This window comes from Streptomyces sp. NPDC033131 (genome assembly GCF_055578365.1).
In genome coordinates this window covers 1-57,671 of record NZ_JBVIPA010000037.1, presented here as the reverse complement: position 1 = coordinate 57,671, position 57,671 = coordinate 1, and the positions used below count along the sequence as shown (strand labels likewise).

Here is a 57,671-nt window from a genome sequence, read left to right as displayed (position 1 = left end):
CAACTCGCGCACCGCGACGGCCCGCCGGGCCGCCTCGGGCAACCTCTGCAACCAGTCGTCACCGTCCGGTGCCGTCTCGCCGAGGGCCCTCACCAGACGCTGCGGCGGTTCGAAAGCCATGCGCGAGTTGTTTCCTTCCAGTACGCGTCAAGCGGTCGGCGTCGCCGACGGCGGGCCCGCTGCCGAACTTGTCGCCGCCCGCTCGGCGAGCCCAGGGAAGGCTACGCTCCCGCCGCGCCAGCGCACCGCCCGCACCGCCGCCTCCCGCAGCGCCCCGGCCGCCGTGCCCCGCCGCTCGTCCCCGGCCGCCCGCACCAGATCGGAGTACACCCCGGCCACCCGCTCCTCCAGCTCGGCGGCCAGCCGTACGGCCGCGGCCGAGTCCGGCACCGGGAAGGGCAGCGCGTACGCGGCGGCCGCGGCCACCGGCGTGCCGCCCTGGTCCCGCACGTCGCGCACCAGCGCGTCCCGCCGTGCCCGATGGGCGTCGTAGGCCGCCTTCGCCTCCGTGCGACGGTCCTCGCGGATCCGGCCGCCGACGACCCCGTAGCCGTACACCGCCGCGTGTTCGGCGGCCAGCGCGGCCTGGAGGGCCTTCAGTTCCCGTTCCTTCACTTCGCCCCCTCCGTCAGCAGGTACGCGTGCGCCGCCCCGGCCGCCGCCACCGAGGCCAGCAACCGGGCCAGCTCGCCCGGCAGGTCGAGCAGTGCCGTGGCCCGCCGGTCCGCGAGCGTCCGCTCGGCGGCGGCGAGTTCGGCGAGGGCGTCGTTCTCGTCCGCGGGCACGGCGGCCGACGGGGAGACGGAGGGCGCTGCCGAAGCGGAGGGCGTCGCGGAAGCGGAGGTCTGCGAGGCGCGGGGGGACGCCTGCCGGGAGGCACCGAACGCCTCCGCATGCCGGACGACCTCCGCCCGCAGCGGTCCCAGCCGCTCCGCCAGCGCCGGATGCACGGCGATCACGGCGTCGTAGCGCTCCACCAGCCCCGTGCTCTCGCCGGCCGCACGCGCGCGTGCCCGCTCGGCGACCGACGGGCTGCCGCCCGTCTCGCCGTCGGAGTCCTTCGAGCCGGTGGAGCAGCCCGCCAGCAGGACGGCCCCGGCGGAGGCGAGCACGGTTCTTCGGCGCGTCCCCGAGGGGGTGCGCGGCGGTGGGGGGTACGGCACGTCAGACGTCCTCGGGGAGCTCGTACGAACACGTGGGCGGGAGGGCGGCCCCGCCGGTGATCACGGTACCCGCGCACCGGCCCGGCACCACTCAGCGGCACCGCCCCGGCGCAGGTGGACGGCAACACACCCCTGGACCGGATACCCTTTCACCAGACACGCGACCCACCCACAACAGCACACGCGGCCGAGGAGTCACCCGGATGAGCACCACCCAGAGCGAGAGGCTGCGAGAACTTCTGGAGCCGCTCGTCAGCTCCCAGGGCCTGGATCTCGAGGAGATCGCGGTGGACTCGGTCGGACGCAAGCGTGTGCTGCGCGTGGTCGTCGACTCCGACACCGGCGCCGACCTCGACCAGATCGCCGATGTGAGCCGCGCGCTCTCGGCGAAGCTCGACGAGACGGACGCGATGGGCCAGGGCGAGTACACCCTCGAAGTCGGGACCCCCGGCGCCGAACGCCTCCTCAAGGAACACCGGCACTACCTGCGCGCCGTCGACCGGCTGGTGAAGTTCCAGCTGACCGACGGCGACGAACTGGTGGCCAGGATCCTGAAGGTCGACGACGAGGGCCTCGACCTCGAAGTGCCCGGCGTGAAGGGCCGCAAGGCCACCAGCCGCAGACTCGCCTTCGAGGACGTCGAAAAGGCCCGTGTGCAGGTCGAGTTCAACCGCAAGGACAAGAACGACATGACGGAAGAAGAGGAGGCGTAGCCGTGGATATCGACATGAGTGCCCTGAGGGGCTTGGTACGGGAGAAGGAGATCTCCTTCGACCTGCTGGTCGAGGCGATCGAGTCGGCCCTCCTCATCGCCTACCACCGCACCGAGGGAAGCCGCCGCCACGCGCGCGTGGAGCTCAACCGGGAGACCGGCCACGTGACGGTGTGGGCGAAGGAGGACCCCGAGGACCTCGAGGAGGGCCAGGAGGCCCGCGAGTTCGACGACACTCCGACCGGTTTCGGCCGCATCGCCGCCACCACGGCCAAGCAGGTCATCCTGCAGCGCCTGCGTGACGCCCAGGACGACGCGACGCTCGGCGAGTTCGCGGGCCGTGAGGGCGACATCCTCACCGGCGTGGTCCAGCAGGGCCGCGACCCGAAGAACGTGCTCGTCGACATCGGCAGGCTGGAGGCCATCCTGCCGGTGCAGGAGCAGGTCCCCGGTGAGACGTATCCGCACGGAATGCGCCTTCGGTCGTACGTCGTCCGGGTGGCGAAGGGGGTCCGCGGTCCGTCCGTGACCCTGTCCCGCACACATCCCAATCTGGTGAAGAAACTCTTCGCCCTCGAGGTGCCGGAGATCGCCGACGGGTCCGTCGAGATCGCCGCCATCGCCCGCGAGGCCGGCCACCGTACGAAGATCGCCGTGCGGTCCACCCGTTCGGGTCTGAACGCCAAGGGTGCCTGCATCGGCCCCATGGGCGGCCGGGTGCGCAACGTGATGGCCGAGCTGAACGGCGAGAAGATCGACATCGTCGACTGGTCGGACGACCCGGCCGAGATGGTGGCGAACGCGCTGTCACCGGCCCGCGTCTCCAAGGTGGAGGTCGTGGACATGGCCGCCCGGTCCGCGCGCGTGACGGTGCCCGACTACCAGCTGTCCCTGGCGATCGGCAAGGAGGGCCAGAACGCCCGCCTCGCGGCCCGCCTGACCGGCTGGCGGATCGACATCCGTCCGGACACCGAACAGCCCGGGGAATAGATCCAAGCCGCAGGTCGCTTAGATCACGACAACATCCGTTCGATTCTTGCCCCCAACGGGTGAGGTCGGTGCGGGGAGGTAGACTTAAGAGTGTCTGGCCGGACGCGAGCCCGCGCATGCCCTGAGCGCACCTGTGTGGGGTGCCGGGAGCGAGCGGCCAAGAAGGATTTGCTGCGCATCGTGGCAGTCGAGGGCGAATGCGTCCCCGATGATCGCGGTACGCTGCCCGGCCGGGGTGCGTATGTGCACCCCGCCCTGGTCTGTCTCGACCTGGCGGTACGTCGCCGGGCGTTCCCAAGGGCGTTGCGCGCCCCGGGAGCACTCGACACCACGACGTTGCGCCACTACGTCGAGCAGGCAACACCGTAAGACGCGTCGCACGGAACCCCCGTGCGGCCCTGGTACCCCGCGAGTTGGAAGTAGGTCGAGATTGCGATGAGCACTCGATGAGCACGCGATGAGTACGCCCATGAAGTAGCGACGGTCCGGACGCAACCCGGACCTAAAAGGAGCGAAGTGGCTAAGGTCCGGGTATACGAACTCGCCAAGGAGTTCGGGGTGGAGAGCAAGGTCGTCATGGCCAAGCTCCAAGAACTCGGTGAATTTGTTCGTTCGGCTTCCTCGACGATCGAGGCACCCGTCGTACGCAAGCTGACTGACGCCCTCCAGCAGGGCAACGGAGGCGGCAAGCCCGCTTCCGCACGCACGTCCGCCCCGGCCAGGCCGGGTGCGCCTTCTCCCGCGCAGGCAGCCCGTCCGGCTGCCCCGCGCCCGCCGGCTCCCAAGCCGGCCGCCGAGCAGCCCGCGGCTCCCGCCGCGCCGGCCGCTTCCGGCCCCCGTCCCACTCCGGGCCCGAAGCCCGCGCCGCGGCCCGCCCCGGCGTCTCCGGCTCCGACCACGCCCGAGTTCACGGCGCCGCCGTCGGCTCCCGCCGCACCGGCGGCCTCCGGCTCCGGCACGGGTGCCCCGGCAGGCTCCGGCACCGGCTCCGGCCCCCGTCCGGGCGCTCCGCGTCCGGCCGGTCAGGCTCCGCGTCCGGGCGCTCGTCCGGCCGGTCCCGGCCAGGGCCGTGGTGACCGTCCCGAGCGTCCCGAGCGTGGTGACCGTCCCGCCGGCGCGCAGCGTCCGGGTGGCCAGTCGCCGCGTCCCGGCGGTGCCCGTCCGGCCGGTCCCCGTCCGGGCAACAACCCCTTCACCTCCGGTGGCTCCACCGGCATGGCGCGTCCTCAGACGCCCCGTCCGGGCGGTGCCCCGCGTCCCGGCGGCCCTGGTGGCCCCGGTGCTCCCGGCGGCGCTCCGCGTCCGCAGGGCCAGGGCCAGGGCGGTCCCCGTCCCCAGGGCGCGTCGGGCGGTCCCCGTCCGCAGTCCCCGGGCGGCGCGCGTCCCAGCCCCGGCGGCATGCCCCGTCCGCAGGGCGGCGGCCCGCGTCCCGGCGGCGGTCCCGGCGGTGCGCGTCCCAACCCCGGCATGATGCCGCAGCGTCCCGCTGCCGGCCCGCGTCCCGGCGGTGGCCCCGGTGGGGGTCGCGGTCCGGGCGGCGCAGGTCGTCCCGGTGGCGGTGGCGGCGGTCGTCCGGGCGGCGGCGGCTTCGCCGGTCGTCCGGCCGGTCCCGGCGGTGGCGGCGGCGGCTTCGCCGGTCGTCCCGGTGGTCCCGGTGGCGGTGGCGGCGGCTTCGCCGGTCGTCCCGGTGGTCCCGGTGGCGGCGGCGGTCGTCCCGGCTTCGGTGGTCGTCCCGGTGGTCCGGGCGGTCGTGGTGGCACGCAGGGCGCCTTCGGTCGTCCCGGCGGTCCCGCGCGTCGCGGTCGCAAGTCGAAGCGGCAGAGGCGCCAGGAGTACGAGGCCATGCAGGCCCCGTCGGTCGGCGGTGTGATGCTGCCTCGTGGCAACGGACAGTCCGTCCGCCTGTCGCGCGGTGCCTCCCTCACCGACTTCGCCGAGAAGATCGGCGCGAACCCGGCGTCGCTCGTCGGCGTGATGATGAACCTCGGCGAGATGGTCACTGCCACGCAGTCCGTCTCCGACGAGACGCTGAAGCTCCTGGCGGACGAGATGAACTTCGTCCTCGAGATCGTCAGCCCCGAGGAGGAGGACCGCGAGCTGCTCGAGTCCTTCGACATCGAGTTCGGCGAGGACGAGGGTGGCGAGGAGTTCCTCGTCGCGCGTCCGCCGGTCGTGACCGTCATGGGTCACGTCGACCACGGTAAGACCCGCCTCCTCGACACCATCCGCAAGACGAACGTCGTCGCGGGCGAGGCCGGCGGTATCACGCAGCACATCGGTGCGTACCAGGTCACGACTCAGGTCAACGACGAAGAGCGCAAGATCACCTTCATCGACACCCCGGGTCACGAGGCGTTCACCGCCATGCGTGCCCGTGGTGCCAAGTCGACCGACATCGCGATCCTCGTGGTGGCGGCCAACGACGGTGTGATGCCCCAGACGATCGAGGCGCTGAACCACGCCAAGGCGGCCGACGTGCCGATCGTGGTCGCGGTCAACAAGATCGACGTCGAGGGTGCCGACCCGACCAAGGTGCGCGGTCAGCTGACGGAATACGGCCTCGTGGCCGAGGAGTACGGCGGCGACACCATGTTCGTCGACATCTCCGCCAAGCAGGGCCTCAACATCGAGGCTCTCCTGGAGGCCGTGGTCCTCACCGCGGACGCCTCGCTCGACCTGCGGGCCAACCCGGAGCAGGACGCGCAGGGTATTGCGATCGAGTCCCGTCTCGACCGTGGCCGCGGTGCCGTCGCGACCGTCCTGGTCCAGCGAGGCACCCTGCGGGTCGGCGACACCATGGTGGTCGGCGACGCGTACGGCCGTGTCCGCGCGATGCTCGACGACACGGGCGAGAACCTGGAAGAGGCGGGTCCGTCGACTCCGGTCCTCGTCCTCGGTCTCACCAACGTCCCGGGCGCCGGCGACAACTTCCTCGTCGTCGACGAGGACCGTACGGCCCGCCAGATCGCCGAGAAGCGCGCCGCTCGTGAGCGGAACGCCAACTTCGCCCGCCGGGGTGTCCGGTTCTCCCTGGAGAACCTGGACGAGGCCCTCAAGGCCGGTCTGGTGCAGGAACTCAACCTCATCATCAAGGGCGACGCGTCCGGTTCGGTGGAGGCTCTCGAGTCCTCGCTGCTCCAGCTCGACGTCGGTGAAGAGGTCGACATCCGCGTCCTGCACCGTGGTGTCGGTGCGGTCACGGAGTCGGACATCGACCTGGCGATGGGCTCGGACGCCATCGTGATCGGCTTCAACGTGCGCGCCGCAGGGCGTGCCGCGCAGATGGCCGAGCGCGAAGGCGTGGACGTCCGTTACTACTCGGTCATCTACCAGGCGATCGAGGAGATCGAGGCGGCCCTGAAGGGCATGCTGAAGCCGGAGTACGAAGAGGTCGAGCTCGGTACGGCGGAGATCCGCGAGGTCTTCAAGTCGTCCAAGCTGGGCAACATCGCCGGTGTCCTGGTCCGGTCGGGCGAGGTCAAGCGCAACACCAAGGCGCGCCTCATCCGCGACGGCAAGGTGGTCGCGGAGAGCCTCACCATCTCCGGTCTGCGCCGCTTCAAGGACGATGTCACCGAGATCCGCGAAGGGTTCGAGGGCGGTATCAACCTCGGCAACTTCAACGACATCAAGATCGACGACGTCATCGCGACGTACGAGATGCGGGAGAAGCCGCGCGCGTAAGCGCTCGGACTTCCGAGACGGTCCGGTCCGGGGCCGGTCGACGGAGAGTATTTCCGTCGATCGGCCCCGGCCGTTCGTTGTACGGTTCGGATGTCCCCGCCACAAGGATGGCGGGGCCATCGATCCCGTACCGGCGGGTGAACCGGTTACACACATGTATGTGGGGACGCTGTCCTTCGACCTCCTCCTCGGCGACGTACGGTCGCTGAAGGAGAAGCGCTCCGTAGTCCGCCCGATCGTCGCCGAACTGCAGCGCAAGTACGCGGTGAGCGCGGCCGAGGTGGACCATATGGACCTCCACCGCAGGGCCGGTATCGGCCTCGCGCTGGTGTCCGGCGACGCGGGGCACGTGACGGACGTACTGGACCGGTGTGAACGGCTGGTCGCCGGACGCCCCGAAGTGGAACTGCTGTCCGTGCGGCGGCGCTTCCACGGCGACGACGACTGACCCAGGAACGTAGAAGAAGAAAGAACGGGAGACGGACCAGTGGCCGACAACGCGCGGGCGAAAAGGCTGGCGGACCTCATCCGGGAGGTGGTGGCCAAGAAGCTGCTGCGCGGGATCAAGGACCCGCGGCTCGGCTCGCACGTCACCATCACGGACACCCGGGTCACGGGTGACCTGCGGGAGGCGACCGTCTTCTACACGGTGTACGGGGACGACGAGGAGCGGGCGGCCGCGGCCGCCGGACTGGAGAGCGCCAAGGGCGTGCTCCGCTCCGCGGTCGGTGCGGCGGCGGGCGTGAAGTTCACCCCGACGCTGACCTTCGTGGCCGACGCGCTGCCCGACACCGCCAAGACCATCGACGACCTCCTCGACAAGGCACGCCAGTCCGACGAGAAGGTGCGCGAGGTCTCGGCCGGCGCCAAGTACGCCGGTGAGGCGGACCCGTACAAGAAGCCGGGCGAGGACGAGGACGACGCCGCCGAATGACCGAGAAGACCCGGACGCCCGACGGCCTTGTCATTGTCGACAAGCCGTCGGGCTTCACTTCGCACGATGTCGTCGCCAAGATGCGCGGCATCGCCCGGACCCGCCGTGTCGGCCACGCCGGCACCCTCGACCCCATGGCGACGGGCGTGCTCGTCCTCGGCGTCGAGAAGGCGACCAAGCTCCTCGGGCACCTCGCGCTCACCGAGAAGGAGTACCTGGGCACGATCCGCCTGGGGCAGACGACCCTGACCGACGACGCCGAGGGCGCGATCACGGGGTCGGTCGACGCCTCGAAGGTCACCCGCGACGCCGTCGACTCGGGTATCGCCGAGCTGACCGGCCGGATTATGCAGGTGCCGTCCAAGGTCAGCGCCATCAAGATCAACGGCGTGCGGTCCTACAAGCGGGCGCGGGAGGGCGAGGACTTCGAGATCCCCGCCCGGCCCGTCACCGTCTCGTCCTTCGCGGTGTACGACGTCCGGGACGCCGTCGCCGAGGACGGCACCCCGGTCCTGGACCTGGTGGTGTCGGTGGTCTGCTCGTCCGGCACGTACATCCGGGCCCTCGCCCGCGACCTGGGCGCCGGGCTGGGCGTCGGCGGGCACCTCACGGCGCTGCGCCGCACGCGCGTCGGCCCGTACAAGCTGGACTCCGCCCGCACCCTCGACCAGCACCAGCAGGAACTCACGGTGATGCCGATCGCCGAGGCCGCCGCGGCCGCGTTCCCGCGCTGGGACGTGGACGCCAGGCGGGCCCAGTTGCTCACCAACGGCGTCCGGCTCGACATGTCCGACGAGTACACCGGCGTGGGCGCCGTGGCCGTCTTCGACCCCGAGGGCCGTTTCCTCGCCCTCGTCGAGGAGCACAAGGGCAAGGCGAAGAGCCTCGCCGTATTCGGCTGACGTTCGCGCCGAGGCCGGCCCGCGCATGGCGCGGTGGCCGACCGTGGAGCGGCGATCACGGGGTCGTCGCTGCCGCCGCTCCACGGTCCCCCCTCGGTTCCCCCACCCCTAGGGTGTATCCAGCCGCCCCCGTCCATTCACCCGACCGGGCAGGCGCTCGGAGTGAACCGGGGGAGCGGAAGGGGGCGCGTTCGCCGGACGATCTGTCCGGCTGATCGCCTCGCGCCTAACGTCGAGGTCAGGGCCTCTTTCTCGGCTCATCAGGGTCCGAGAGCTCATCCGAGGCAGGCCCTGGGCACGCGCTCGGGTACGGCGGGGAGGTTCGACCATGGCGGGACGGGGCCCGCGGACCGGCGACGCCCGTGGCACCGCACGTCCGACCCAGCAGGACGACGGTTCCCGGCACACGCGCGGCGGACAGCGTCCCGCTGTGGAGGAACCGGGGGAGGGGCCCGGGCGCGACGACTCTCTGGTCCACATCCACGACCTCGCCGGCCGCCCCCGCGGCACCGGCTTCGTGGCCGATCACCACGGCACGGTCGTCACCAGCCACGAGACCGTCGACGGCCTCTCCCGGCTCGTCCTGTACGCCGCCGGGGACCGCAGCCGTGTGGTGACCGCCGACGCGGTGACCCCGCTGCCCGAGCTGGACCTCGCTCTCGTCCGCACCGCAGGCCTCGGCGTGGATCCCCTGCCCGTCACCGTGCGGGACCGGATCGAGACCGGCACCTACGTGCGCGTCCCCGCAGGCTGCTGGCGGGAGGCGAGGGTGCTGGGCGCGACCCCCGTGACGTACACCGCCACCGACCGCTTCCACTACCTCGGGGACGCCCTGGAGCTCGCGATCGGCACGGCCGGGCGGGACGCGCTGCGCCTGGGCGGCGGTGCCGCCGGAGGGCCGGTGCTCGACGCCGGCACCGGCGCCGTGGTCGGCGTCCTCGGCACCGCACTGCAGAGCGGCCACCGGGACGTGGGCTTCGCGGTACCGCTGCGCCCGGCGCCGAGCGGGCCCCTCGCGGATCTGCTGGCCGAGAACGCGGCGACGGTCCCCGCGTACGGCGTCGACCTCAACCTCGCCGGGGTGCTGGAGCTGACGGCGACTTCGGTGGGGCAGGACGGGCCGGTGGGGGTGCTGGCCGGGGTCGGGGCCGGCGAGCCGGGCGCGGACTCGGCGGGTCCGGGTCCGGGCGCGGGTGCGGGGGTGGAGGTGGGCGGGTCTGGTGTGGCTCGGTCCGGTGACGGCCTCGGGGCCGGGGTCGGGGCTGGTTGTCCTGTGCCGGGCGCCGGCCCGGGTCGGGGGCGCGCCCGTGGAGTGCAGGTGGGCGCCGGGACAAGGGGGCCCGGCGCGGTGGAGCCGGTCGAACGGGCCGTCACGGCGGCGGCGTTCGCCGCGTTCCTCGAGGGCCCGGCCGCCGTGCTCGGGCTCGTCGGGGCGCCCGGCAGCGGCCGTACGACAGAGCTCGCCGCCCTGGCCGCACGCCGTCACCGCTCCGCGGAACCGGCGCCCACGGTGTGGCTGCGCGGCGCGGACCTGAAGGACGACGACGACTCGGTGGCGGACGCGGCGCGACGGGCGCTGGCGCGGGCCGCCCGGATCGTCGCCGCGTCGGACCCCGTCCGGCCGGACCTCGGCGACACCACCCCGGAACGCCTCGCCCGCCTCGCCCACCGTGCGGGGCGCCCCCTCCTGCTCCTGCTCGACGGCCCCGAGGAGATGCCGCCGGTCCTGGCCCACCGCCTCGCGGAGTGGACCGACGGGACGGCGACGTGGCTGCGGGAGACCGGGGTGCGGATGGTGGTGGCGTGTCGGAGTGAGTACTGGGAGGGGGTGAGGTTTCCGGCGGAGCTGACGTACGACGCCCCGGCCCGTCGCAGGCCCGAGCCCGTCCCACCGTGCGTCCACCTCGGCGACCTGGAGGACGACGAGGCCCGCCTGGCACGGGCGCGGTACGGCATCCCCGAGGGCGTCCTCGCGGAGTCCGACGCCCGGCACCCCCTCACCCTCCGCCTCCTCTCGGAGATCCGCGCCGCACACCCCGACGCCCCCGACACCCGCCTCGACCGCCACGACGTCTTCTCGGCCCACCTCGACCTCATGTGCCTGCGCATCGCCGTCCGCCTGGCCGCGCAGAACGGCCTGCGCGGCACCGCCGTACGCCGCCTGGCCGCCCGGGTCTCCGGACAGGTCCACGAGGCCGCCCGCCGCAGCCTCGGCCCGGGGCAGGGCGAGCTGGGCCGCGAGTCCTTCGAAGCGGTGTTCCCGTGGGGGCAGGCGCCCGCGAGGCTGGGCGGCGGCACCGGCTGGGCCTCCGCCGTCCTCACCGAGGGCCTTCTCGTCCCCGCCGGCGGTGGCTACCGCTTCGCCCACGAGGAGCTCGCCGACTGGATCCAGGGCATGCACCTCGATCTGGACGAGGCGTTGCGCGCCCTGGTCCACCGCCCGGCCGACCCGGACGGCGACCGCCCGTTCCCCGTGCCGCACCACCGGATCGGCCCCGTCGTCCAAGCCCTGCTGCTCCTCGCCCGCCAGCACGGAGCCGGTCAACTCATCGGCCGCCTGGACGAGTTGGTGCACGCGCTCGACGCCGAACCCGACAACTGGTGGGCCGCCCGCCTCATCGCCGAGGTCCTGCCCTGCGTGCCGGACGCGACGCCGTACATCCCCCTCCTCCGTCTGCTCACCGACCGGATGGTGGCCTGGCGGCAGCAGGAGCGAGAGCTGCCCACCGAGTTCGGGCCGGACTTCTGGACCGCCCTGCCGCTCCCGCAGGACACCCGCTTCGACCTGCTGCGCCGGCTCGTCCTCGCCGACGGCCCGCCGCACGAGACCGGCGGGCCTCGGTTCCTCGACGCGGTCGCCCGGCTGCTCGTCGCCGACCCCGCCGCCGTACAACCGCATCTCGTCCGCTGGTTCGACGACGAACGCCCGTTGCCCGCCACCCCGCACGCGACCGTGGCGAGGGCCGCGCAGGCGCTGCTGCACACGCACCGGCACCGGGCGCTGGACGACCTGACGGAAGTGCTCGTCGACAGTGCGCACGGCAGGGCCGACGAACTGCTCGCCGTACTGTCCGAGGACGAGCCGTCGGCCGTGTGCCGGGCCGTGGACCGGTGGACGCACGACGAGCGGCCCGCGCGGCGGGTCGCGGCGGTGGCGTACGGACTGCGCGCCGCCCCCCACGTGCGCACCGAGGCCGACCGCGAACTGCTGCGCTACGCCGCTCTCGCCCTGCTCGCCCGCCCCGCCGACTGCACCCTGCACGGCGGCGCTCTCGCCCTGCTCGTCCGGGACCCGCACACCCGGGCCCGTCATCTGCCGCAGGCGCTCGGGCGCTTGGTGGCCGGTGACCCGCAGGTGCCGCCGAGTGCGCTGGTGCCCGCCCTGGCGACCCACCCCGACCCGGTGCTCGACGCGTTCCGGGCCCGGCTGCGCCGCCCGGACGCCGGGGCGGTGCTGCGCGCGCTCGCCGACGTCACCACGCCCGCACTGGGCCGCCGGATCGCCGCGCTGGTGCGGGAGGCGGCGGAGCGGCGCCCGGAGATGGCCGGGGACGTGGCGGCGTACGTGGACCGGCGGCTGGACCAGGGTCCCACTGCCCGCGCGGTCCTGCTGCCCCTGGTCACCGGCCTGCTGGACTGCGGCCCCGAGGGGGTGCGGGCAGACCTCGCGACCGTACTCGCGGCCTCCGGAGCACCCGCCTCCCGCCCGCTGCGCCAGGAGCTCCTCGAACTCCTCCTGACCCGCGAACACGACCCCGGCGTCCTGATCGCCGTCCTGCGCGCGGCCGCCTCGCGCGTCGACGACCCGCTCGTCACGCGCGGCCTGGTCCACCGGACCGGACTTCTCCTCGTCCGCACCCCGGACGGCGCGACCTGCTTCGACCGCGGCCTCGTCGACCTCGGGCGGCAGGTCCCCGGCTTCGCCGCGCTGGTGGCCGGCTGGCTGACCGAGACACCGCAGGAATGGGCGGCGGTGGTGGGGCCGAGCGCCCGCCGGATGATCGAGAATCTGGCGGGCGTACGGGTGCCCGCCTGACGGGGATCACGTGCGCCGGGTCACAGCGCCCATGCCGATGCGGGCTGGAAGCACCCGGCATGGCACCCTTAGACCTGCGTGAGACATACGTGCGTGAGAGACAACCACGGACACGGGTTCGACGAGTTTGCGACGAGGAGCAGTCACAGTGCAGCGCTGGCGTGGCTTGGAGGACATCCCCGAGGACTGGGGGCGCAGCGTCGTCACCATCGGTTCCTACGACGGGGTCCACCGCGGGCACCAGCTGATCATCCGGCATGCCGTGGATCATGCCCGTGAGCTGGGCGTTCCCGCCGTCGTCGTCACCTTCGACCCGCACCCCAGCGAGGTCGTCCGCCCCGGCAGCCACCCGCCGCTGCTCGCCCCGCACCACCGCCGCGCCGAACTGATGGCCGAGCTGGGCGTGGACGCGCTCCTGATCCTCCCCTTCACCAAGGAGTTCTCGAAGCTGTCCCCGGCCGACTTCGTCGTCAAGGTCCTGGTCGACAAGCTGCACGCCAGGGCGGTCGTGGAGGGCCCCAACTTCCGCTTCGGCCACAAGGCCGCCGGGAACGTGGAGTTCCTTGCCGAACAGGGCAAGGTCTACGACTTCGAGGTCGAGGTCGTCGACCTGTACGTGTCCGGCTCGGCGGGCGGCGGCGAACCCTTCTCCTCGACCCTCACCCGGCGCCTGGTCGCCGAGGGCGACCTCGAAGGCGCCGCCGAGATCCTGGGCCGGCCGCACCGGGTGGAGGGCATCGTCGTCCGCGGTGCCCAGCGCGGCCGCGAGATGGGCTTCCCGACGGCGAACGTCGAGACCCTTCCGCACACCGCGATCCCCGCGGACGGCGTGTACGCCGGCTGGCTGCACACGCAGGGCGAGGCGATGCCCGCCGCGATCTCCGTCGGCACCAATCCGCAGTTCGACGGCACCGAGCGCACGGTGGAGGCGTACGCCATCGACCGCGTGGGCCTCGACCTGTACGGCCTGCACGTCGCCGTCGACTTCCTCGCCTTCGTCCGCGGCCAGGCGAAGTTCGACACGCTCGACGCGCTGCTCGTGCAGATCGCGGAGGACGTGAAGCGGTGCCGCGAGCTGGTGGCGGCTGCGGAGACCGCCGAGTAGGACTCGCCACGACGTCGAAGGGCGGCCGGTACCTGTCGGGTACCGGCCGCCCTTTCGTGTGCGCCTACTGCTGCTGGGGCGGTGGTGGGGGAGGGGTCTGTCCACCCTGCCCACCCTGCCCGCCCGGCTGCCCCGGCTGGGGATAGCCGTAGCCCTGCTGCGGGTAGGGCTGCTGCCCGGGCTGCGGATACGGCTGCCCCGGCGCGGCGGGCGGCTGTCCCGGCTGGGCGTAGGGCTGGCCCTGGGGGTACGGCTGGTGGGGCGGGGGCTGCTGACCGGGGTGGGGCTGCTGCGGGTACGGAGGCTGCTGTCCGGGCTGTCCCGGCTGGGCGTACGGCTGTCCCGGAATCTGCTGCTGTCCCGGCATCGGCGGGGCCGCCACCGGGGGCGGGTTGCCGTTGGCCGTCCACAGGCCGTGCAACTGCTGGTGCCGTACGAAGTCCTCGGCGACCATCGCGGCGAGGTTGAAGTACGCCTCCCGCACCTTCGGCCGCATCATGTCGAGGTCCACCTCGGCGCCGGCCGAGAGGTGTTCGTCGAAGGGGACGACGACTACTCCGCGGCAGCGCGTCTCGAAGTGGCTGACGATGTCCTCGACCTTGATCATCTTGCCGGTCTCGCGGACCCCGGAGATGACCGTGAGGGACCGCGAGACGAGGTCGGCGTATCCGTGCGCGGACAGCCAGTCCAGGGTGGTGCTGGCGCTGCTCGCACCGTCCACGGACGGCGTCGAGATGATGATGAGCTGGTCCGCGAGGTCCAGCACACCACGCATGGCGCTGTAGAGCAGGCCGGTACCGGAGTCGGTGAGGATGATCGGGTACTGGTTGCCGAGCACGTCGATCGCGCGCCGGTAGTCCTCGTCGTTGAACGTGGTCGACACGGCCGGGTCGACGTCGTTGGCGATGATCTCCAGGCCGGACGCGGCCTGGGAGGTGAACCGCCGGATGTCCATGTACGAGTTGAGGTACGGGATCGCCTGGACGAGGTCGCGGATCGTGGCCCCGGTCTCGCGGCGCACCCGGCGGCCGAGTGTGCCGGCGTCCGGGTTGGCGTCGATCGCGAGGATCTTGTCCTGCCGCTCGGTCGCGAGCGTGGAGCCCAGCGCGGTGGTCGTGGTCGTCTTGCCGACGCCGCCCTTGAGGCTGATGACGGCGATCCGGTAGCAGGACAGCACCGGCGTGCGGATCAGCTCCAACTTCCGCTGCCGCTCCGCCTCTTCCTTCTTGCCGCCGATCTTGAACTTGCCGCCGGCCGTCGGGCGGCTGCTCTTCGCCTTCTGCTTCTTGCTGTTGAGCAGACGGTCGGAGGACAGCTCCACGGCCGCGGTGTAACCGAGTGGTGCGGCACCGGGGTTGGCCGGCTGCCGCTGGTCGTGCTGGACGGCCTGGGGCCAGGCGGCACCGGTGCGGGGATCGACGGCCTGCGGCTGCGGCTGCGGTTGCGGTGGCTGGGGCGGCTGACCTTGCTGAGGGTGCTGCGGGTGTTGCGCGTGCTGGGGGAACGGCGGGGCCTGGCCGTCATGCTGCTGCGGAGGGCCCGGATGGGGCTGCGCGGGGTTCGCCGGCTGGCCCGGCCGGCCCTGCTGCATGGGCGGCTGGGGGAAGCCGTAGCCGCCCTGGGCGGCGGGAGGCTGCTGGGCCGGGGTGTTGGGCTGCGGGAACCCGTACCCCCCTTGGGCGTTGGGCGCAGGGGGCTGCGGGAAGCCGTACCCGCCCTGGGCGTTGGGGGCCGGCGGCTGGGGGAAGCCGTACCCGCCCTGTGCGGCGGGCGGCTGCTGGCCCTGCGGGCCGGGGTGCGGGGAGCCGTAGCCGTGCTGCGGCGCGGCCGGAGGGGCCGCCGGGCTGGGCGGTGTCGGTGCGGCGGGCGAGTTCCAGGCGTTCGGCGCGGGCTGCGGTGCCTGCGGCTGGAAGGGCGGCTGCTGTGCCGACGCCGCTGGGTCCGGCTGCGGCTGCGCGGGCCACTGCGGGGCGGCCGCGGGAGCGGCGGGCTGGTACGACGGCGGCAGCGGCGGCACACCGCTCTGCGGCGCCGGCGGGGGCGTCCAGGCGGAGGGTGCGCCCTGCGGAGCGGCGTCGGCGCCGGAAGGCTCCGCTGACGTACCGGCGTCCGCTGCCGGCGCGCCCCCGGCCTCGCTGTCCGCCGCTGTGGCGGCGCTGTCGGAGGCGGCGGCCGGGGCCTCCGCGTCGTCGGCACTGTCCGCGTCGTCATCGGAGTCGGCGGCGGAAGGGGCGTCGGAGACGGCCACGCCGTCATCGGTGCCGGCCTGGGCACGGCCCGAGTCCGCGGTCGTACCGTCGGAATCGCCGTCACCGTCGCCGGACTGCGCCGCAGCGACGGCAGCAGATCCCTCGGCGGAACCGGTCGCCGGGGCTTCGCCTTCGCGCTCGCCGGCCTCGGGAGTCTGCTGGGCGTTGGCCGCGGCGGCGAGATCCGCGATCTCCTGCTTCAGGGAGGCGGCGGAGAACCGCATGGTCGCGCCGCTCTCGAGATCGCCGTCGCCGGACTCGTCCGCGCCGAACGTCGGGAAAGGCGACGGGGGCGGGGACGGGGAAGGGCCGGGCTGAGCCGGGGTGACAGGCGGCGCCGAGGCGGCGACCGGCGGGGCGGGCGGAGAAGGCGGCGAGGGCGGCGCAACAGGAGCGTCGGGCGCGGCCGGAGCCCACTGTGCCGGCCCCTGTCCCTGTCCCTGCCCCTGCCCCTGGCCCTGGCTCGGCCCGTGTTCCTCCGGCTGAGTCTGCGGCTGCTGCAGTTCGAAGCCGCCGCTCGCGGAAGGCCCGGGCGGGGGCGTCGGCCCGGGCGCCGGAGGCGGAGTCGGAGCCGTCGGCGCAAAGGCGTTGTCCGCCGGTGGCGGAGCGGCCGCGGGGGCGCCGGAGGCACCGCCGGCCGTGCCCTGTCCCGACGCCGTGTCGCCCGCGTTCTGCGTGTACCAGGCGGGCGGCGCATAGTCGATGGTGAACTCGCCCGTCATCTCGATGGCGGACTCGGCGTCGGGCTGGTCATCGTCGGGTGTGGCCCAGCCCCCGCGGATCCCGTCCCGATCGCTGCTCACAGTTCCTCCTGGTGTGGTCGAGCACCCTCATGCCGTGCCGGGGCGACCAATACTTGTCGGCCTTAGTCGTTCGAGGTCGTCCGATCCACCGGCTCCCCCTCGGGCGCCGACGCCCGGTCAACGGGGTTCTGGCATCGCGCCCGGTACCAGCCTAATCACCACGCGACCCACCTCGGCAGGCCCATCCATAGCTCAAGGCCCGCCTTCGGCATCACCACCGTCCCCGAAGTGCCGTGCTTCACGCCAATTTCGGCGAACAAACCGCCCGATAACGGGTGTGCTGCCGTACGGCAAAGTGGAACAATCGTCCCCGAATGGTCAATTCGCGCCAAGTGATGGCTGTTTCAGTCCATCCTCCGAGGCATACCCAACAATCCGATCTCGGCGTCGGTGGGCTGCGTCAACACGTACTGCCGGTCGCGGTCGGTGCACCAGAGCGTGAGCCCGTCGGAGAGGCCCGGCAGCGCGTCCCTCTCCGCCCGGGGCAACGCCATCGTACGGCCCAGTTCCGCCGCCTCGTCCGGCGAGACGCGCTGCACCCCGACGAGCCGTGCCTGTCTGAGCAGCCGCGGGGCCACCGGGCTGAGATACGGCAGCAGGGTCAGCACCGCCTGCCAGGGGCCGGAGACCACCCGACCGCGCGGCGGGCGCATGCCGCAGTCCCGCACCACCAGCACCGGAGTGCCGGCCGAGGTGCCCTGCGGGGGCACCCGGCCGACCTCGTACACCGCCAGGCCGTTCTGCCCGCCGCCCATCGCGTGCACCATCTGCATCCAGGCCTGCGGCCGCCCCGTCTCCACGGCGACACGCGCGCCGGTCGCCGCCGCCCTGAGCGCGATGACCTGGGCGGTCCACAGACCGCCGATGAGGACGACGTCGTACGGCGTCGGCCGGTTGAGTCCCAGAACCGCCGGACGGCCGTCCGCGTCCACGCCGATGACTACGCCGTCGTCCCCGATGGGCAGCGTGAGCGCGTCCAGTTGCTCCGCGGGCAGGGAGTGCCGCGCGTGCCGCGGGCCGATGAGCCCGAAGCCGCTGCGCAGCAGCTCGCGCGCCCGCTGCGGGCCGGAGGCCGGGGATTCGCCGCGGCCGGTGGCGGCCTGGCCCGCGCGCGTGGTCATCGCCGTCACCGGGCACCTCCGAGGGGAAGAGTGGCGAGCATGCCGGGCACCTGTTCCCGGTCGAGGCGGGCGAGGCCGGTGCCGGTGTGCCGGGCCGCACCCTGCAGAGCCCTCCTGGCCGCCACGAGTTCGTCGTCGCTGCGCCCGGTCACCCGCAGGTGTCCGCACACGGAGACCTCCTGGCGCTCCCCGCGCGTCAGCGTGAGGCTGAAGGTGGTGGCGAGTGCGGGAACGGCCGTGACCAGCGCCACGAGTTGCGGCAGTGAGGGTGCCCTCTCGCCTCCCAGCGACGGCCACCGGCGGATCCAGTACGTGGTGTGCCTTCGGTTGTCGCAGCGCCAGCTCCGGCTGGACTCCTCGGTCCGCCGCTCCCGTGTGTCCGTCCGCCCCGCCTCCGCCGTCACCAGCGGGTTGGCGCAGGCCGAGGTGGCGACGGCGGAGGTCAGCTCCTCCTCGTCGAGCAGGGTGGCGCGGAAGCCCGCTCCGGTCAGCCGGCTCGCGAGGTGGTCGGCGGCGCGTACGACACACTTCTGCGCCCCCACGAGACCGCCGCCGCGCGCCTCCACCGCCTCCGCACACAGCTCCGGGTCGAGCTTCAGCGCGATCCAGGTGATCCGCACGGCCGGCGCACCCGTCTGTTCCTGCAGGGGCGCGTAGTTGGCGACGGCCACGGACTGCTGGGGCAGGTGCAGCGCGGGCGCGGGCTGGGTGTGCAGCACGACCTGCGCCGACTCCAGCCTGATGTCGTCGACGCCCAGGGCGTCGTAGACCAGCGAGAGCGGCAGCGGCTGCCGGTTCCGCTCGGCCCGCAGGGCGGTGGCGTCGGCCTCCACCTGCAGGACCGCGGTGACGAACGTGCCGTCCCCGATGACTCCGACGGGCCTGCGGTCACGCCCGGCGTACGTGTACGTCCGCAGGGTCGGGTCGCACTCCACGGCCGGCGCGAGACCCGGTTCCGTACCTTCCGGTATCGGCCCGCTCGCGGCCCGGCGCTGCCGTGCGCGCAACGCCCGTGCCGTGGCCAGCCATTCGGGCAGGGAGCGGCCGCGGCGGCGGAAGAAGGAGAGCAGCACCAGGCAGACGGCGACGACGGCCGCGGCCACCAGGGCGACGGGATCGATCACCCACCCGACGAGCACGACGGCGAGCGCGATCTCCAGCAGGACGACCCGTTGCAGCCGGAATGCCCCGGCCTGACCCGAACGCACCCTGAGGTGGAGCGCGCCCGGCGTCGCCGGCCGCGGCGGCGGTGTCCGCCGGGGCGCTGCCGGTGTCTGTCCGGGCGCCGAGGAGCCCCGTGACCGCGATCGGCCGCGGGACCGGGCGCGTGTTCCGGAAGCCATCACTCCATCCCCCCGTTTTACTCACAACTCACTGGCATTTCAGCACCACACAAGGCCTTTGAAGGCCCGCGTACCCTACCCGCTCCGCAAGTCCCCGCGGATACCAGGCATAGTAGGGGGCCGCTCTGACATCGGAGGCGGGGGACCACGTCACCCCGGCGAGCGCGGCCCATGTGAACACGGGGAGAGACAGGCACAGATGGCATCTCGGCGCGATCAGCTCAATGCCTACACCTTCGCGAAGCGCCGCATGCTCGCGGCCTTCCTGCAGTCGTCGCCCGACGGCTCGGAGGAGGGCGCGCCCCGCCCGCTCCGCTCGATCCTTCCCGGCATCGTCGTGGGCGTGATCGTCATCGCCGGCTTCGGCGCGTGGGGCATGTTCAAGCCCACCGCGCCCAAGGGCTGGAACGTCCCCAACGCCAAAGTGATCATCGCCAGCGACTCGACCACGCGGTACGTCGTCCTGAAGACCACCGGCCAGGTCCAGTTGCACCCGGTTCTCAACATGGCGTCCGCCAAGCTGCTCCTGAACCAGGGCCAGGGCGAGGTCGTGACCGTCTCCGAGTCCGTTCTCGACAACGGCAAGATTCCGCACGGCGTCACCATTGGCATCCCGTACGCGCCCGACCGCCTGCCGTCGGCGTCCGAGGCGGGCAGCGACAAGCGCTGGGTGGTCTGTGAACGGCCCAGCGCCGGCGGCGAGTCCATCCAGAAGGCGGCCCTGGTCCTCGCCTCCCGCGACATGAAGGCGACCGAGGGCAAGGGCGAGAAGCTGACGGGCGGTCAGCTTCTCTACGTGGCGAGCCCCGACGGCAAGCGCTATGTCGTGGACGCGAGCGGACGGGCGTATCCCATCGACAAGAGCGACGAACTGCTGCTGCGTGCCGTCGTCGGCTCCGGCCGGGAGCCGCAGAAGGTGTCCAAGGAGTGGCTGGAGACCCTGCACACGGGCGACGCGATCTCCTTCCCGGAGATCGCCGACCAGGCGGGCACCGCGGCCGGTGCCCCCGGCCAGCTGGACGAGTCGACCAACAAGGTCGGCATGGTGCTCAAGGCGCTCGACAACAACACGGAGCAGTACTACGTGGTGCTGCCCGGCCGGGTCGCCCCCATCTCGGCCTTCGTCGCCCAGCTCCTGCTGTTCAGCGAGGACCTCGCCTCCCTCGGACAGGCCGGTCAGGCCAAGGAGATGGGCCCCGGCGCGATCGTCCCGGGCAAGCCGTTCGGCACGGAACACCGCTGGCCCACCGAGGACCCCCAGCCCGTCAACGAGGCCTCCGGCGCAGCCGGCAGCCGCAGCACCGTCTGCAACGTCCTGCGCGACGTGAACGGCTCCGGCGCGACGACGCTGAGCACATGGGCGGGCAAGGACTTCCCGGCCAAGCTCCCCACCGGCTCCTCCAGCGCCTACGTCACGCCCGGCTCCGGCCAGCTCTACCGCCAGTTCCAGGGCAAGGAGACCAAGGCGGGACCCGTCTTCCTGGTCACCGACACCGGCCTGCGCTACGTACTGCAGTCCAACGCCGACAGCGGCACGGGCGACTCCGGGATCGGTACGACGGCCAAGGAGCGCAAGCAGGCCCAGGAGGAGGCCGAACAGGCCCAGACCCGACTGGGCTACAAGGAGGTGGACCCCGCACCGGTCCCCGCCGCCTGGTCGGAGTTCCTGCCCACGGGCCCACGCCTGTCGACCACCGCGGCACGCCAGCCGCAGGGCTCCTGAGGGGTGCGGGCATGCGACTTCTCCCCTCCGTCCGCCGCCTGACGGCCGCGTCGGCCGCGGCCCTGCTGACGACCGCCCCCGTCCTCTTCGCGCCTCCCGCCGCGGCGGCCGACCTCCCCTACTCGGAACAGTGCACGTTCCCCAACGGCAAGTACCCGGGCCGCCCCTGGGCCCTGCAACGGGTCCTCCTGGACGAACTGTGGCGCCAGTCCAAGGGGAGGAACGTGCGGGTGGCGGTGATCGACACCGGCGTGGACGTGACGAACCCGCAGCTCACCGCCGCGGTCGACGCGAAGAGCGGCCGCAACCTCCTGCCGAAGAACCTCAAGGACGACGACGGCAACCCCATCGAGCGGGGCAAGGAGAACGGCACCACGGACACCGTCGGCCACGGCACCAAGGTCGCCGGCATCATCGCGGCCCGCCCCGCCGCGGGCACCGGATTCGTGGGCCTGGCACCCGACGCGACGATCATCCCGATCCAGCAGAACGACGCCGAGGGCCACGGCACGGCCGATACCCTGACCAGCGCGATCCTCTACGCCATCCAGGCCGGCGCCGACGTCATCAACATCTCCCAGGACACCTCGAACGCGGTGAAGCCCTCCTCCGACCTGGAGCAGGCGATCAACGAGGCCCTGGCCCGGAAGATCGTCGTGGTGGCCTCGGCGGGGAACGACGGACTCGGCGGCAACGTCAAGGAGACGTACCCGGCGTCCTACAAGGGCGTGCTCGCGGTCGCCGCCTCGGACCGCAACAACGAGCGCGCCCCCTTCTCCCAGTCCGGCGAGTTCGTCGGCGTGGCCGCACCCGGCGTCGACATGATCTCCACCGTCCCCAAGGGCGGCCACTGCTCCGACAACGGTACGAGCTTCTCCGCGCCGTACGTCGCGGGCGTCGCTGCGCTGATCAAGGCGAAGCACCCGACCTGGACGGCCCGGCAGGTCGTCGCCCAGATCGAACAGACCGCGGAACGCACGACCGGGGGCCACGACATCTACGTCGGCTGGGGCGTGGTCGACCCCGTACGTGCCCTCACGGAGGACGACGAACCGCTGGAGTCCCCCGACCCCCAAGCGGGCCTCAGCAAACCGGAAGCCCCCACACCGGCGAAGTTCCAGATCGGCGAAACGGCCGCCGAACGAAACGCCCGCCTCGCCACGTACGTCTCCGTGGGCGCGGCGGTACTCGTCGCCGGGCTCGGCGGCACGGCGGTGGCGATCCGGGACGCGCGCAGGCGTGCGGGACGGGTCGTGGGAGCGGAGTAGGCGGCGCGCGTATCTCGGCGTCAGAAGACCGGAGTTGAGCGTTCCGGTTCCGAAAATCATACGATTGTCGGAACAGTGCGGGGCTCGTGATGCCGAAGCGACGGGGGCAGAGGTACGACATGGGTGTGAACGGAGCCGGAGCCGGAGCAGGTTCGGCGCAGGGCGGCGGCAAGAACCTCCGGGTCTCTTCCCAGGATCTGACCAAGCTCGCGGGTGACCTGGACGACATGCAGGAGCACCTGGACAAGCAGGTCAAACGCATGGACGCGGTCGTCGACCGCATCGAGGCGGGCTGGCGCGGCCCGGCGGCGACGGCGTACCGGAAGTTCCACCAGGCGGCGGCCGAGGACGCCGTACGCATCCGCGAGGTGATGAAGCTCCTGGAGGAGGCGGTACGGCTGAGCCGCGACGGCTTCTCCCAGGACGACCTCGAGGTGCTGGCGCAGATGCGGCAGATCCAGGTGGACGTCGGGAGCGAGGTGGACAGACTGTCGACGCCGAACACCGAGACGCCGGCGTCGGCGCCGCGCAGCAGCCTCGACGACCTGTAGCCGTTTCCGTAGCGCAGGCCTCTTTCAGTACCGCAGGCCCCTTTACAGAACCGCAGTTGCCGATCCGCACCACGGGGGGATCATGTCGACGGGCTCCGCACCCGACGAGCACATAGCCGTTTCCTTCAACGCCCTCACCGAGCTGGCCGCCGACCTGGAGGACATCCTCAAGCAGCTCAACGGCAAGCTGGACGGCCTCTACGACCGGGTCGTGCCCGTCGTGCTGTCCTGGGAGGGCGAGACACGCGACGTCTTCGTCGACAAGCTCGACGAGTGGGACCGCTCGGCGCAGGACCTGCAGGCGGCCCAGAAGTGGCTGCACGAGTACGTCACCACAGGCCACACCAACTACGCGGCGGCGCACCAGGCGGTGCTGCGGGGCTGGGGGGCTGCCTGATGGGGAGCCCGACACCGACGCCGGGCGGGACCATCGACGTCACGCCGTCCCTACTCCACAGCGTCTCGGTCGGTGTCGCCGACCAGCAAGACGTGCTGCACCGCGGCATCAAGGCCTTCCTGGACGAGCTCGCTCGCTATCCGGACGGTGGTGGCCGCGGGACAGCCGTGGAGCAGTTCACCAAGGCCTACAAGCAGGTCGGCGAGCGTTTCCTGGACGTCTGGGCGAGATCCGTAGTGAGTGTGGGCGGCGCCGCCGTCGGATTCACCACCACCGCCAACAACTACGCGGTGGCGGACGCCGCGACCCATCCATCCCCCTCGAACCAGGCCGTCCAGCAGGCTCCGCCGGTCGTCATCGACAAGGCGCCCACCTACGGGCCCGTCACGGACTTCAAGTGGGGCGACATCGACGACGGCCAGGACTTTGTCCAGAAGGCCCTCGAAGGCGTCGAAGCTGCTGTCCTGACCGTGATGCGCCCGCTGCTGGAGGACGCCTGCCGCTGGGGGAAAGCCGCCGAGATCCTGCCGCTGCCGAACCACCACCGGGTCAATTCGATCTCCGAGACCTGGCGTATGCCGCAGATGACGCTGTCCACCGCCGACAGCATGCTGACCGGTCTGATCGGAGGCATCACCGACCAGCACAACAGCGAGTGGTACAGCGCCATGCGTACGTTCTGCAGCACGCTGTGGGGCACATCTGCATGGGGCAAGGAGCGGTACGGCTACAACTGGGTGAACGACGCCGTGGGTAAGCAGGGCGCCAACCATCCGGTGTTCGCGGTGCTCTTCGACACCTGCGAAATCATGGTCGATGCGCTGTACCACTACGCCAAGGCCGCCGAGGACGTACGTGAAGACCTGCATCGCATCTATCGCCAGGCCGTCATCGACACCCTGCCGGACATCAACCTGAGCGACGGGCTGGACCTCAAGGACGTCAAGAACTTCGGCAAGGGCCTCCTGAAGATGGGCAAGGGCGTGGTCACCGACCTGTCCGTCGGCATCGTTCTCCATCTCGACGAGGAGGCGATGAACCAAGCGGTCACCGCGTACAACAATCGCGTGAACCGCCAAGTGCCGAGGCTGCAGGCCCTTCTGGACCCCTTGAACGAGGCGTACGACAGCGCGCCCACCTACCGAGCGGAGGAGGCCCGTGCCGAGGCTTTCGGCGCTCGCGCGCTGACCGACTTCAAAGGGGACCCGCTCTATACGGTGCCGGGTGACGACGAGTCGAAGCACAAATACCCTGTGGACCTCGCCAATCAGGAGGGTATTTCCGGTGCTCACGTCATCGACAAGCATGTAGGCAAGTCGGACGAACAGTTGGAACAGCGGCTGAGGGACCAGGCGAGGTTGTATCCCGACGGAGTCACCAGGCCTGTGGCGGTATCCACGTTCAACGATCTGGACGATGCGCAGCGTTACACTCAGGCCGTTCTGGACGACCCGAACAATCAGAGGAAGATCGAGAACTGGCTGAACAACAACCCGAATCCCGCCACCTCGACAAGGAATATCGGTCTCGAATTCAACGCCCCGGTGGGCCGGTCCTGGTCCCGCGGTGATCCCCAGGCGCACGACTCCGATAAAGTGCTGGTGACTCTGCGGCCGGTACCCGGTGGCCACCCTCCGTACGTGGTACTCACCTCGATGCCGAGCGACACCCTCCCGCAGTAGCGAACAGGAAGACCGTGAATCAGAGAGAGCCTGTGGTCGACGCAGCATCCTGGAAATCCGCCGTGACCGACCTGTTCGGTGGCGGTTGGACATTCGCATGGGTGGGTCCTCGGGAGCACGACGACTGGCGACGTGACGCCGCGTCCGTCATGGCACTCAAGGCTGTCGACCCAAGAGGCTGGCTCTCCGTCAACCACGCTCCCGAAGTCGGCGAGGACCGCAGTGGCACGGGGGGCCCTTTCATGGCGTGGAACCTCGAGCAACTGAAGGCGAGCCTGTACGAGATCGGTTCTGCGTCGGCGACCCAGCTCCTGGTCGCCCTCAAAGGCGAGTGGTACCAGGCGGCCAACATCCCGAACTTCATGGACCGCCGGGACGGCTTGTTCAGGAGTTCCCGCGAAATCCTCTCGCGGTTCGGTCCGAGCGCCGCCTTTTTGACCAACGCCTCCGACGCCCACGACAACCCGAACGCCGATCTGTTGAATCCCGACGCCCAGTGGGAATGCCTCTCCGTCTACACCACGGACTGCGGCCTTGTCGTCGTGTCCGACACAGAGGTGGGCGTCTTCTGGGCCTTCTGGGAAGACTGAGAGGAATCAGACGTTGCGTACTCGTTCCGCGACCTACCCCGACCGCGAAACCGCCCAGTGGGCCACCCAGCAGGTCGTCACCGCCAACGAGCAGGTCGTCCACCGATGGCTGGCGCAGTCCACGCGTCCCCGTCTGACCATCGAGGCTTCCTGGCCCTCACGATCCGAGCCGGTGGGCCGAGTCCTGCTGCAGGCGATGATGCTGGCCGGGCGGGAGCCCATCGACGTCCACGCGGCCCGGGTGATCCTGAAGCGCGACGCGTCCCGCCCCCACGGCTTCATCGTCCACGCCACCTTCCCTGTCTACCTGTAGCGACTCCGTAGAGGCTGATCACCGTGCCCCTGAGCCCCCTCGAACACGACCGCCGCTACGGCGAGCTGGACCAGGTGATGCGTGCCTACACCGGGCAGACTGCGGACGACACCGCGGACAAGCCCAGCGCGGCCCTGACCGCATACCTGCGCCACACCTGGCACAGCCGCCCGTGGGCGCCGGCCGTCGCCGAGCGGCAACTGCGCGAGTACGCCGACCACCCGCCCGGCCGACTCCGGCTGCGCCTGGGCGAGTTCTATCCGATCCCGGACGTCGGTCTGCCCGAGGGCGAGATCCAGCAGTGGCTGTACTGCCTCGCCGACCACATCAAGCACAGTGTCGATGAGGGCGAGGTCCCGCCCACGGCCACGCCCGCCACTCACTGGGAGTGGCACGCCCGTTTCCCCGAACTCGGCCAGTTCCTCGGCGGCTGGTTCTCGCAGGACATGCCGGACGAGTTCGACGACCACGACACGGCCGTCGACGACTACCGGGCCTCCACCGACCCGCAGCTCACGGCTCGGCTCGTCGGCGAGCTGCACGAACTGCTCGCGCTGGACCTCGACGAATCCGACTACGCCTTGGCCGTCGCCGAGTTGGGCATGGAGGTCGACCCGCCGGCCCCGTACTCGCCGGGTGGGTGGCTCGCGCTGGTCGCGGATCGGCTCGGTGCGCCGCGGGCGGAGTACGGGCCTCGGTCGCCGGGCGACGGCTGAGCGCGGGGGTCATCCCGCAGTCAAGCCCCGACCGGGTCGTGGCCAAACCGTCGTATGGGTTCCGCAAGCCCGACCCCGCCAACCTGACATAGCGGGATTTGCCCGATCGCCCGCTGGCTACGGTGATGCCGCCACATCGTCCACGGGGGAGAGGAGAGCGGCGGTGGCCGTACCGATCCGTTCCCGCCTTCTCGACTACTTCGAGGCGGAGCCGCCCACAGGCTCGGCTCAGGCCCAAGCCCAGGCGCCGGCCAGGGCCGGGGCGTCGGACCCACAGCCCCGCAGATCACGCCTCCTCGATTACGTCGAATACAGCGAGCGCACCGAACACCCGGAGAAGCGGCGGTCACCGGGCCCGAAGCCCGGCGTCCCCCCGTACCGCACTCCTGTCCTCGTCCCCGCCCATCCCCGGTACGTCGACACGACGGACGTTTCCGGCAGACCCGCCCGCGCACCCTTCATCGCGTACGAACTGTTCGAGCACCCCGTGCGGGGAAGCGTGGTGTTCGCCTTCACCACGCCGGCCAAGCTGGTCGCGGCGCTCGGCGAGGCGCAGCCGTGGGTGGCCACATCGATCGGACTGCTGGCGGAGGCGCTGGACGAGCACGGCGTCACGGTTCTCCTGGACCCGCGGGTCGCCGCCACCGTGCACCCCAACTGGCTGTCGGCCGACCTGGCCGCCTACGCACGGGCGGTGAGCTGATGGCCGTCGACTTCAAGGCCGTGCTGAGCGACCTCAGCGCCATGTCCAGAACCTTCCACGACGAAGCCGTCAACTACCGCAAGCTGCACGCAGATGTGGCCCCGCCTGTGGCGGACGGCGGCGACGCCGGGCTCGATCACGCCCTCAAGGAGGTCGCCGACCTCATCGTCGCCCTGCACATCGGCTTCGCCGACCGCCTGGACGACCACGGCGACAAGGTGGCGTACGCGCGCGACTCCTTCCAGCGGCACGACATCGACGTACACGGCCTGTTCGAGGACCTGATGGTGGGCGACGGCTGATGGGCGACAGCTGGGTCGGCGGCGACATAGGCGGGCTGCGCACGATGGCCGAGACGTACAGGAACGCGAAGCAGAAGCTCGACGACGTCGTCCGCCCGCTGGGCCGCGCGGTCGAGGAGCTGGTGGACGACACCTCCTGGAAGGGTGAGGCGGCGGAGACGTTCCGCGCCACCTGGAGTCAGGACGCGCTGACAGCGGGCGCCTTCGCGAGCCTCGTGCACGCCGCGGGCGGCATCCTGTCCGACCTCGCCGACGCCCTCTCCACCTGCGAGACGGCCTTGCAGAACGCTGAGCACGCGGCCACCCGCAAGGGCGTGGCCATGGGGGACAAGGGCGCCCCGCTGGACACGGCGACAGCGAATCCGCCCACCGCCGGCGACCAGAAGGCGATCGCCGCGAGGGGCGAGTACGACCAGGTGCGCACGGAGATCCTGCACACCGCCCAGCACGCCCGGCTGGTCGCGGCGAACGCACTCCGGGGCCTGTACACGCAGGTCACGGCACCGGTGTCCACCGGAGACAAGATCACCATCGCCGACGCGCTGCGCGGTCTGTACGCCTACGACGCCGAGGACGCCCGGGCCGGCGGCAAACAGGCCCGCGAGCTGCTCGACGGCGCCAAGGCCGAGGAACGGTCCGCCAAGAAGGAACTGCGGTCCGAGCGCAAGGCGTTCCAGAAGGCGGGCCGCGCGCTGCCCGACGACCTTCCCGCCAAGGGCGCCTACCGCGACGCGGTCATGAAGGTCGACTCGCTGGAAGACGCCATCGCCCGCGCCGATCACGGCAGTACGGCCCTGCCGTACGACCGGGCCCTCAACGTGAAGCTGGCCGACGCGGCGGACGCGCTGCGCCTGGGCGAAGGGGTGAGCAAGCTTCCCGAATTCCTCAGGGAGATCCCGGTGCTGGACGTCGCCGCGGCCGCCGCCTGCGGACTGGTCGAGGCGAAGGACGACCATGACAAGGGCTGGTCCTGGCAGCACTCCGTCACCGTCGACGTCGGGGCCGCCGTCGCCGGTGTCGCCGCCGGAGCCGTCGCGGTGGCCGCCCTGCCCGTCGAAGGCGCGGCCGCGGTCGCTGTGGTCGGCGTGGGGGCGGCGATCCTCGCGACGGACGTCCTCGACCACTCCTTCCACGAGCACTGGAGCGAGGACATCCACGACCACGGCGTGGTCGGCGGGGCCCTGCACGGCGCCGGGAACGTCGCCACGGAGACCGGGGACGACGTCGCACGACTGGGGAAGGACATCTGGCATGGCGTCACAGGCATCTTCTGAGGCCCCGGTGCACGGAACGCCCGCCCACATTCCGGCCCTGCCCAGACTCGGCACCACCTGGTACAAGCGCGGCGTGCCCTACTGGCTGCGCCGCGCCCGGACGGCCGTCTTCCTGATCGTCGTCATGGCCATGGTCTGCTTCTTCGCCCTCAACCTCTACCGGGGGTTCACCAGCGGGTGGTCACCCACCGCGCGCACGGTGTGGAACTGGACGCAGGCCGTAGCGTCCTGCGCAGCCCTGGCCTGCGGCTGGATCAGACAGCGCCGGAGCCACCGCGAAGGGCTCCTCCACCCCCCCACCCCCGAGCAGACCCGCTACGCCAAACGCGACCACGACAGGCGCGGCCCCGGACGGATCGCCGCCGGCCGTGGCCTGGTCCTCCTCGCGGCGCCCGTCATGCCGGCGTTCGCCGCGTACGTCGTCGGCTGGCTGACGGCCTGGCTCACGGTCCGCGAATATCCGAGCGAGGTCGGTGCGCGACGCTGGCTGCGGGAGCAGCATCCGTCTGGGACGTGACGGCGAGGTGGTACGCACTGCTCTCGTGTCGCTCGCGGCGCCTGTCATGCCGGCGTTGGCTGCGGGGTGCCGAGCAGGGCAGACATGTTTTGGCATCGCAAAGAATGAGCCATGCACGGCATCTGACCCACTGGATGGTTGCTGGCGGGCAGCGAGTGCGGCGAGGAGCGAGTGGCTTGCCCGAGTTTCAGGTCCTTCGAGGAGGTTCGGAGCGGGCCTCCTGACGGTGTCTCGACAACTTCGTAACTCACCTAACACAAAGTTCAGTTGGCCGCGATTTACACAATGACTACAGTGGTCATCGAGTGTGTTGATCAGGCCACGGCCTGTGTACCGCTCGACAGCTTCACAAACGGGGAACGGGGAGGGAAGGCATCGTGCCTGCTGCGGAGCGCCAGGCTCTCAAGGTCACGCTGGAGTCGCTCGGAGAGTTCAAGAAGCGCGTGGACGTCGCGCTCTCCAACTTCGAGGACTCGCAGGGCAGTGCGCAGAAGGTGGGGGCGCATCGTCTCTCCGAGGCGTCGTTCAAGGGTGTGGGTCGCTTCGACGAGGCCAAGGCGCTCCACGCGCAGTACGAGCGCGTCCACGAGCGTCTGACCGCGCTCTCCAAGAACCTTGGCCTGCAGATAGAGGCGCTCCAGATCGCCGTCACCGGCGCGCGCGGCAACTTCAGCAACATCGAAGAGGAGCAGCGGCGGCGGTTCTGGGAGATCCAGACCGAGATCGGGCGGCAGGAAGAGGAAGCGCTGCGGGAGAAGAAGGCCGAGGAAGCGGCGAAGCAGGGCGAACCCGTGAAGGAGCGCTCCGACGACAAGCAGGCAGGGGGCGGCCTCTAATGGGTGACGAGCGGAAGAACCAGGATCCGCATCAGGCGGAGAAGGAAGAAGCAGCCGGGCAGCTCAGCGCCATCGACTTGATCAATCAGGGGACGGCGTTCGTCAGCAGGGCCCTTCCCTTTGGCGGTGGTATCCCCCGGGTCTTCGGCAAGACGGACTTCGAGAGCCACGACCTGAACGCGATGATCGACCTGGTCGAGTCCGCGAAACCGGAGGATCTGGAGACCGCGGGCAAGGCTCTGTGGGACGCCAAGGACGCCATCGAAACGGCCGCCAACGAGCTCAAGGACCACATCGGGAGGGTCGAGTGGGAAGGCGAGTCCGCCACGGCCTTCCACACATGGGGCGACAACCTCGTCAAGCATGCCCTGGAACTCGCGACCTTCGCCGAAACCGCCGGTACGCAGATCACGGCAGCGGCCACGGGCCTCGCGTCGGTCCGCAGCGCCATGCCGCCTCGCGACACCCGACTCGTCCGCACGCCGGTGGCGGACATCCCGACGCCCAAGCAGGTCGACGGCAATGCGGAGTACACGGCGGCGGTCAAGGTCGAGAAGGACCGCCAAGAGGCGATCAACCAGATGAACCGGCTGGCCTCCTTCTACGACGTGTCAGAGGGATATCTGGCGAAGCAGCAGGCGCCTACGTTCGAGGCCATGCCGGATGTGGGGGTGCCCAAGCCGGTGTGGACCCCGGTCTACCCAGGAGAGCCGCAAGGTGGCGGGGCGGTGGGGGCCACCCGCGAATACGTGGCGCCCGACTACGAGTCGTCGAGTGCGGCGACCAGTCACGCGCGTTCGGTTGACACCACGCCGCCGCTGAAGCAAGTGGACGACTCGACCATCTCACCGGACCGGAACGTCGGTACGAACATCGACAGCGTTGGAACGCTTCCGCCGCAGGACACCGGGAAACCGGTGGCTGTGACGCCGCCGACCCCGACAGGGCCGAGCGGAACCACTACGGGGACGGTTCCTCCTTTTGCCGTCGGCATGCCCCCCACGTCGACGGGCCGCGCCTCAGGGCTCGGCACAGCGACTGGCAATAGAGGCCCGATTTCGGCACAGGGCCGTACAGGCACGTCCAACGGCACTACCGGTGGGCGCAGCGCGGCAGGCCCGATGGGACGAAGCACGGCTCCGGGGCAGTCGGGAGTCCGAGGCGGGGGTACGGCGGCTGGTACGTCGCCCATGGGCCGCGGCGTCTCCGGAGGAACGCCTCGCCCGGTTGGGGGGCCGGCGGCGAACGGCCGTGCCGGTGGCTCGGGTTCAACGGGAGCAGCACGCGGTAATGGTGTTGTCGGAGGACGGCCCACTGCCGGTGCCACACCAGGATCGACTAGTTCCAGGGTGCCTCGCGGTACGGTCGTCGGCGCCGAGGGCAACACCGCCTCCCGTACACCTGCCGGCAAGATCGGGCAGCGTGGAGTGATCGGGGCGACGAACGCTGCTCCCGGCCCTCGTCAGGGGCAGACAGGCCGACCCGGCGCGGGCAATCCAGACGGCGTTGTCGGTACGCCCAACGGGCGAGCCCCGGCATCGAGAAGCGGTGGACTGGCCGGAGGCAGTGCAGGGGCCGCGCGTCCGATCGGAAATCGACGGAATTCGAATGGTGAAGACCGCGAGGGCGACGGTCAGCCCCACCCCCAGCGGCGCAATGCGCCGCCAGTGACTGACTGAATACGAGCGAGGATCTACAGAGGTATGACAGGGACCAGCCCACGTGGCGGATTGACTGCGTTCTTCGGAGGACGTGCGGGAGGACGGGTGTCCACCGTGTGCGCGGCACTTGGTGCTTTCGCCATCGTGTCTTCGGGGCTGGCTCCGAGTGCGGTCGCCGCGGACGTCCAGGCGAAGCAGTGGTACTTGGACGCGATGGACGTCCAAGGCATGTGGAAGGTCAGCACCGGTAAAGGCATCAAAGTTGCTGTTGTGGACACTGGTGTGAATCCCGCGACTTCGTCGCTGAAGGGCCAAGTACTCACGGACGAGGTCTCAAAGTCCGTTTCCCGCGGCTCGACCAAGGACTATGTCGGCCACGGCACGACCATCGCGGAGCTGATCGCCGGTACAGGCGCCGGTAACGGCCTGCAAGGACTGGCTCCCGGGGCGAAGATCATCCCCTATCAGGTGAACCTGGAAGGGAATCCGGACAAAAAGGCACCTGAAGTCGGGGAAGCGATCAGGGCTGCTGCTGACAGCGACGCCCAGATCATCAACATGTCCTTCGGTGGCGACACCATCGACCCGGATGTGGAGGAGGCGGTGAAGTACGCCGAATCCAAGGGCAAGTTGATGTTCTCCGGCACGGGCAACGACGCTGAATCCAAGAACTTCGTCGGCTACCCAGCCGCCTACCCCTATGTCGTCGGAGTAGCTGCCTCCGACGAAAGCGGGAAAGTTGGCGACTTCTCGGAACACGGCAACTACGTCGATCTGGCGGCTCCCGGCCTCAACGTGCCCACCTGGTGCGACGCAACATTTCGCTCGTACTGCGACGAGGGGGGCACAAGTATCGCCACCGCCATCGCATCCGCTTCAGCCGCCCTCATCTGGTCCGCCCACCCCAACTGGACGGCCAACCAGGTTCTCAGCGCGTTGATCGACACAGCCAGCCGGGACTGGCCGAAGGACCAGCCGAGCAACTACCTCGGCTACGGCCTGGTCCGCCCTCGCAAGGTGCTGGAAAACAGCAGCATCAACCCCGGCCCCGCCAACAAGGACCCTCTTAGCTACGAGAACGGGGCCGGCGTCACCGGAGACTCCCCCTCACCCTCCGCTCCGGACACAGCCTCGTCGCAAGCCCCGAAGAACACCTCAGGCGGCGCGACCTCAGCAGCAGGATCCAGCTCGAACTCCTCCGACGGCAACACTCAGTTGTACGTAATCGTGGGCGCCGTGCTTGTCGCGGTGATCGGCGGCGGAGCCTTCGCCGTGGCACGCAAGCGGCGAACCGCCTGACCGCTTCCCGCTTCCCGTAAGCGGGCCTGAACACCTCTACGACCAACAGCGAATTAGACGAAGGGAAGTCTGGCGATGGTGGCTGGGCAGAAGCTCAACGATGCCGAAGTAATCAAGCTCGAAAAGGAAATGGTTCAGCGGTACGAGTCGATCAAGGGTCAGCTCAGCGTTCTCCAGGGAACGCTGGACACGATGGAGGTCAACTGGCGAGGCATCGGCGCCAAGGCCTTCAACGACAAGCAGGTCGAGATCAACCAGCGCGTCAAGAGCATCGGCGCACTGCTCACGTGGTTCCTGGACAACATCAACGAGACCCGCAAGCTCACGAACACGAACGAAGACGCGGTGCGCTCGACCATGCAGAGCATCGATGTCCAGTACGGCGGCGAGAAGTCGGCTCTCAACAGCTACTGAGCGGCACCCGTCACGTCTCCGGGCCGTCGTGCCCCAAAAGAAGTCCATGCAGAGATGAGGAACCACGGTGAGCATTCACAACGACGAGATGGCTGTGAAGTACGACGGCCTCGACACGATCACCACCACGCTCGGTAAGCAGGCCAGCAAGCTCGAAGAGGACATCCAGGCGCTCAAGGCCGCAGTGATGAAGGTCGCCGCTGGCTGGGAAGGCGAGGCCGCGAACGCGTTCGGCGCGAAGATGAAGCAGTGGGACACCGACGCTGCCGCGCTCCACTCGGCGCTCGTGTCCATCGGCCAGAAGGTCACCCAGGCCGGCGGCGACTACCGCGCCGGTGACCTCAAGGGAGCCAGCTACTTCCAGTGAGCTGAGCGGATCGACATGACAGGGTGGGCACGCACGGGAGGTGCCCACCCTGCGTCATGTGCGGATCGTCTGTATCTCCTGGAGCCTCAGCGAACTGGTGTACTCGACGATGCTCCACATGTGCACCGTTTCCGCCACGGCCCTTCTGGTCATAGCTGGTCCGGCCCGCTCGCCGCAGCAGTGGTCAGCCGCACGCGCCGGAGTCCTCAAGGGCCTTGGTGTAGGCCGTGATCAGTGTCTTCATCGCATCGGAGTCAGATCGGTCGGGAGTGAACACCTGGATTACGGCGTACAGAGTCTGATCCGGGTGATCCGAGGACTTGCATGACGCCGTGGTCTTCCCTACCGCACCAGTACCCGAGTAAAGATAGCGATCATCGTCGGTCACTTGGCCGTCATCCATTTTGTCGTATCCCGCGGCGACAGTGGACGCGCTCTCCCCGTTGCTCCACCATGCCTGAATCTGCCGAACCGCGATATCGCCGTCGACGACGACATCACACCGTTTTGTTCCCCCGTTGGGAGACGAGGGCTTCACGGAGATGGAATCACCGCCCGGCAGGAAAGCATCGAGCAGCTTGGAGTCCAGCGAAATGCCACAGAGGGCGCTGGGTACTGTGTAGTTCTTCTCTTCTTCTCCGCCTCCGCCTGAGCACGCAGAAAGAGTCAGTGCTCCGGCCAGTGTTACGGCGACGGAAGTCGAAGCTCGGACGGCTCGTGCGGGGTGGGTGAGTCGGGGGCGGAACATGAAGAGGCCCTCTCGCGTGGGGTCAGATTTCGGTCTTGAGATGCGGGGCCATGTACTCGGTGTTTATGCCCGCGTCCCTGAAGCCCTGCTGCGTCGCTGCGCGCGCTTTCTCGTCGATGCTGCTGTCCTGCAGGTCAGTCCGGTTGTGAGCCTTGGCCGCAAGCTCGGCAGCCCGCTCCGTATAAGCCGAGTTCTCTTCGAGGCCGCTTTCCCACTTCTCCCCCATAACGGCGCCGGCGTCATCCTTTGCATGGCCCTCTGCATTCTGGAACAGTTCCTCGAGAACCATGCTGCTGACAGTGCTGGCTGCGCCGCCGGCCACCGCACCACCAATAGGGCTTGCGATGAAGGTCACGCCGACGCCGATACCCGTGCCGATACCGCCTGAGATGCCATTCTTCCACTGGGTGACAGACTGGTCGTAGGCGTCGTCGGACTCCTTCGCGGGACCGGCTACTGCTTCCTGACGCCCGATGGCGAGTGTTCCGGAGATCTCGCCCGAACCGTGAGCGAGCTGTTCGACGGCGAATTGCGTGTCGTTGGAGTATCGGTCACCCGCTGCCAAGTTCGGGTTCATATGGTAATCCATCATGTTCGCCATGTAGGCCTTGTTTGCCACTTCGACGGCTGCATAACCTTCAGGGTTCTGCCCGACTGAAACGAGTAGAGCCGTCACGTCCCTGTGGTTGAGCGTGGCGGAGGATCCCGCTACCGGGAATAGCCTGTTTGTGTCTCCATCGGAGTCGTCTGTCATCGCTCGGTTGATATCCGGGAGATACTCTGACGTGATCTGTCCGATACTGTCGGACATGTAGCTGTTATCGGTGAGTCGCGCATTGTCGTCCGAGATGGAGGACACGATGCTCTCAAAGAGCTTCGTCTGCTCTCCGTTGTGGGCAGGTGTATCTGCTGTCGGAAGCTCACCCGCCGGATGCCCCGTGGTAGCCGCCTCCAGTGCCAACGCCAGATTGTTCTGTCCGGTATGGAGATCGTCTCCGTGGGAGTCCACTTCCTGGGGCCAGTCCCGTTCCTCGAACAGGTACTGGAAGTTGGACAGTGTGACTTTCCCTTTGTAGTCGTTCTCATCGTCGGAGTCCCGCTCGAAGGGGTTATTCGGATCGTCCTTCGAGATGTACTCCTCGTTGAAGAACCCGGTCGCGGCATCCGGGCTGTTGGACAGACCCTTCAAGAAGCCCGTCAGTGGGTCGGCCCCACTGTCCTCACCGATGCGATTGAGGTACTGCATCGTGCCTCCGGCTCCACCGAAGTGCCAGGCGAGGTTGTCTCGTTCGCCATTGCCGGTCAGTTTCCGTTCGGTCGCCATGAGGTCGGTGCCGTATTGCTTCATGAACGTGTCGTCGTAGTCGCCGATGCGCATGAGGTTGCTCATGACCTGGAAGCCCATGGGTCCGCTGGGACCGCCGATACGGTTCTCTCCGAGGCCGATCATGTTGCTCTTCCAGTCGGTCATCGCGGCGGAGCCACTCTGCGATGCACCGGCGAGGGTGAGACTGAGGTTCCGCTGCATGTCGTCGAGCTGCTCGAGCCGGTTACGGAATACGTCAGAGTTGGTGTGCGGGTTTGTGACACCAGTCCAGAACTCCAGGGTCTTCTGGGGACCCAGACCCGTGGCGAACCGTTCGGCGAACAGTTCGTCGTTCCCGTACTTCTTGAGGCCCGCGTTGAGCCGATCGAACTCCTCGAGAGTGAGGTCTTCCGGGTTTTTCTTCGCGAGCTTGGCCAGTTCGTCGGCCTGCTTGACGGCCTCGGCCGCAGTGTCCCGGTCCTTGTAGTTGGCTTCCGAGAATCCGAGTGCGCTCTGGTCAGCGATCGCTTTGAGGACAGTACTGGCCGAGCTGTCGCTCTCCGTAGCCTCGTTCAGGATCTTCTGTACCTCATCGCGCAAGGCGGTGACGTCGCTGGCCTGGTGCTCGGGAACCGAGGTGCCCTTCGCGGCGCGGTCAGGGTGGATGTTCATGGTGACGGTGAATCCGCTGTCACCGGTGGACACCACCGTCAGGTTCTTCTTCAGACCTCGGTCGATCGCGTCGTTGAGATTGTCCTGGTAGCGCTTCAGCTCGTCCCGTGTGTCCCGGAGGATGTTCCGGATCGACGTGGCCTGTGTGTGGGCATCGGCGAATTCGCCGGCGGTCTTGCCGATGAACTCCTTCGACACGGTTGCGTTGTAGCCCATCCAATTGGCCTTGTTGGCGGCGCCCCGGAGACCCTTCTCGGCGTCGTCCTTGAGTGTCTCGAGGTCGCTGATCATCGTCGACCAGTCGTCGATGGCGGTGTCGAGTTGACTGAAGTTGGCGAAACGAAGAGCGTCGAGGTCCATCAGTTCTTGTCTTTCTTCTCGCCGGAGTCGGCGTAGGCCGGATTCTTCGCGCCCGGTTCACCGACCCTCTCGTCGAAGCCCGCGTCAAGCGTGTCAATGCTGCTCATCTGGCGACGGATGTAGTGGTCGCCGTCCGAGTGCAGATTCTTGGTGACCGTCATGTGATTGGAGATGTGCGCGCACGCGTCCCGGAGGGAAGACAACTGCTCGTCCCAGCGCGTCGCCACATGCTGGAGGCCCCCGCCCAGGGCGAATCCTTCCTTGGACAGGGTCCCCGCGGCCGTCTCGCTGCTGGGTACAGCCCTGCGTCCCTTGTCCCACAGGTCGTTGTACAAGGCGAAGGCCTTCTTGCCGATGTTCGACAGGTCGCCTTGACTGACCTTGAGTTCGCCGTACTGGCTGGGGGTCGAGGTGTAGCCCCCGCCGTCACCGGGGTCCAACTGGTTCAGCTGCATCTGCGTCGGCTGACGTTCGGCAGCCTGCGACTTCAGCTGCTCCCACTCGTCCCAGGCCATGCGTGTACCTCTCCCCGTGTCCCCGTGCAGTCCGCCTCTCAGGGCGAAACTTGTTCCGTCAAAGTACTAACTGGCCAGACCCGTGGTCTCGTTTCAAGCGACTTCACAGATCCCACGCGCTTCACGGTCGTGGATCGGAGGATCTCCAGTCCACCACCGCCGCCTTACATCTGAGCAGCCAACGAGAACGTCCACACACCCATCCCCACCATCACCACCGCACAGACAAACGCCACGACCCGTTTGGACCGATACTCCGAGTCCGACGGCTCGTTCGCCTCCGGATCACGGAACCGGCGCGCCTGGAACCGCCACCACAGCGCCCGCTGATCGGCCGCACCGAGCCCGGCGAGTGCCAGCGCGAGCAGGATCATGAAGATCCCCACGCCCACCATCAGTAGGTCCCTCCCCACGCCACGCACACCACCGACCCCACGCAGGCCACCTCAGAACTCCCTCTCCGCCACCAACCCCACCTGAACCAACGGCTTCCCCCGCCGCCGGGACACAAAGACCCCCCGCCCCGCGGGCATCGGCCGCGGCCGGACCCCGCCGAGCAGGTCCCCCTCGGCCGGGTCGCCGGCCAGGACGACACCCTGGGCGCCCAGTTCCTTGATGCGCTGCATGAACGCCTCGTAGGAGGCCCGTCCCGCGCCGGCCGTCGACCGCGCGATGATGAACCGCACGCCCACGTCGCGGGCGAACGGAAGCAGCTCGGTCAGGCCCGCCAGCGGATTCCCGCTCGACGTGGAGACGAGGTCGTAGTCGTCGATGACGACGTACACCGTCGGTCCCTGCCACCAGCTCCGGTCCCGCAGTTGCTGGGCGGTCACGTCGGCCGTGGGCGAGCGGCGCTGCATCAGGTCGGCCAGGGCGGCCATGTGGTGGTCCATGGAGTTGGACATGGGGATGTACTCGGCGAGGTGCGACGCCGGCGTCACGTCCAGCAGTGAGCGCCGGTTGTCGATGACGAACAGCTTGGCCTCGTGGCCCTCGTACCGTTCCGTGAGTTGCTTGATCAGCAGTCGCAGCAGGTTGGACTTGCCCGACTCGCTCTCACCGAAGACGAGGAAGAACGGGTCCTGCTCGAAGTCGACGAAGACCGGTTCAAGGTTGTCCTCGTCGAGCGCGAAGGCGACACCGCGCTGGGGGAAACGGTTGCCGGGCGGCAGCTGTTCGGCCGGGAACTCGCGGGGAAGCAGGCGGACTTCGGGAGCTCCGGGCGCCTGCCAGTGCCGGGAGACCTCGGTCGCCAGCGCGGCCGTGGCCTCCGCCAGGTCCGTGTCGGAGGTCAGACCGTCGATGCGGGGCACCGCCGCCATGAAGTGCAGCTTCTGCGGCGCCTGTCCGCGGCCCGGCACGCCCGCCGGAACGTTCGCGGCCACCTTGCGGTCCAGCTCGGAGTCCATCGTGTCGCCGAGCCGCAGCTCCAGGCGGTTCATCAGCTGGTCCTTGAGGGCGGCCCTGACCTCCATCGAGCGCGAGGCCGTGAGGATCAGGTGGATGCCGTAACCGAGGCCGCGCGCCGCGATGTCGTGGATCACCTGGTCCATCGCCTCGTAGTCCGCGCGGAAGTTGCCCCAGCCGTCGATGACGAGGAAGACGTCTCCCCACGGCTGGTCCGTGACCGGGATCTCGCCCCGGGCACGGCGGGCCCGGAAGTCCGCGATGGACGCGATGCCGGCGGAGCGGAAGTACTCCTCGCGTTGGGTGAGCACGCCGTACACCTCGGCCACCGTGCGCCGCACGCGCTCCGGGTCCAGTCGTGAGGCCACGCCACCCACGTGCGGCAGTCCGGCGATCGCCGCCATGCCGCCACCGCCGAAGTCCAGGCCGTAGAACTGGACTTCGTGCGGTGTGTGGGTGAGCGCGAACGCGGAGATCAGCGTGCGCAGCAGCGTCGACTTGCCGGACTGCGGGCCGCCGACGATCTGCATGTGGCCGGCCGCGCCGGAGAAGTCCGCCCAGAGCGGATCGCGGCGCTGCTCGAAGGGCTTGTCGACCAGGCCCACCGGCACGATCAGGCGGCCCGCGCCTTCGTAGCCGGGCTGGGTGAGGCCGCGGCCCGGTACGGCGGTGAGTCCGGGCAGGAGGCTGTCCAGGGAGGGCGGGCTGTCCAGCGGCGGCAGCCACACCTGGTGGGCCGCCGGGCCCTGCGCCTCCAGCCGGCGCACGACCACGTCCAGCACGGTGTCCGCGAGAGCGTCGTCGACGTCCGGAGTGTCCGAGGCCGCAGGGCGCTGCTGCGGTACCGCTACGTACTGGACCGGCACCTCGGCCGCGGTGAACAGCACCGGCCGCCGGTCCATCGGCAGCCGGCCGCTGCCCAGCGCCGACCGCTGTGTGCCCGAGCGGTACACGCCGGAGACGTACGCCGCCTTGAAGCGCACCATCTCGCCCGTGCCGAACTTCAGGATGCCGGAGCCGGGGACGTTGGGCAGTTCGTAGGCGTCCGGCACGCCGATCGCCGCCCGGGACTCCGCGGCGGAGAAGGTGCGCAGACCGATCCGGTACGACAGATAGGTCTCCAGTCCGCGCAGCCGCCCCTCTTCCAGGCGCTGCGAGGCCAGCAGCAGGTGCACGCCGAGCGACCGGCCGATGCGGCCGATCTGGACGAACATCTCGATGAAGTCCGGCTTGGCGGTGAGCAGTTCGCTGAACTCGTCGATCACCAGGACCAGCGAGGGGATCGGCTGCAGCGGCGCGCCGGCCGCGCGTGCCTTCTCGTAGTCGTGGATGTTGGCGTAGTTGCCCGCGTCGCGCAGCATCTCCTGGCGGCGGTTGAGCTCGCCGCGGATGGAGTCGCCCATGCGGTCGACCAGGGTCAGGTCGTCCGCGAGGTTGGTGATGACGGCCGCCACGTGCGGCATCTGCGCCATGCCGGCGAAGGTGGCGCCGCCCTTGAAGTCGGCGAGGACGAAGTTCAGGGTCTCCGAGGAGTGCGTCACCGCGAGGCCCAGCACCAGGGTGCGCAGCAGCTCCGACTTGCCGGAACCGGTGGCGCCCACGCACAGCCCGTGCGGGCCCATGCCCTCCTGTGCGGCCTCCTTGAGGTCCAGCATGACGGGCCGGCCGTCCTCGCCGAGTCCGATCGGCACCCGCAGCCGCTCGGCCAGCGAACGCGGCCGCCAGGTGCGCTGGGTGTCGACGGACGCCGCGTCACCGAGGTTCAGCAGGTCGGTGAACTCCAGGTTGGCCAGCAGTGGTTCGTCGTCGTCCCCGCCGGAGGCCATCCGCAGCGGGGCGAGTTGCCGGGCGAGCGCTTCGGCGGACTCGTAGGAGAGGGTGTCGGGAGTTCCCTCGTAGACGACGCCGTGCCCCGACTCCAGGTGCAGCGCCTCGGGTTGTACGACGATGGAGAGCTCGCCGCCGGCCCCGGTCAGCTCGCCGGGGACGACCTCGAGGACGGTGACGCCCTGCAGACCCTCGGGGTTGGCGAGGACGGAGTCGGGGGGCAGGGAGAGGCCGTCGAGTACGACGACGATGTGGGGTTCCTCCGGCAGGGGCGCCGCGTTCGGGTGGAAGCGCGGACGGCCGGTCAGCCGGGTGGCGAGCAGGTTCTCCAGCTCGCGGCTGTCGCTGTCAATCAGCCTGCGGCTGCCGGCGCCGTCCACGGAACCGGGCGCCTGGACGTGCGGGAGCCACTTGGCCCACTCCCAGTGGGGCAGGGCCTGCCGGCCTGCCGCGACGACGATGAGGAGGTCCTGGGGGGAGTGCAGCGCGGCCAGCGAGCCGGCCATGGCCCGGGCGGAGGACCGTACGGACTGCGGGTCACCGCTGATCGTGACGTGGTAGAAGGCGCGCAGTGAGACCGCCATCGGCAGGTCGTCCAGGGTGCTGTGGACGGCGAGGAAGCGCTGCATCGCGCCCGCCGTCAGCGGCTCCAGCTGTTCGACGGGGGCGGTCTCGGGGGCGACCAGGGCACTGGCGAGCGCCTGCGAGCCGAGGCCGATGCGGACCTGGGCGAAGTCCTCGTCGCCGGGGCGCCGTTCCCACACCCGGCTGCCTTCGGCGACCAGCGCCCACAGCTGCTCGGGGGAGGGGTGGAGGAAGTACTGCGCGTCCCGCTGTGCCCTCGCCGTGTCGACGGCCGTGCGCCGGGTCTGCGCCAGGTAGCTGAGGTAGTCGCGGCGCATGTCCGCCAACTCACCCTGGGAGCCGCGGCGGAAGCGGACCACCATCGCGATGGACATGGCGATCGTCGACGCGATCATGATCATGCCCATGATCTTCATGAACGGCTGCCCGCTCGTGAAGAAGAAGACCACCGAGCCACCCATGCCGAGCGTCGGCAGGAGCTGCATCAGCACGCTTTCCTGGTGCCCCCGCGGCAGTTCGGGCGGAGGCTGCAGGACGATCTCCCGCGTGGACACTTCGGACGGCAGCACCCGAGGCGGGCGCTTCACGACGATGTGGCTCACTGTCATCCATTCCCTTGGCCGGCCCGGAGAGTCCGTCCGCCGCCCCGTCTCGGGCGGACGCAGGCCGCCGCGTGATCCTACTGACTTCGCAAGAGACGACGGGACGGTAGGGTGCCGGATGTTCGCGTGAGCACACGCGAGTTGGGCTGGAGGATCAGGGCATTCCGTGCCATCTGACGAGGTACGGAACACCGGTGTCAGCCCCGCGGCGGACTGGTCGCCACCTTCCCGCGGCGCCCGTCCTGACGGGCGGGAAAAGCGGCGCAGGACTTTCACACCGCAGACGCGGAATTATCACTGAGGGGGATCAGCAGGTGAGCATGACGGCCTCCGCGGCAGCCACCGGAGGAGGGACCGGTACGGGGACCTCCGGTACGGGCACGGGGCTCGGCTTCTGCCGGGTCACGATCGTCGCGCCCGACAGCCGGATCGACGTGGCACTGCCCGACGACATCCCGGTCGCCGACATCTATCCGGAGATCCTCAGGCTCTCCCAGCAGAGCCCCACCGAGGGCGCACCCGTCGGCTACCACCTGGTACGCCGGGACGGCACCGTCCTCGACAGCTCCCGGTCCTTCGCCGCCCAGCGCATTCTCGACGGCGAACTCCTCACCCTGCGCCCCTTCGCCGAGTCGCTGCCCCCGGCCGTCTTCGACGACGTCTCCGAAGCGGTCGCCTCCGCGGTGACGAGCGAACGCACCCTGTGGAGCGGCGACTTGACGCGCGCCGCAGGCCTCGTCGGAGGCGGTGTCCTGCCGGTCCTGCTCGCCTTCGTGGCCTGGACCGGCGACCCGCGCCACGACATGCACAGCCTGCCCGGCGTCCTCGCCGGAATCGCCGGTGTGCTCCTGGTCGTCCTCGCGTGCGTACGCGCCCGGGTCTACGACGACCGGGCCTCGGCCATCGCCCTGGGACTCGGCGCCCTCCCCAACGTCGGCGTGGCCGGCTCGGGACTCCTCCCGCTCACCGACGGGCAGGGCATAGGCAAGCTCCAGTTCCTCCTCGCCTGCGCTGCGGTGCTGCTGGCCTCGTTCCTGCTCACGTTGTGCTCGCCGAGCGGAGACGGGCCGTTCGTCGCCTTCGTCTTCGCCTCCGCCATCGGTCTGCTCGCCGTGTTCGCGGGCACCCTCGCCGACTGGACGGCCTCCGAGATCGCCGCCCTGTGCGCCCCGATCGCCGTCGGCGCCCTCGCCTTCCTGCCGGGGCTGTCGATGCGCTTCGCCCGGCTGCCGATCGGCTTCGACACCCCGGAGGCCGCCCCGCGCAGCGCGTACGACACCGACCCCACCCCCCAGGAGCCGGTCGACGCCGAGCGGATCGCCGCCAAGGCCCGGCGCGGCCACGAGCTGCTGGTCGGCCTGGTGGGCGGCTGCGCGGTGACCGTGGTCGGTTCCTCGGCGGTCCTCGGCTTCTCGTCCGACGTCTGGGCCCAGCTCCTCGCCCTCGCGACCGGGGTGGCCCTGCTGATGCGCGCCCACCTCTTCCGGTACACCGGTCAGGTCGCCCCCGTCCTCTCCGCCGGACTCGCCTCCCTCGTCCTGCTCGGCCTCGGTCTCGCGCTCAACCCGCCGCAGTCGATCGTCCGCGACGCCCTCCTGGGCGACCGCGGCGACCTCGACATCCGGACCATCTGGCTGGTCGCGGCGATCGCCGCGACGGCCGCGCTCGTCACCTCGCTCGGCCTGATCGTCTCGCGCGGCGGTCCCACCCCGTTCTGGGGACGCTTCCTGGAGATCGCCGAGGGCTTCGTGCTGCTCACCCTGGTGCCGCTGGCCCTGGCCGTCTTCGACGTGTACACCACCGCCCGGTCGATGACGAGCTGATCCAGCCGATCCGGCTATGAGCGAAGGGACCATCGAGCGTGAGCTTCGGCCCACCTCCATCGATATTCACCCAGTCGACGGTCTCGGCTGACCTCCAGCGCAGGAAGCGTCGTAGGACGCTGCTGTTCGGCGGGGTGGCGGCCGTCCTGGTCGTCGTCCTGGCCGTCGGCGGCCGGCTGCTGTGGGACCGGGATCCGTCAGCGTCGAACAAGCCCCTGGCCGCCGCCCCGCAAAGCCGCCTCGACGTCCGGGAATCGGTCGAGACACCGCCCAAGAGCACCACCGGAGTCATGGCGTTCCGTTTCTCGGAGGACGAGATGGCGCCCGGCGAGCGGGTCCAGATGCCCGGCACCTGGGCCACGGACGAGATCCTCGCCAAGGGCATCAACAGAAGCCTCGTCGGCCTGAGGATCGGCACGGACGCCTCCGTCGGCGACGAGGAGTGGAAGCTCCAGTTCCCCGGCCCGATCTGCGGCTACACGCGCCATGTGACCGTCGAGAACCGTACGGCCGTCCTCTTCCGTTCGGGCACCGGCGAGGACGCCCACTGCGACCACGTGGCCTTCGTCGACCTGGACGACGGCCGGAAGATCTGGGAGCACGCGTTCACGTCCGGCAAGTGGGATTCCACCGGCGTGACCCTCACCCACGCCACGGTCGCCGTGACCCGGGACGGCGGCTCCGAGGCGTACGACATGGACGGGGGCCGGCGGCTGTGGCGCACCGAGGGCCCCGGCGACTGCAAGGACCGCAGCGTGGCCGGCGGACGTGCCCTGCTCGTGCTGGTCGCCTGCCCCCAGGGTGACAAGCCCGCCACCGCGTGGGAGTCCACGGTGTACCAGGTGCGCAAGGTGGCGCCGGGCACCGGCAGGACCGTGTGGACCTACCGGATCGCGTCCGGAGTCCGGGACGTACAGGTCCCGTCCACCGACCCCGCCGTCCTCGCGGTCGCGGCCGGCGACACCGGCTACACCGAGCTGCTCTCCCTGGACGGCAAGGGCAAGAACCGTGCCACGGTCCGGCTGCAGGGCGGGCAGTACGTCGGTGAGTGCAACGACGCCGCGTCCGACTACGGCATCATCGACGACTGCCCCACGATCCCGGTGGGCGGCGGCCAGGTCTTTCTCCGGAGCAAGGACCACGAGGACGCCAAGCGTCCCTCCAACTGGATCGTCGGCTTCGACCTGAGGACCGGGAACACGGTCAAGAAGTTCGACTCGGGGCCCAACGAGCTGCTGTACCCGATGCGGATGAGCGGCGACCGGCTCCTCGCACTGCGCGAGAGCGGCGACCGCATCTCACCGATGGCGCTGGTGAGTCTCGACCCGAAGACAGGGGAGGAGACCCCGTACTTCTACTTCGGTCTGCCGCTGGAGGCCGAGGTGTTCACGCTCAGGGACTCGTACGACATCCTCGTCCAGGACGGGCGGCTGTTCTTCGCTGCGAAGGAGGCGAACGGCCCCGCCAAGGGCAAGCAGTGGATCTGGCTGGCCCTCGGCATCGAAAGCGCCGCGCGGGCCGGCATGACCACGACCCGGTAGCGGAGACGACGAGCGGGGAACCGGCCGTGCACCCGTTCCCCGCCCCCGGCCTGTCACTGAGCGGCAGGCCCGCCACCGGGGGGCGCAGGGTCCAGATCGAACTCTCCGTCCCGCGCCCCCAGCACGAACGCCCGCCACTCCGCCTCCGTGTAGCGCAGCACGGTGTCGGGGTCGAGCGACGACCGCATGGCCACGGCTCCTTCGGGGAGGTAGGCGATCTCGACCCGCTCCTCGTGCTCCTCGGTGCCCGGGGCGCTGTGCCACTCGACGCCGGAGATGTCGAGGGCGTACAGCTCGTCCCTCTCGCGCTCCTTGCGTGCCTTGACTTCCTCGTCCTTGGTGTCGGCCATGGCGACTTCTGATCCTTCCCTCTGCAACGAGCTGTCCAGTCACCCTACTGGCCGTCGTTCCCCCAGGTCAGACGTTTGCTCATGAGCGACCGTCACGAAGGGCGACAACTCCCTCACACATCCGCGCCCTCGGCAGAAAGGTGCCGTCCGTGAGTTTCGGCCCACCGCCGTCCGTCTACACCGAGTCCACTCTGGCGGCCGAGAACCGCAGAAAACGCCGCCGACTGCTCACCCTCGGTGCCACCACGACCGCGCTCGCGCTGCTGCTCGCGGGCATCTGGGTCCTGTCGTACGACGGCACCGGCACCCCCTCCGACCAGAGCCCGGCCGCGGTGAGGCAGGCCCCTGACGACATCCGGGAGACGATCGAGCGGCGGCCGGCGACTCCGGAAGCGGTGAGCGCGGTCGAGCGTCGCGCCGAGGGCGTCAAGGCCGGCCAGAACGTCAAGGCGACGGGCACCTGGGCGACCGCCAGGACGTTCGCGAAGACCGTGGGCAACCGCATCACGGGGTACAGGGTCTCGACCAACCGCGAGGCGTGGAAGCTGACCTTCCCCGGCGGTGTCTGCGCCGCCACCCCGCACGTCACCGCGGACGGCCGGACCGCCGTGGCCTTCTCGAGCGAACCCACCAGGACCGATCCGAGCGGGGGGACCATGAGCGGTCCGTGCGACAGGGTCGCGATGTTCGACATCGACACGGGCAAGCGGCTGTGGCACGTCGAGTTGCCCGAGCGGCGACTCGTGCCCGCCAGGGTCACGATGACGCGCGGAAAGGTCGTCGCGGCCTGGGAGGACGGCTCGGCGGCGTACGCCATGACCGACGGGAAGCCGCTCTGGTCGCACACGCCCGGACCGGCCTGCGGGGACAGCGGCTACTCCGGGGGCAAGGCCCTCGTGCGCGTCGTCAGGTGCGGCAACGCGGACAACCGGCGCTTTCGGGTGGAGGGGACGGATGCCGGGACGGGAAAACCCCTGTGGAGCTACGCGGTGACCCCGGGGGTCCAGGACGTTCGTCTGATCTCCTCGTCCCCCGTGGTCATCGCCGTCGCGGCGGGCGACCTCGTGGTCACCGAGCTGATCTCCCTCGGTGACCAGGGCGAGTTCCGCGCCACCATCTCGGTGCCCGTCCAGAACTACCTCACCAAGTGCGGCGACGGCATCGACGTCACAGGCCCGGTCGAGACCTGCGAGGCGGTCGTGGTCGGCGAGCGGCAGCTGTACGTCGCCACGCAGGCCCGCGGCACCGGCACCGCGAGCGCCCACGGTCAGGTGGCCAACGAGATCGTCGCCTTCGACCTGGCCACCGGGAAGAGCGCCGGGAAGTTCGATGCCCGAGCCGGCCGGCCGATGTACCCCGTCCGCATGAGCGGCGACAGGCTGATCGCCGTCCGGGAGTCCACCTCGGCCCACACGCCCAGCGCCGCCGTGAGCATCGACCCCGAGTCGGGGAAGGAGACCCTGCTCCTGCTCTACGGCACGGTCGGCATGCTGCCCTTCGAGTACCTGGACGTCCGCTACGAACACGGCCGCGTCTTCTTCGCCGCCACGAGCCTCGCCGGACCGGTGAGCAAGGACGACGAAGGGGAGGGCCTGTGGCTCGCCGACGGGTTCGAGACCGGCGGCTGACACCGCAGACCACCCCGGTCGGGGGCATCCTCGCAGGCTGGTAGTCTGTGCTGTGGCCGTTTGTGTACGCGCCCCCGGAGCCCACGCCCTGGAGGCCGCGCCCAGCGGATCCCCGCCTCCCGAGTAACGGAAGCTCCCCCGAGATGTGGACCGGGGGCACTCGGTGGCCCTTCACAGACTACGAGGAGTACGCGTGTCGCTCGACGCCGCAACGAAGAAGCAGCTCATCACCGAGTTCGGTACCAAGGAGGGCGACACCGGCTCCCCCGAGGTCCAGGTCGCGATGCTCTCGCGCCGTATCTCGGACCTGACCGAGCACCTCAAGACCCACAAGCACGACCACCACTCCCGCCGTGGTCTGCTCATCCTGGTCGGTCAGCGTCGCCGCCTGCTGCAGTACCTCGCTAAGAAGGACATCCAGCGCTTCCGCGCGCTGGTCGACCGCCTCGGCATCCGCCGCGGTGCGGCGGGCGCCAAGTAAGACGCCGTGAGGGGAGCGGTTCCCGTGATCATCGGGGCCGCTCCCTTTGCTGTACGTACGGAAACGTGCGGAGTGTCACCGACGCTTTGTAGTGTGGTAGCACAACGCAATACGGACGACACAGAGTGATGACGGGTACTCGCTGAGGGTAGGGCGTCATCACGACAAACGAACGAGGAGGAGCGCACCTCGCCGCCGCCGGTCCTCGGTAGTGGCCCCCGGGGGGAAGAGAGCCCCGAGGGCTTCGATCGAAGACCGGCCCGCACCAGACGGAGCGCTTCTCCGCAACCGTCCCCCTGCCACACGGGCAGCCGAGGGACGAAGACGAGGAGAAAGTACTAGTGGAGAACGAGACCCACTACGCCGAGGCCGTCATCGACAACGGCTCCTTCGGCACCCGCACCATCCGCTTCGAGACGGGCCGCCTGGCCAAGCAGGCCGCCGGCTCCGCCGTGGCGTACCTGGACGACGACACCATGGTGCTGTCGGCCACCACCGCCTCCAAGAACCCCAAGGACCAGCTCGACTTCTTCCCCCTCACGGTGGACGTCGAGGAGCGGATGTACGCCGCCGGCAAGATCCCCGGCAGCTTCTTCCGCCGTGAGGGCCGTCCCTCCGAGGACGCCATCCTCACCTGCCGCCTGATCGACCGCCCGCTGCGCCCGTCCTTCAAGAAGGGCCTGCGCAACGAGATCCAGGTCGTCGCCACCATCATGGCGCTCAACCCCGACCACCTGTACGACGTCGTGGCGATCAACGCCGCCTCCGCGTCCACGCAGCTGGCCGGCCTGCCCTTCTCCGGCCCGATCGGCGGCGTCCGCGTCGCGCTGATCAACGGCCAGTGGGTCGCGTTCCCGACGCACACCGAGCTCGAGGACGCCGTCTTCGACATGGTCGTAGCCGGTCGCGTCCTCGAGGACGGCGACGTCGCGATCATGATGGTCGAGGCCGAGGCCACCGAGAAGACCATCCAGCTGGTCAAGGGCGGCGCCGAGGCGCCGACCGAGGAGGTCGTCGCCTCCGGTCTGGACGCCGCGAAGCCCTTCATCAAGGTGCTCTGCAAGGCCCAGGCCGACCTCGCCTCCAAGGCCGCCAAGCCGACCGGCGAGTTCCCGGTCTTCCTGGACTACCAGGACGACGTCTTCGAGGCGCTCTCCGCCGCGGTGCGCCCCGAGCTCGCCCAGGCGCTCACCATCGCCGGCAAGCAGGACCGCGAGGCCGAGCTGGACCGCGTCAAGGCGCTGGCCGCCGAGAAGCTCCTGCCGGAGTTCGAGGGACGCGAGAAGGAGATCTCCGCCGCGTACCGCTCGCTGACCAAGGCCCTGGTCCGTGAGCGCGTCATCAAGGAGAAGACGCGCATCGACGGCCGTGGGCTGACGGACATCCGTACGCTCGCCGCCGAGGTCGAGGCCATCCCGCGCGTGCACGGTTCGGCGCTGTTCGAGCGTGGCGAGACCCAGATCCTGGGCGTCACCACCCTGAACATGCTCCGGATGGAGCAGCAGCTGGACACCCTCTCCCCGGTGACCCGCAAGCGCTACATGCACAACTACAACTTCCCGCCGTACTCCGTCGGCGAGACCGGCCGCGTCGGCTCCCCGAAGCGCCGCGAGATCGGCCACGGCGCTCTCGCCGAGCGCGCCATCGTGCCGGTCCTGCCGACGCGCGAGGAGTTCCCGTACGCGATCCGTCAGGTGTCCGAGGCCCTCGGCTCCAACGGCTCGACGTCCATGGGCTCGGTCTGCGCCTCCACCATGTCGCTGCTGAACGCCGGTGTGCCGCTGAAGGCGCCCGTCGCCGGTATCGCCATGGGCCTGATCTCCCAGGAGATCAACGGCGAGACGCACTACGTCGCCCTCACCGACATCCTCGGTGCGGAGGACGCCTTCGGCGACATGGACTTCAAGGTCGCCGGCACCAAGGAGTTCGTGACCGCCCTCCAGCTCGACACCAAGCTGGACGGCATCCCGGCCTCCGTCCTGGCCGCGGCCCTCAAGCAGGCCCGTGACGCCCGCCTCCACATCCTCGACGTGATGATGGAAGCGATCGACACGCCGGACGAGATGTCCCCCAACGCCCCGCGGATCATCACCGTCAAGATCCCCGTGGACAAGATCGGCGAGGTCATCGGCCCGAAGGGCAAGATGATCAACCAGATCCAGGAGGACACCGGCGCCGAGATCACGATCGAGGACGACGGCACCATCTACATCGGTGCCCAGGTCGGCTCGCAGGCCGAGGCCGCCCGCGCCACGATCAACTCGATCGCGAACCCGACCATGCCGGAGGTCGGCGAGCGCTACCTGGGTACGGTCGTGAAGACGACCACCTTCGGTGCGTTCGTCTCGCTGCTCCCGGGCAAGGACGGTCTGCTGCACATCTCGCAGATCCGCAAGCTCGCCGGCGGCAAGCGCGTGGAGAACGTCGAGGACGTCCTCGCCGTGGGCTCCAAGGTCCAGGTCGAGATCGCCGAGATCGACTCCCGCGGCAAGCTCTCCCTCATCCCCGTGATCGAGGGCGAAGGCGACGACGAGAAGAAGGACGACACCGACCAGTGACGTCGAGCAGCTCCACGGCGACGGCCCGCACCTCCTCGGAGGCGCGGGCCGTCGCCCGTACCCAAACCCTCATCAAGGGGACCAACGGCATCGGTGTCGTGCGCAAGACCACCCTCCCCGGCGGCCTGCGCATCGTCACCGAGACCCTCCCCTCCGTACGCTCCGCGACCTTCGGCATCTGGGCCCACGTCGGCTCCCGCGACGAGACCCCGGCCCTGAACGGCGCCACCCACTACCTGGAGCACCTCCTCTTCAAGGGGACGCAGCGCCGGTCCGCCCTGGACATCTCCTCCGCCATCGACGCCGTCGGCGGCGAGATGAACGCGTTCACGGCGAAGGAGTACACGTGCTACTACGCACGCGTGCTCGACACCGACCTGCCGCTGGCCATCGACGTCGTCTGCGACATGCTCACGGGCTCGCTCATCCGTGAAGAGGACGTCAACGTCGAGCGCGGCGCGATCCTCGAAGAGATCGCCATGACCGAGGACGACCCGGGCGACTGCGTGCACGACCTGTTCGCGCACACCATGTTCGGCGACAACCCCCTCGGCCGCCCGGTCCTCGGCACGGTCGACACGGTCAACGCCCTCACCGCCGACCGCATCCGCCGCTTCTACAAGAAGCACTACGACCCGACCCACCTCGTGGTCGCCGCGGCCGGCAACATCGACCACAACAAGGTCGTACGACAGGTCCGCGCCGCCTTCGAGAAGGCCGGCGCCTTCAAACAGCCCGACGCCGACCCCGTCGCGCCGCGCGAAGGCCGCCGCGCCCTGCGCACCGCGGGCCGCGTCGATCTGATCGGCCGCAAGACCGAGCAGGCCCACGTCGTCCTCGGCATGCCGGGCCTGGCGCGTACGGACGAGCGGCGCTGGGCGCTGGGGGTGCTGAACACCGCCCTCGGCGGCGGTATGTCGTCCCGCCTCTTCCAGGAGGTCCGCGAGAAGCGCGGCCTGGCCTACAGCGTGTACTCGTACACCTCCGGCTTCGCCGACTGCGGCCTGTTCGGCGTGTACGCGGGCTGCCGCCCGAGCCAGGTGCACGACGTGCTGAAGATCTGCCGCGACGAACTCGACCACGTCGCCGAGCACGGCCTCTCGGACGACGAGATCGGCCGCGCCATCGGCCAGCTCCAGGGCTCCACGGTCCTGGGCCTGGAGGACACCGGCGCGCTGATGAACCGCATCGGCAAGAGCGAGCTGTGCTGGGGCGAACAGATGTCCGTCGACGACATGCTGGCCCGGATAGCTTCGGTCACCCCGGACGACGTCCGCTCGGTCGCCGGCGAGATCCTGGGCCGACGGCCCTCGCTGTCGGTCATCGGCCCGCTCAAGGACAAGCAGGCGTCCCGTCTGCACGAGGCCGTCGCCTAACCAATCCGAACCCCGGGACTCCGGAACCACGGTTAAGGAAGCAAGAAGATGAGCAAGCTGCGCGTGGCGGTCCTCGGCGCCAAGGGCCGGATCGGCTCCGAGGCGGTACGAGCGGTCGAGGCCGCCGAGGACATGGAGCTGGTGGCCGCCCTCAGCCGGGGCGACAAGCTGGAGACGCTGGCCGAGACCGGTGCCCAGGTCGCCGTCGAGCTGACCACGCCGGCCTCGGTCATGGACAACCTCGAGTTCTGCGTACGGCACGGCATCCACGCGGTCGTGGGCACCACCGGCTGGACCGACGAGCGCCTCGCGCAGCTCAAGGGCTGGCTCGACCGGTCCCCGGAGACCGGCGTGCTCATCGCGCCCAACTTCTCCATCGGGGCCGTCCTGACCATGAAGTTCGCGCAGATCGCCGCGCCGTACTTCGAGTCCGTCGAGGTCGTCGAGCTGCACCACCCGAACAAGGTGGACGCCCCGTCGGGCACCGCCACGCGCACCGCCCAGCTCATCGCCGAGGCCCGCCGCGCGGCCGGCTCCGCCCCGGCGCCGGACGCCACGGCGACGGCCCTGGACGGCGCGCGGGGGGCCAGCGTGGACGGGGTGCCCGTGCACGCCATCCGCCTGCGCGGACTGCTCGCCCACCAGGAGGTCCTGCTGGGCGGCGAGGGCGAGACGCTGACCGTCCGCCACGACTCCCTCCACCACAGCAGCTTCATGCCGGGCATCCTGCTCGGCGCCCGCCGCGTGGTGACCACCCCTGGCCTGACCTTCGGCCTGGAAAACTTCCTGGACCTGGGCTGACACCGCGATGCGAGCCAAGCTCTCCTACGCCATAACGGCCGCCGCCCTGGTCTTCTACTTCGTCCTGGTCGGCAGCCGCGGTGTCATGCTCATCCAGACCGGCACGCTCCTCACCGTCACGTTCGGCGTGGCGGTGCTGATCCTGCCGGTCATCGGCGTGTGGTTCCTGTGGAAGAACACCCAGTTCGTCCGCAAGGCCAACCGGCTCGCCGCCGAACTCGACGCCCAGGGCGGCCTGCCCGTCGACGAGCTGAAGCGCACCCCCGGCGGCCGCATCGACCGCGACTCCGCCGACGAGGTCTTCACCCAGCGCAAGGCCGAGACGGAAGCGGCTCCCGACGACTGGCGCAGCTGGTTCCGTCTAGCCGTCGCCTATCAGGACGCCCGCGACACCCCGCGCGCCCGCAAGGCCATGCAGCGGGCGATCGCCCTCCACGAAGGCAGGCCGGTCCAGGCCTGACCGCTCGCTCCGTACGCCGAAGGGGCCGACCCGCACCACCTGCGGACCGGCCCCTTCGCGTAGCTGCCGACGTCAGCTTCGCTGGTACTCGTAGGCCCATGCCTCGACCGCGTCCGACGCCCTGTCGAAGGCCGCGGCACGCGCCAGGAAGTCCGCGTTGTGCGTGGTCAGCAGGACCGACACGTCGTCCGCGGCCCGGTCCTGGCGTACGAGGAGCAGTGCCTGACCCTGGATGGTGCGCGGCAGTCCGAGCCAGCGCACCGGCTGCTGCACCGTCCGCACGGCCGTCACCCGCTCCCAGGGCACGGTGCGCGTGAAGAGGAAGTCCACTCGGCGCAGTCCGTAGGCACTCACCCACACGCCCACCCGCAGCAGCCGCAGGGCGCCGACGATGACGAGCAGCGCGATACCGAACACCACACCCGCCTCGGACACCGAGCCGGTCAGCGCGATGATGACGGCCGCGAACAGCACGTACGAGGCGAGCAGCAGCAGGACCGCGGCCGCTCCCACGCGCCACGGGCCGGGCCGGTAGGGGCGCCGCCAGCGGTCGCGGTCGTCGAAAGGCAACGCGACGTCGTCCGCTGACTCGAATGCGCGGTCGGCCGTCAGGAAGGGCAGGGGCACGGCTGGGTCCTCACTCAATCCATCCATGGGCTGTGCCCGGTGAGGTTATCGACCTGCGTCCCTGCCCACCACCTCTGGGGGTCCGGATGGAGTCAGTGCCCCTGGGACGCCTGGGACTGCTGCGTCTGCGTCGACTGATCCGGACTGAGCGCCGGCATCCCGACGACCAGGGAGCCCACGAGGGCGGCGACGATGGTGAGCCCCAGCAGCCAGCGCCCGGCAATCTGACTGACGGACGCCCGCTCGCGGGGCGGGGGAGCGACATTGCTGCGGAACTTGTCGGCTTCGGCGAGGAAGGCGAACGGTACGGGTTCGCGCCGACGGAACATCGGGGGTGCTTCTCCCTTCGGGGTCGAACGAGTGACTCTCACTGACACAGACGAGCGGGTGCCCCAAAAGGTGCCATGATTCGCCGAATTCGCAGAAGTTCACCGAAGTTGTCGCGTCCCGGCACCGAACGCCCCGATGTCAGTGCCGGGCCGTAGAGTGGGCGCCGCCCGACAGAAGTGATGGAAGGACCCTCCGAGCCGTGACCGACACCCCCGCCGACGACCTCAAGCCCGGCTTCCGCAGCGACGTCACCGTCGAGCTCGTCAAGCACACCGCGTCCGACGCCGACGTGCTCTTCGCCGCCCGCGTCTCGACCATCGGCGAGCAGTCCCTGGAGGAGATGGGCAAGGACCCGGAGCGCTCCAAGGGCCTGATCAACTACCTCATGCGGGACCGGCACGGCAGCCCCTTCGAGCACAACTCGATGACGTTCTTCATCAGCGCCCCGATCTTCGTCTTCCGCGAGTTCATGCGCCACCGGGTGGGCTGGTCGTACAACGAGGAAAGCGGCCGCTACCGCGAGCTCCAGCCGGTCTTCTACGTCCCCGGTGAGTCCCGCAAGCTGGTCCAGGAGGGCCGCCCGGGCAAGTACGTCTTCGTCGAGGGCACCCAGGCCCAGCAGGAGCTGGTCGGCCGCACCATGGACAACTCCTACCGCCAGGCCTACGAGGCCTACCAGGAGATGCTCGCCGCAGGCGTCGCCCGCGAGGTCGCCCGCGCGGTCCTCCCCGTCGGCCTCTTCTCCTCGATGTACGCCACCTGCAACGCCCGCTCGCTGATGCACTTCCTCGGCCTGCGCACCCAGCACGAGCTGGCGAAGGTCCCGTCCTTCCCGCAGCGGGAGATCGAGATGGTCGGCGAGAAGATGGAGGCCGAGTGGGCCCAGCTCATGCCGCTGACGTACGCGGCCTTCAACGCGAACGGCCGAGTGGCGCCGTAGCGCACCCTCGTTCCCCCACAGGGCACAGATGTACGGGTCAGCCTCACGAAGTGTCCGTATTGCGGCATTTAGTGAAGTTCATCTAGCCTGATCAAACGGACCCGGCACTGCTTGAACCCCCGAGCAGGCAGTGCCGGGCTCCGCATTTGTCACCACTTGTCGCCTCACCCGAGGGCAGACCCGGCCTTGAGCAGCGAGTAGCGTGTTACCCATGGCTCCGACCTCCACTCCGCAGACCCCCTTCGGGCGGGTCCTCACCGCCATGGTCACGCCCTTCGCGGCGGACGGCGCACTCGACCTCGACGGCGCACAGCGGCTCGCCACCCACCTGGTGGACGCAGGCAACGACGGCCTGATCGTCAACGGCACCACCGGCGAGTCGCCCACCACCAGCGACGCGGAGAAATCGGATCTCGTACGAGCCGTCCTGGAGGCCGTCGGCGACCGCGCCCACGTCGTCGCCGGCGTCGGCACGAACGACACCCACCACAGCATCCAGCTCGCCCGCGCGGCCGAGAAGACGGGCGCACACGGCCTCCTGGTCGTCACGCCGTACTACAACAAGCCCCCGCAGGAGGGCCTGTACCGGCACTTCACGGCCCTCGCCGACGCCACCGAACTGCCGGTCATGCTGTACGACATCCCCGGCCGCAGCGGCGTCCCGATCAACACCGAGACACTGGTCCGCCTCGCCGAGCACCCGCGGATCGTCGCCAACAAGGACGCCAAGGGCGACCTGGGCCGAGCCAGCTGGGCCATCGCCCGCTCCCGCCTCGCCTGGTACTCCGGCGACGACATGCTGAACCTGCCACTGCTCTCCGTGGGAGCGGTCGGTTTCGTCTCGGTCGTCGGCCACGTGGTCACTCCCGACCTGCGGGCGCTCGTGGACGCGTTCACCTCCGGTGACGTCCAGAAGGCGACCGAGATCCACCAGAAGCTGCTCCCGGTCTACACCGGGATGTTCCGCACCCAGGGCGTCATGACCGCCAAGGCCGCGCTCGCCCTCCAGGGCCTGCCCGCCGGACCGCTGCGCGCCCCCATGGTCGAGCTCGCGCCCGAGGAGATCGAGCAGCTCAAGATCGATCTTGCCGCGGGTGGGGTACAGCTCTAGCACCAGACTTCGCGAACTGCTTCGCGCGATCAAGACTTCACAACTGAATAAACAGGCCACCGGTGCCTGTGTCCACAACGACAACTGCTTCTGCACGAACGTCATGCGCGCCACGTGCCCACCGGTACGTGGCGCGTGTGGTGAGGAGAGTCTTTTGAGTCATCCGCATCCTGAACTCGGCCCGCCCCCGCCGCTCCCCGCGAGCGGCCTGCGCGTCACCCCGCTCGGCGGCCTCGGCGAAATCGGCCGGAACATGACCGTCTTCGAGTACGGCGGCCGCCTGTTGATCGTCGACTGCGGCGTGCTCTTCCCCGAGGAGGAGCAGCCCGGCATCGATCTGATCCTGCCGGACTTCACGTCCGTCCGGGACCGCCTCGACGACATCGAGGGCATCGTCCTCACGCACGGCCACGAGGACCACATCGGCGGCGTCCCCTATCTCCTCCGCGAGAAGCCGGACATCCCGCTCATCGGCTCCAAGCTGACCCTCGCCCTGATCGAGGCCAAGCTCCAGGAGCACCGCATCCGTCCGTACACCCTGGAAGTGACGGAGGGACACCGCGAGCGCATCGGTCCCTTCGACTGCGAGTTCGTCGCGGTCAACCACTCCATCCCGGACGCCCTGGCCGTGGCCATCCGCACGCCCGCCGGCATGGTGGTCCACACGGGCGACTTCAAGATGGACCAGCTTCCGCTGGACAACCGCCTCACGGATCTGCACGCGTTCGCACGACTGAGCGAGGAGGGCATCGACCTCCTCCTCTCCGACTCGACGAACGCCGAGGTACCGGGCTTCGTCCCACCCGAGCGCGACATCTCCAACGTCCTGCGCACCGTCTTCGGCAACGCCCGCAAGCGGATCATCGTGGCGAGCTTCGCCAGCCACGTCCACCGCATCCAGCAGATCCTGGACGCGGCCCACGAGTACGGCCGCCGGGTCGCCTTCGTCGGCCGCTCGATGGTCCGCAACATGGGCATCGCCCGGGACCTGGGCTACCTGAAGGTCCCGCCGGGCCTCGTCGTGGACGTGAAGACCCTCGACGACCTCCCGGACCATGAGGTGGTCCTGGTCTGCACGGGCTCCCAGGGCGAACCGATGGCGGCCCTGTCCCGCATGGCCAACCGTGACCACCAGATCCGCATCGTCCCGGGCGACACGGTCATCCTGGCGTCGTCGCTGATCCCGGGCAACGAGAACGCGGTCTACCGCGTCATCAACGGCCTGACCCGCTGGGGCGCGAACGTCGTCCACAAGGGCAACGCCAAGGTGCACGTCTCCGGCCACGCCTCCGCGGGCGAGCTCCTGTACTTCTACAACATCTGCCGCCCGAAGAACCTGATGCCGGTCCACGGGGAATGGCGCCACCTACGCGCCAACGCGGAACTGGGCGCCCTGACCGGCGTCCCGCACGACCGGATCGTCATCGCCGAGGACGGCGTGGTCGTCGACCTCATCGAGGGCAAGGCGCAGATCTCCGGCAAGGTGCAGGCGGGCTACGTGTACGTCGACGGCCTCTCGGTCGGTGACGTCGGGGAGCCGGCGCTGAAGGACCGCAAGATCCTCGGAGACGAGGGCATCATCTCGGTCTTCGTGGTCATCGACTCCTCGACGGGCAAGATCACCGGAGGGCCGCACGTCCAGGCCCGCGGCTCCGGAATCGAGGACTCGGCCTTCAGCGATGTCATCCCGAGAGTCACGGAGGTCCTCGAGCGGTCAGCTCAGGACGGCGTCGTGGAGCCCCACCAGATGCAGCAGCTCATCCGCCGGACCCTGGGCAAGTGGGTCTCGGACAACTACCGGCGTCGGCCGATGATCCTCCCTGTGGTGGTGGAGGTCTGACGGTCCGTCGGCCTTCATCTGCGTGAACCAGGAGCGGGGGGGGGGGGGGGGGGGGGGGGGGGGGGGGGGGGGGGGGGGGGGGGGGGGGGGGGGGGGGGGGGGGGGGGGGGGGGGGGGGGGGGGGGGGG

General features: G+C 69.9%; 51 protein-coding genes (1 of these 51 running past the window's edge). 37 read left to right on the top strand and 14 right to left on the bottom strand.

Features of this window, described 5'->3' with window-relative positions; all coding sequences use genetic code 11:
* The 3 genes in view from ACZ5XS_RS35035 to ACZ5XS_RS35025 are tightly spaced (at most 27 nt apart) and all read right to left on the bottom strand, a layout consistent with a single transcriptional unit that may run on beyond the window.
* Window positions 1–120, bottom strand: partial view of an aminoglycoside phosphotransferase family protein gene (locus ACZ5XS_RS35035; protein WP_468658217.1) — the start only. It extends 789 nt beyond the left edge of the window; only the first 120 of its 909 coding nucleotides appear in the window; it begins with the start codon at window positions 118–120; its stop codon lies beyond the left edge, outside the window.
* A 27-nt stretch (window positions 121–147) separates the two neighbouring features.
* Window positions 148–615, bottom strand: coding sequence for a ferritin-like domain-containing protein (locus tag ACZ5XS_RS35030; RefSeq protein WP_468658215.1), 468 nt, complete (start codon window positions 613–615; stop codon window positions 148–150).
* Entirely contained in the window at window positions 612–1,163 is a 552-nt protein-coding gene (locus ACZ5XS_RS35025; RefSeq protein ID WP_468658213.1) for a hypothetical protein, read from the bottom strand. Before ACZ5XS_RS35025 ends, ACZ5XS_RS35030 begins: the two co-directional genes overlap by 4 nt.
* 203 nt (window positions 1,164–1,366) lie before the next feature.
* Between ACZ5XS_RS35025 and rimP the strand changes: the two genes are divergently transcribed.
* The 9 genes from rimP to ACZ5XS_RS34980 all read left to right on the top strand — a co-directional run bounded on the left by rimP (window position 1,367) and on the right by ACZ5XS_RS34980 (window position 13,526).
* Window positions 1,367–1,876 (top strand): ribosome maturation factor RimP, encoded by a 510-nt coding sequence (gene rimP, locus ACZ5XS_RS35020; RefSeq protein WP_468658211.1) that lies wholly within the window; start codon window positions 1,367–1,369, stop codon window positions 1,874–1,876.
* Between the two features lie 2 nt (window positions 1,877–1,878).
* On the top strand, window positions 1,879–2,865 hold the full coding sequence (gene nusA / locus ACZ5XS_RS35015; protein WP_217234570.1) for a transcription termination factor NusA: 987 nt from the start codon (window positions 1,879–1,881) through the stop codon (window positions 2,863–2,865).
* 90 nt (window positions 2,866–2,955) lie between these two features.
* Window positions 2,956–3,234 carry a YlxR family protein gene (locus ACZ5XS_RS35010; protein ID WP_217234569.1) on the top strand — a complete coding sequence of 93 codons (279 nt, stop codon included), beginning with the start codon at window positions 2,956–2,958 and terminating at the stop codon, window positions 3,232–3,234.
* A 147-nt stretch (window positions 3,235–3,381) separates the two neighbouring features.
* The gene (gene infB / locus ACZ5XS_RS35005) at window positions 3,382–6,549 is read left to right on the top strand and encodes a translation initiation factor IF-2 (protein WP_468658209.1); all 3,168 of its coding nucleotides are present in this window, start codon (window positions 3,382–3,384) and stop codon (window positions 6,547–6,549) included.
* Window positions 6,550–6,703: 154 nt separating this feature from the next.
* Entirely contained in the window at window positions 6,704–6,997 is a 294-nt protein-coding gene (locus tag ACZ5XS_RS35000) for a DUF503 domain-containing protein (protein WP_217234567.1), read from the top strand.
* A gap of 39 nt (window positions 6,998–7,036) precedes the next feature.
* On the top strand, window positions 7,037–7,483 hold the full coding sequence (gene rbfA, locus ACZ5XS_RS34995) for a 30S ribosome-binding factor RbfA (RefSeq protein WP_468658207.1): 447 nt from the start codon (window positions 7,037–7,039) through the stop codon (window positions 7,481–7,483).
* Entirely contained in the window at window positions 7,480–8,385 is a 906-nt protein-coding gene (gene truB, locus ACZ5XS_RS34990) for a tRNA pseudouridine(55) synthase TruB (RefSeq protein WP_468658205.1), read from the top strand. The genes rbfA and truB overlap by 4 nt, the downstream gene beginning before the upstream one ends.
* A 328-nt stretch (window positions 8,386–8,713) precedes the next feature.
* Window positions 8,714–12,421 (top strand): trypsin-like peptidase domain-containing protein, encoded by a 3,708-nt coding sequence (locus tag ACZ5XS_RS34985; RefSeq protein ID WP_468658203.1) that lies wholly within the window; start codon window positions 8,714–8,716, stop codon window positions 12,419–12,421.
* Window positions 12,422–12,569: 148 nt separating this feature from the next.
* Window positions 12,570–13,526 carry a bifunctional riboflavin kinase/FAD synthetase gene (locus ACZ5XS_RS34980; protein WP_468658201.1) on the top strand — a complete coding sequence of 319 codons (957 nt, stop codon included), beginning with the start codon at window positions 12,570–12,572 and terminating at the stop codon, window positions 13,524–13,526.
* A gap of 64 nt (window positions 13,527–13,590) precedes the next feature.
* Here the strand turns inward: ACZ5XS_RS34980 and ACZ5XS_RS34975 are convergent, their stop codons facing one another.
* The 3 genes from ACZ5XS_RS34975 to eccE all read right to left on the bottom strand — a co-directional run bounded on the left by ACZ5XS_RS34975 (window position 13,591) and on the right by eccE (window position 19,042).
* Window positions 13,591–16,578 carry an SCO5717 family growth-regulating ATPase gene (locus ACZ5XS_RS34975; protein WP_468658199.1) on the bottom strand — a complete coding sequence of 996 codons (2,988 nt, stop codon included), beginning with the start codon at window positions 16,576–16,578 and terminating at the stop codon, window positions 13,591–13,593.
* Between the two features lie 344 nt (window positions 16,579–16,922).
* Entirely contained in the window at window positions 16,923–17,699 is a 777-nt protein-coding gene (locus ACZ5XS_RS34970; protein WP_468658197.1) for a hypothetical protein, read from the bottom strand.
* Between the two features lie 5 nt (window positions 17,700–17,704).
* Entirely contained in the window at window positions 17,705–19,042 is a 1,338-nt protein-coding gene (gene eccE, locus ACZ5XS_RS34965) for a type VII secretion protein EccE (protein ID WP_468658195.1), read from the bottom strand.
* 199 nt (window positions 19,043–19,241) lie between these two features.
* Here eccE and eccB point away from each other — a divergent pair, with 199 nt between their 5' ends.
* The 17 genes from eccB (at window position 19,242) to ACZ5XS_RS34880 (ending at window position 33,655) form a co-directional block, all read left to right on the top strand.
* On the top strand, window positions 19,242–20,765 hold the full coding sequence (eccB, locus tag ACZ5XS_RS34960) for a type VII secretion protein EccB (protein WP_468658193.1): 1,524 nt from the start codon (window positions 19,242–19,244) through the stop codon (window positions 20,763–20,765).
* An 11-nt stretch (window positions 20,766–20,776) separates the two neighbouring features.
* The gene (gene mycP, locus ACZ5XS_RS34955) at window positions 20,777–22,033 is read left to right on the top strand and encodes a type VII secretion-associated serine protease mycosin (protein ID WP_468658191.1); all 1,257 of its coding nucleotides are present in this window, start codon (window positions 20,777–20,779) and stop codon (window positions 22,031–22,033) included.
* 119 nt (window positions 22,034–22,152) lie between these two features.
* The gene (locus tag ACZ5XS_RS34950) at window positions 22,153–22,584 is read left to right on the top strand and encodes a WXG100 family type VII secretion target (protein WP_468658189.1); all 432 of its coding nucleotides are present in this window, start codon (window positions 22,153–22,155) and stop codon (window positions 22,582–22,584) included.
* Window positions 22,585–22,666: 82 nt separating this feature from the next.
* Window positions 22,667–22,981, top strand: a complete 315-nt coding sequence (locus tag ACZ5XS_RS34945; protein WP_468658187.1) for a WXG100 family type VII secretion target — start codon at window positions 22,667–22,669, stop codon at window positions 22,979–22,981.
* Window positions 22,981–24,663, top strand: coding sequence for an RNase A-like domain-containing protein (locus tag ACZ5XS_RS34940; RefSeq protein ID WP_468658185.1), 1,683 nt, complete (start codon window positions 22,981–22,983; stop codon window positions 24,661–24,663). The genes ACZ5XS_RS34945 and ACZ5XS_RS34940 overlap by 1 nt, the downstream gene beginning before the upstream one ends.
* Before the next feature lie 62 nt (window positions 24,664–24,725).
* Complete coding sequence (locus ACZ5XS_RS34935) at window positions 24,726–25,253, top strand: hypothetical protein (RefSeq protein ID WP_468658183.1); 528 nt, start codon at window positions 24,726–24,728, stop codon at window positions 25,251–25,253.
* A gap of 13 nt (window positions 25,254–25,266) precedes the next feature.
* Window positions 25,267–25,566: an RNase A-like domain-containing protein gene (locus ACZ5XS_RS34930; RefSeq protein WP_468658181.1), complete on the top strand. Its 300-nt coding sequence runs from the start codon at window positions 25,267–25,269 to the stop codon at window positions 25,564–25,566.
* 23 nt (window positions 25,567–25,589) lie between these two features.
* Window positions 25,590–26,282 carry a contact-dependent growth inhibition system immunity protein gene (locus tag ACZ5XS_RS34925; protein WP_468658179.1) on the top strand — a complete coding sequence of 231 codons (693 nt, stop codon included), beginning with the start codon at window positions 25,590–25,592 and terminating at the stop codon, window positions 26,280–26,282.
* Between the two features lie 163 nt (window positions 26,283–26,445).
* Window positions 26,446–26,985: an SAV_915 family protein gene (locus tag ACZ5XS_RS34920; RefSeq protein WP_468658177.1), complete on the top strand. Its 540-nt coding sequence runs from the start codon at window positions 26,446–26,448 to the stop codon at window positions 26,983–26,985.
* A complete protein-coding gene (locus ACZ5XS_RS34915) occupies window positions 26,985–27,287 on the top strand; it encodes a DUF6317 family protein (RefSeq protein WP_468658175.1) in 303 nt (100 codons plus the stop codon). The genes ACZ5XS_RS34920 and ACZ5XS_RS34915 overlap by 1 nt, the downstream gene beginning before the upstream one ends.
* Window positions 27,287–28,561 carry a WXG100 family type VII secretion target gene (locus ACZ5XS_RS34910; protein WP_468658173.1) on the top strand — a complete coding sequence of 425 codons (1,275 nt, stop codon included), beginning with the start codon at window positions 27,287–27,289 and terminating at the stop codon, window positions 28,559–28,561. The genes ACZ5XS_RS34915 and ACZ5XS_RS34910 overlap by 1 nt, the downstream gene beginning before the upstream one ends.
* A complete protein-coding gene (locus ACZ5XS_RS34905) occupies window positions 28,539–29,078 on the top strand; it encodes a hypothetical protein (RefSeq protein WP_468658171.1) in 540 nt (179 codons plus the stop codon). The genes ACZ5XS_RS34910 and ACZ5XS_RS34905 overlap by 23 nt, the downstream gene beginning before the upstream one ends.
* A 377-nt stretch (window positions 29,079–29,455) precedes the next feature.
* Window positions 29,456–29,914 (top strand): hypothetical protein, encoded by a 459-nt coding sequence (locus ACZ5XS_RS34900; protein WP_468658169.1) that lies wholly within the window; start codon window positions 29,456–29,458, stop codon window positions 29,912–29,914.
* Complete coding sequence (locus ACZ5XS_RS34895; RefSeq protein ID WP_468658167.1) at window positions 29,914–31,593, top strand: WXG100 family type VII secretion target; 1,680 nt, start codon at window positions 29,914–29,916, stop codon at window positions 31,591–31,593. Before ACZ5XS_RS34900 ends, ACZ5XS_RS34895 begins: the two co-directional genes overlap by 1 nt.
* Window positions 31,594–31,617: 24 nt before the next feature.
* The gene (locus ACZ5XS_RS34890) at window positions 31,618–32,874 is read left to right on the top strand and encodes a S8 family serine peptidase (protein ID WP_468658165.1); all 1,257 of its coding nucleotides are present in this window, start codon (window positions 31,618–31,620) and stop codon (window positions 32,872–32,874) included.
* 129 nt (window positions 32,875–33,003) lie between these two features.
* Window positions 33,004–33,288 carry a WXG100 family type VII secretion target gene (locus ACZ5XS_RS34885; RefSeq protein ID WP_254400517.1) on the top strand — a complete coding sequence of 95 codons (285 nt, stop codon included), beginning with the start codon at window positions 33,004–33,006 and terminating at the stop codon, window positions 33,286–33,288.
* A gap of 67 nt (window positions 33,289–33,355) precedes the next feature.
* On the top strand, window positions 33,356–33,655 hold the full coding sequence (locus tag ACZ5XS_RS34880) for a WXG100 family type VII secretion target (RefSeq protein ID WP_468658163.1): 300 nt from the start codon (window positions 33,356–33,358) through the stop codon (window positions 33,653–33,655).
* 184 nt (window positions 33,656–33,839) lie between these two features.
* On the opposite strand, the gene ACZ5XS_RS34875 is transcribed toward ACZ5XS_RS34880, so the two are convergent.
* The 5 genes from ACZ5XS_RS34875 to eccCa form a co-directional block, all read right to left on the bottom strand.
* Window positions 33,840–34,403, bottom strand: coding sequence for a hypothetical protein (locus ACZ5XS_RS34875; RefSeq protein ID WP_468658161.1), 564 nt, complete (start codon window positions 34,401–34,403; stop codon window positions 33,840–33,842).
* 22 nt (window positions 34,404–34,425) lie between these two features.
* Window positions 34,426–36,741 carry a hypothetical protein gene (locus tag ACZ5XS_RS34870; RefSeq protein WP_468658159.1) on the bottom strand — a complete coding sequence of 772 codons (2,316 nt, stop codon included), beginning with the start codon at window positions 36,739–36,741 and terminating at the stop codon, window positions 34,426–34,428.
* Window positions 36,741–37,256, bottom strand: a complete 516-nt coding sequence (locus tag ACZ5XS_RS34865; protein WP_468658157.1) for a hypothetical protein — start codon at window positions 37,254–37,256, stop codon at window positions 36,741–36,743. Before ACZ5XS_RS34865 ends, ACZ5XS_RS34870 begins: the two co-directional genes overlap by 1 nt.
* 164 nt (window positions 37,257–37,420) lie before the next feature.
* The gene (locus tag ACZ5XS_RS34860) at window positions 37,421–37,651 is read right to left on the bottom strand and encodes a DUF6199 family natural product biosynthesis protein (protein ID WP_468658155.1); all 231 of its coding nucleotides are present in this window, start codon (window positions 37,649–37,651) and stop codon (window positions 37,421–37,423) included.
* A gap of 51 nt (window positions 37,652–37,702) precedes the next feature.
* Complete coding sequence (gene eccCa, locus ACZ5XS_RS34855) at window positions 37,703–41,677, bottom strand: type VII secretion protein EccCa (RefSeq protein ID WP_468658279.1); 3,975 nt, start codon at window positions 41,675–41,677, stop codon at window positions 37,703–37,705.
* Window positions 41,678–41,997: 320 nt separating this feature from the next.
* On the opposite strand from eccCa, the gene eccD reads away from it, so the two are divergent.
* Together eccD and ACZ5XS_RS34845 are read left to right on the top strand one after the other, a co-directional pair.
* Window positions 41,998–43,500 carry a type VII secretion integral membrane protein EccD gene (gene eccD / locus ACZ5XS_RS34850; RefSeq protein WP_468658277.1) on the top strand — a complete coding sequence of 501 codons (1,503 nt, stop codon included), beginning with the start codon at window positions 41,998–42,000 and terminating at the stop codon, window positions 43,498–43,500.
* Between the two features lie 38 nt (window positions 43,501–43,538).
* Window positions 43,539–45,041, top strand: a complete 1,503-nt coding sequence (locus ACZ5XS_RS34845; protein ID WP_468658154.1) for an outer membrane protein assembly factor BamB family protein — start codon at window positions 43,539–43,541, stop codon at window positions 45,039–45,041.
* Window positions 45,042–45,094: 53 nt separating this feature from the next.
* Here ACZ5XS_RS34845 and ACZ5XS_RS34840 read toward each other — a convergent pair whose 3' ends face one another.
* Window positions 45,095–45,391, bottom strand: coding sequence for a DUF397 domain-containing protein (locus ACZ5XS_RS34840; RefSeq protein ID WP_468658153.1), 297 nt, complete (start codon window positions 45,389–45,391; stop codon window positions 45,095–45,097).
* Between the two features lie 149 nt (window positions 45,392–45,540).
* Between ACZ5XS_RS34840 and ACZ5XS_RS34835 the strand changes: the two genes are divergently transcribed.
* From ACZ5XS_RS34835 to ACZ5XS_RS34810, 6 genes are all read left to right on the top strand, one after another.
* Window positions 45,541–47,019 carry an outer membrane protein assembly factor BamB family protein gene (locus ACZ5XS_RS34835; RefSeq protein ID WP_468658151.1) on the top strand — a complete coding sequence of 493 codons (1,479 nt, stop codon included), beginning with the start codon at window positions 45,541–45,543 and terminating at the stop codon, window positions 47,017–47,019.
* Between the two features lie 193 nt (window positions 47,020–47,212).
* Window positions 47,213–47,500 (top strand): 30S ribosomal protein S15, encoded by a 288-nt coding sequence (gene rpsO / locus ACZ5XS_RS34830; protein WP_217234539.1) that lies wholly within the window; start codon window positions 47,213–47,215, stop codon window positions 47,498–47,500.
* 341 nt (window positions 47,501–47,841) lie between these two features.
* Window positions 47,842–50,058: a polyribonucleotide nucleotidyltransferase gene (locus tag ACZ5XS_RS34825; protein ID WP_217234538.1), complete on the top strand. Its 2,217-nt coding sequence runs from the start codon at window positions 47,842–47,844 to the stop codon at window positions 50,056–50,058.
* Window positions 50,055–51,434: a M16 family metallopeptidase gene (locus ACZ5XS_RS34820; protein WP_468658149.1), complete on the top strand. Its 1,380-nt coding sequence runs from the start codon at window positions 50,055–50,057 to the stop codon at window positions 51,432–51,434. The genes ACZ5XS_RS34825 and ACZ5XS_RS34820 overlap by 4 nt, the downstream gene beginning before the upstream one ends.
* A 48-nt stretch (window positions 51,435–51,482) precedes the next feature.
* Window positions 51,483–52,235, top strand: a complete 753-nt coding sequence (gene dapB, locus ACZ5XS_RS34815) for a 4-hydroxy-tetrahydrodipicolinate reductase (RefSeq protein WP_468658147.1) — start codon at window positions 51,483–51,485, stop codon at window positions 52,233–52,235.
* A gap of 7 nt (window positions 52,236–52,242) precedes the next feature.
* Window positions 52,243–52,695, top strand: coding sequence for a hypothetical protein (locus tag ACZ5XS_RS34810; protein WP_468658145.1), 453 nt, complete (start codon window positions 52,243–52,245; stop codon window positions 52,693–52,695).
* Between the two features lie 72 nt (window positions 52,696–52,767).
* On the opposite strand, the gene ACZ5XS_RS34805 is transcribed toward ACZ5XS_RS34810, so the two are convergent.
* Entirely contained in the window at window positions 52,768–53,322 is a 555-nt protein-coding gene (locus ACZ5XS_RS34805; RefSeq protein WP_468658143.1) for a hypothetical protein, read from the bottom strand.
* A gap of 92 nt (window positions 53,323–53,414) precedes the next feature.
* The gene (locus ACZ5XS_RS34800; RefSeq protein WP_468658141.1) at window positions 53,415–53,651 is read right to left on the bottom strand and encodes a hypothetical protein; all 237 of its coding nucleotides are present in this window, start codon (window positions 53,649–53,651) and stop codon (window positions 53,415–53,417) included.
* A 200-nt stretch (window positions 53,652–53,851) separates the two neighbouring features.
* On the opposite strand from ACZ5XS_RS34800, the gene thyX reads away from it, so the two are divergent.
* From thyX to ACZ5XS_RS34785, 3 genes are all read left to right on the top strand, one after another.
* A complete protein-coding gene (gene thyX, locus ACZ5XS_RS34795; protein WP_468658139.1) occupies window positions 53,852–54,592 on the top strand; it encodes an FAD-dependent thymidylate synthase in 741 nt (246 codons plus the stop codon).
* A 211-nt stretch (window positions 54,593–54,803) separates the two neighbouring features.
* Window positions 54,804–55,703, top strand: a complete 900-nt coding sequence (gene dapA / locus ACZ5XS_RS34790; RefSeq protein ID WP_468658137.1) for a 4-hydroxy-tetrahydrodipicolinate synthase — start codon at window positions 54,804–54,806, stop codon at window positions 55,701–55,703.
* Window positions 55,704–55,857: 154 nt separating this feature from the next.
* The gene (locus ACZ5XS_RS34785; RefSeq protein WP_468658135.1) at window positions 55,858–57,543 is read left to right on the top strand and encodes a ribonuclease J; all 1,686 of its coding nucleotides are present in this window, start codon (window positions 55,858–55,860) and stop codon (window positions 57,541–57,543) included.
* Window positions 57,544–57,671 lie beyond the last annotated feature (128 nt).

Excerpts from the sequence above, each read along its gene's own strand:
- rimP (WP_468658211.1), top strand. The coding sequence starts at position 1,367 with ATGAGCACCACCCAGAGCGAGAGGCTGCGAGAACTTCTGGAGCCGCTC.
- ACZ5XS_RS35000 (WP_217234567.1), top strand. The coding sequence starts at position 6,704 with ATGTATGTGGGGACGCTGTCCTTCGACCTCCTCCTCGGCGACGTACGG.
- truB (WP_468658205.1), top strand. The coding sequence starts at position 7,480 with ATGACCGAGAAGACCCGGACGCCCGACGGCCTTGTCATTGTCGACAAG.
- ACZ5XS_RS34985 (WP_468658203.1), top strand. The coding sequence starts at position 8,714 with ATGGCGGGACGGGGCCCGCGGACCGGCGACGCCCGTGGCACCGCACGT.
- ACZ5XS_RS34970 (WP_468658197.1), bottom strand. The coding sequence starts at position 17,699 with ATGACCACGCGCGCGGGCCAGGCCGCCACCGGCCGCGGCGAATCCCCG.
- eccE (WP_468658195.1), bottom strand. The coding sequence starts at position 19,042 with ATGGCTTCCGGAACACGCGCCCGGTCCCGCGGCCGATCGCGGTCACGG.
- eccB (WP_468658193.1), top strand. The coding sequence starts at position 19,242 with ATGGCATCTCGGCGCGATCAGCTCAATGCCTACACCTTCGCGAAGCGC.
- mycP (WP_468658191.1), top strand. The coding sequence starts at position 20,777 with ATGCGACTTCTCCCCTCCGTCCGCCGCCTGACGGCCGCGTCGGCCGCG.
- ACZ5XS_RS34950 (WP_468658189.1), top strand. The coding sequence starts at position 22,153 with ATGGGTGTGAACGGAGCCGGAGCCGGAGCAGGTTCGGCGCAGGGCGGC.
- ACZ5XS_RS34945 (WP_468658187.1), top strand. The coding sequence starts at position 22,667 with ATGTCGACGGGCTCCGCACCCGACGAGCACATAGCCGTTTCCTTCAAC.
- ACZ5XS_RS34940 (WP_468658185.1), top strand. The coding sequence starts at position 22,981 with ATGGGGAGCCCGACACCGACGCCGGGCGGGACCATCGACGTCACGCCG.
- ACZ5XS_RS34915 (WP_468658175.1), top strand. The coding sequence starts at position 26,985 with ATGGCCGTCGACTTCAAGGCCGTGCTGAGCGACCTCAGCGCCATGTCC.
- ACZ5XS_RS34910 (WP_468658173.1), top strand. The coding sequence starts at position 27,287 with ATGGGCGACAGCTGGGTCGGCGGCGACATAGGCGGGCTGCGCACGATG.
- ACZ5XS_RS34905 (WP_468658171.1), top strand. The coding sequence starts at position 28,539 with ATGGCGTCACAGGCATCTTCTGAGGCCCCGGTGCACGGAACGCCCGCC.
- ACZ5XS_RS34895 (WP_468658167.1), top strand. The coding sequence starts at position 29,914 with ATGGGTGACGAGCGGAAGAACCAGGATCCGCATCAGGCGGAGAAGGAA.
- ACZ5XS_RS34890 (WP_468658165.1), top strand. The coding sequence starts at position 31,618 with ATGACAGGGACCAGCCCACGTGGCGGATTGACTGCGTTCTTCGGAGGA.
- ACZ5XS_RS34885 (WP_254400517.1), top strand. The coding sequence starts at position 33,004 with ATGGTTCAGCGGTACGAGTCGATCAAGGGTCAGCTCAGCGTTCTCCAG.
- ACZ5XS_RS34875 (WP_468658161.1), bottom strand. The coding sequence starts at position 34,403 with ATGTTCCGCCCCCGACTCACCCACCCCGCACGAGCCGTCCGAGCTTCG.
- ACZ5XS_RS34870 (WP_468658159.1), bottom strand. The coding sequence starts at position 36,741 with ATGGACCTCGACGCTCTTCGTTTCGCCAACTTCAGTCAACTCGACACC.
- ACZ5XS_RS34865 (WP_468658157.1), bottom strand. The coding sequence starts at position 37,256 with ATGGCCTGGGACGAGTGGGAGCAGCTGAAGTCGCAGGCTGCCGAACGT.
- ACZ5XS_RS34860 (WP_468658155.1), bottom strand. The coding sequence starts at position 37,651 with ATGGTGGGCGTGGGGATCTTCATGATCCTGCTCGCGCTGGCACTCGCC.
- eccD (WP_468658277.1), top strand. The coding sequence starts at position 41,998 with ATGACGGCCTCCGCGGCAGCCACCGGAGGAGGGACCGGTACGGGGACC.
- ACZ5XS_RS34840 (WP_468658153.1), bottom strand. The coding sequence starts at position 45,391 with ATGGCCGACACCAAGGACGAGGAAGTCAAGGCACGCAAGGAGCGCGAG.
- dapB (WP_468658147.1), top strand. The coding sequence starts at position 51,483 with ATGAGCAAGCTGCGCGTGGCGGTCCTCGGCGCCAAGGGCCGGATCGGC.
- ACZ5XS_RS34810 (WP_468658145.1), top strand. The coding sequence starts at position 52,243 with ATGCGAGCCAAGCTCTCCTACGCCATAACGGCCGCCGCCCTGGTCTTC.
- ACZ5XS_RS34800 (WP_468658141.1), bottom strand. The coding sequence starts at position 53,651 with ATGTTCCGTCGGCGCGAACCCGTACCGTTCGCCTTCCTCGCCGAAGCC.
- dapA (WP_468658137.1), top strand. The coding sequence starts at position 54,804 with ATGGCTCCGACCTCCACTCCGCAGACCCCCTTCGGGCGGGTCCTCACC.